Source organism: Streptomyces speibonae (assembly GCF_984686075.1).
In genome coordinates, this window is sequence record NZ_OZ480260.1 from 1,355,646 (window position 1) to 1,412,876 (window position 57,231).

Consider the following 57,231-nt stretch of genomic DNA (forward strand, 5'->3'; position numbering starts at 1 on the left):
TCGACCGGGTGCACCCCCTCATCGACCTGCGTGAACAGGTGGTCTCCTTCAAACCGCAGCCGGTCATCACCGAGGACAACCTGGTCGTCGAAATCGACACCGTGCTGTACTTCCAGGTCACCGACCCGCGTGCGGCCTTCTACGAGATCGCCAGCTTCCTGCAGGCCGTCGAGCAGCTCACCGTGACCACGCTGCGCAACGTCGTGGGCTCGATGGACCTGGAGAAGACCCTCACCTCGCGGGACACCATCAACAGTCAGCTCCGCGGGGTGCTGGACGAGGCCACCGGCAAGTGGGGGCTGCGGGTCAACCGCGTCGAGATCAAGGCCATCGACCCGCCGCAGTCCATCAAGGAGGCCATGCAGAAGCAGATGCGGGCCGAGCGGGACAAGCGGGCGGCGATCCTCGGGGCCGAGGGGCAGCGGCAGTCGCAGATCCTCACCGCCGAGGGCGACAAGCAGGCGGCCGTTCTGCGCGCGGAGGGCAACCGGACCGCCGCGATCCTCGAGGCCGAGGGCCAGTCCCGGGCCATCGACGAGGTGTTCCAGGCCGTGCACCGCAACGATCCCGACCCCAAGCTCCTCGCCTACCAGTACCTCCAGGCACTCCCCCAGCTCGCGAAGGGCTCCGGCAACAACTTCTGGGTGATCCCCAGCGAGATCACCTCCGCGCTCCAGGGCGTGTCCAAGGCCTTCACCGAAGTGCTGCCCCCGTCCCCCGCCACCCGGGAGAAGCCCTCGGACGACGAGAGCGCCGCCAAGGCCGCCGACGACACCGCGCAGGCCGCCCAGGCGGCGGCGGAGGCCGTGGCGGACGCCGCGGAGGCCGACACACCCGGAAGCCTGAGGCACCGGGGTCTGACCGGGGGGAGCGAGAACGGCGCGGCGTGAGGACCGGGCGCTCGTTGTTCAGGTGCCTGACGCCCCCACCCGCAGAACGCGGATGACGCGGTCGGCCACGGCGGCCGAGAACGTGTGGGGACACGCCACGCCCAGCCGCCTGGCGGTCTCCCGGAGATACAGGTCCACCGTGCTCTCCACCAGCGGCACCAGCGTGTCGACCGCCGCGCGCCCCCGGCGGTGCCCGGTGAGCAGCAGGAGCAGTCCGAGGACGGCCGCGGGCCACCAGTGCGTGAGGGCGGCGACGGCCAGGAGTCCCGCACCCCACGCGGCCGTCCGGCACGCCCCGGCCAGCGTGTCCCGGACGCCCTGGATGTCGTCGCGCACCTGGCCGTCGGCGACCGACCAGATGTGCGGCCATATCTCGGCCAGGTCCATCCGGTACCGCCGCGCCACCCGGTCCGCGGCGCCCGCCATGCGCTGCGCCATCCAGGTGGGCTGGTCCGGCTCCCGTTCCGAGTAGGCGTCCCTGCGGGACCGCAGGCGCCGTAGTTCACCGGCACGGTCGGGGGCCGCCACACCGCGGAGTCTGCTGCGCGCCAGTTCCTGCCGCGCTTCCGCCTCGGCCGTGCTGTAGGCCCGCGCCCTGCGGTCCCAGCGCCACAGCCGCCACCGCACGAGCGGCCGCGCCCACCGGCCGGTCCCGGCGGGCAGCCACAGCCGTTCGACCAGTCCGCCCGCGGAGGACGCCGCCAGGCCGGCGACCGCCGCGCCGAGGAGCACGACCGCCGCGGCCATGATCAGTCCGGCGGGCTCCTGGTACGTCCTGTCCGTGCTCACGGACGTCACATAGGCGCGGAGGCGGTCGGGATCGAGCGCGTGGGTGAATCCCTGGTGCCGTCCCACGAGCACGCACGCCACGAACAGCAGGCCCGGCCCGAGAAGGACGGTCGCCCAGCGTTCCGCGGCCTTCTTGGACAGTTCCTGCAGGAAGGTGTTCATCAGGCCAACCGCACCCGCTCGAGCGGCTGTTCGGCGAGCGAGCACCGTGCCGCCGCTGACTCCACACGGTCGCAGCGTTTCAACGGGCAGACGTAGCAGAAGACTTCGGTGTCACGCTGCTGCACGCCGGGCAGCGGGCTCCATGAGCGGTTCGGCCGGGTGAGTCCGTGCAGGCCGATGGCGGCGAGGGCCTCGTCGATGGCGTCCAGCACCGCCGCCAGCCGGTCCGGATCGGCGTCCTCCTGCCGCACCAGGGCGGTGAAGGTGTCGAACAGTTCCTCGGCACCGGCTTCTTCGAACATGTCCGCGAGATCGCCATTTCGGCCGTTTTCCCGGCACAATCGGTGTACGCGCTCGGCCAGTTCCACGGATACCGCATCATCGTCGCGAGGTGTGGCGTGATCGGTCACGGGCCGAGAGTACCGAGACACGCCCTGAACGGCGTCGGAACAGAACAACGGGGGGCATGATGCGGCAGGTTCTTCTCGCGCGCGTCCAGCGGCGCGTCACCATGGCGGCGAGCGGCGCCGACGCGGAGACGGTGCTGTCCCGTGAGGCACTGGCCGAGGCCGCGGCACTCCTGGCCCGTCACCGTGCCCCGGGCGTCGACCTGCCCGCGCTGCACGCCTGCGGCTTGTTCTTCTTCCATCGCGCCCTGAGACAACAGGGCAGCCCCTCCGGTGTCCGCGACTCCGCGGCGGCGGCCCACCTGCTCGCCGCGGTGAGCGTGACGGCCCCGGACAAACTGCCACCGCCCTTTCGAGTCCTCTATCGCCGACTGGGCACGGACCCACGTGAGTTGTTCTCCACGAGCACCGGGTTCACCACCGACCCGCTGGTGTGGTGGGACCTGGCACTGGAGACCATGCGCGGTGCCCCGGCCTCGATCGAGGTTCCCCATCTCCTCCTCGTCGCCGACGTCTTGCGCCTCAGCCGTCTGTCGGCGACCCCCGAGCACCCCCAGTACGCCGACATCATCTCCGCGCTGGGCGTGCATCTGTGCCAGCTGCGGTCGGCGACGCGGGACACGTCGGTGGCGGCCGAGGCGTTCGAGGTCTGCGGCATCGCCCTGGAGCTGCTCCCCGAGGACAGCTCCGGGCGCCCGCTCTTCCTGCGCAACCACGGCAGGGAGGCGATCGTCCTGGCCACGGAACTGGACGATGCCGCCGCGGCGCGGGCGGCCGTCGAGAGCTGCCGGGCGGCCGCCCGACTCCCCGACGCCGACGGCAGGGACGGGGTGAACCTGGGCAGCGCCCTCGTCCAGTGCGCACGCCTCACCGGGAACGAGCAGCTGTACCGGGAAGCACTCCAGACGTACCTGCGGGTCGCGCGCTCCTCGCCGGAACTGCGCACGACGGCCGTCAGCAATCTCCGGTCCCTGCTCGGGCGGCTGCTCCAGGAACCCGGACACCGGGACATGGTCGCCGAGTTCTGCCGGTCGGTCCTCCCCGAACCGGGCACGGAGACCTACGCCGACAGCCCGGTGCTGCACGCCGCGTGGTACCTCGAGAACACACCGGCGCGGAACGGGCACGCGCCGCCGGACCCGGCCGCCATGGTCGACCTGACGCGCCGGCTCCTGGCCGTGGCCCTGGACGACGCCGGCCGGCGGGACGCTTCCCTGGCCGCGTCCACCGCCCTGCATCAGCACGCCCAGCTGACCCACTCCGCCGCCGAGGCGCGCGAAGCCATCGCCCTGGCCCGCACGGGCCTCGACCTCAACGCACGCCTGGACCCCTCCCAGGAGTTCTTCTTCCGGCACGCACTGGCCTCGGCCCACGGTGTGCTCTACGAGGTGACGGGGGACGCCGAAGCACAGCGGGAGGCGGTCCACCAGGGGCGGCTCGCGGTGGACGGCCTGGACGGCGCGGACGACGTGCAGCGGGCCTCCGCACTCGCTCAGTACGCCGGCGTCCTGCACCGCTACGCCGCACGCATGGCCGACGGTCCGCGGCTGCACGAAGCCCTGGCCCTGCAGCGCCGGGCGAGCGACATCCCCGGCCTGCCCGACGGCCTTCGCATCACTCTGCTCTGCGGACTCGCCGGGATGCTCACCGATCTCCACGTCCTGGAGCGTCCGGAGACGCCGGACGCGCTCCGCCAGGCCGTGACGGCGGCCGAACGGGCACTCTCCCTCGCCGGACCCGGCAACCCGAGATGGGCCCACTTCGCCCGCCACGAACTCATGCACGCCAGAAGGCTGCTGGGTGAGGCGGAGCGCGACCCCGGCCTGCTGCGCTCCGTCGTCACGCTCGCCGGGGACATTCTCGGGGCCGACGAGAGCACGCTGGTCAAAGGGATCGCCCACACCGCCGAACTGGAACGTGCGCGTGCCCTCGGCGCACTGGCCCGCATGGACGACGGCGACGACGACCGGCGGGCCGCACTCACCGGTCTGGCCCACGTCGCGGGCTCCGCGGAGATACGTCCCTGGGTCCGCATGCAGGCCGCCGTCGCCCAGTTGCAGCTGTCCGACCACAGCGAACCCGAGTCGCTCGACCGCGTCGCCACAGCGGTCGAACTGCTCCGTCTCAACGTGGCATCGGGTGCGCTGTGGGACGACCGGGCCCACGTGGTGCGGACGTTCGCCGAGCTCACCGACGAGGTCGTGCTGACCGGACTCGGCTCCGGCCGGCCCGAGCGGACCCTGGAGTTGCTGGAGAACTGTCGCGGGCTCCTGTTCCAGGACCTCGGCGCCGGTTTCCGCCTCGCTCCCGAACACGCCGCTGTCAGGGCGGAGATCGAGGAGCTGGCGGACCGGCTGCGCGCCCTGGACGCCAAGGACCGCGCCGCACAGGGCGGCGTGGACGAACGCAGGGAACTGAACCGCGAGATCGTCGCCGAGCGCGCGGAGCTGATGAGGGAATGGCAGCGCCTGGAGGGACTGGTCCCCCAGGAGGACTCCCCCGACCTCGCCCTGCTGGCCGCCGAGGGCCCGGTCGTGGAGGTGGTGTCGACCACCGAGGGCGGGTACGCCTTCCTGGTCACCGGCGACAGCGCCGAACCGGTCCGGGTGCTCCCGCTCCCCGGGCTCGACACCGCCACGGCTCACGACCGGGTACTGACCTTTCTGACCGCCCGCGAGTACGCCACCGAGGACAGGTATCCCGGCCGGGTACGGCTGCTGGCGCAGGGGGAGGTGCGGGCCACCCTCGACTGGCTCTGGGAGGCGGCGGCCCGTCCCGTCCTCGAGGCCCTCGGCCTCACCGCCGCGCCCGAGGGCACATGGCCCCGCCTGTGGTGGTGCCCGGTGGGTTTCCTGGGCCACCTCCCCTGGCACGCGGCCCAGCCGGCCGAGGGGGACGGCGTACTCGACCGGGTGGTGTCGTCGTACACCACCAGTCTCCGCTCGCTGCACTTCGCGCGGAGCATCCCCCGGGCGGATCAGGGCGAGCGGGCGCTGATCGTCGCACAGCCCGAGGTGGCGTCCGCGGAGCCGTTGCGCGGGGTGGAACGGGAGATCGCGGCCGTGCGCCGGTACGTGCCGCAGTCGACGCTGCTGGAGAAGGCGGAGGCGACGAGGGCCCAGGTGCTCGAGGCGCTCCAGTCCCACTCGGTCGTCCACCTGGCCTGCCATGCCGAGAGCGACATCCACACCCCCGGCCGGAGCCGGCTCCTCCTCGTGGACCACGAGGAGTCCCCCCTGACCCTGGCCGACCTGGCGGGGCTGCGGCTCGCCGGGCGTGAGCTCGCCGTGCTGTCGGCGTGCAGCACCTTCCAGATCGCTCCCGCGCTCGCGGACGAGGCCCTGCACATCACGGCGGCCTTCCAGCAGGCCGGGTTCCGGCACGTGGTCGGTGCGATGTGGCCCGTGGCCGACGATGTCGCCACGGCCGTGTCCGAGCGGTTCTACGACCGGCTCACCGGCGGGGGCGCGCATCCGCCGCGGACGGATGACGCCGCCCGGGCGCTGCACGACGCCGTGTCGTCACTGCGTGCCCAGTACCGAGCCGCGCCCACCAAGTGGGCTTCCTTCGTCCATGTGGGGGCCTGAGACATGACCGACGTCGACCGTCTCTCCGTACCGGCACGCGCACTGCTGGGCCGGGCCGTCTGGCTGGCCCCCGAGCACGTGCCCGACGACCTAGTCGCGGCGCTGTCCTCGGAGGGACCCGGCGGCCCGGACGGCCCGGACGGCCCGGACGGCGTCGTCGCCGAACTCGTACGGGCCGGCTTCGTCGCACCGCACCCGGACGGCGGCCTCGTACCCGATGCCCGGGCCGCCGAGTCCGCCCGGTCCGGCCTCGACGACGGCAGCCAGGTCGACGCCGTTCTGGCGCTGGGACGGTACCTCGGCGAGCGGGACTCCCCCGGCGAAGTGGCGCGCTGCCTGACGTTGCTACCCCACCTGGCCCACTGGGCCGGGCTCACCCGTCCCGAGGACGACATCGTCGACGGCGCCATGCTGCTGAACCGGGTCATCGTCCTCCTGCTCCACCAGCGGATCAGCGAGCCGGCGCTGCCGCTGGCCGAGCGTTATGTGCGCACCTGCGAGCTGCACGTGGGCACCGACGACCCGAGGACGTGGGGCGCCCGGTCCCTGCTGGCCTCCGTCCTCGACCAGTGCGGCCAGGTCCGCCGGGCCGCACGGCTCGCGGAGCAGGTGATCGCCGGCGTCTCGGCGGCCCACGGCGAGGACCACCCCCAGGCGTGGAACGCCCGGCAGAACCTCGGAGCCATGTACATGCGGCTGGGGGAGTTCGACCGCGCGGCCGCCCTCGTCCGGCAGCTCATCGACCATCACACGGCGGTGTCGGGACCGGGGGACCGCATGACCCTCATGGCGCGCCACAACCTCGCCGTGATCCTGCGGTCGGCAGGCAGGCTCGCCGAAGCGGTGGAGATCTGGCAGGAGTGCACGCCCGACTTCGACCGGTTCCTCGGCCCCACCGACCCGGACACCCTGGACGTACGCCACTCCCTCACCGACGCACTCGAGGAGCAGGCCGGACTCGACACCGACGGCATGAGCCTGGAGGACGCCGAGCGCATGCTCGCCCACGCCTCCGGGGAGCCCGGCCGCGTCACCCAGCGGAATCTGAGCGTACGGCTCCACCGCGCCACCATGCTGCGGAACCAGGGGCGCCTGGACGAGGCGGAGTCGGAGTTCGGCAGCGTCATCACCCTGGGAAGCGCGGAACTGGGACCGGGACACCCCCTGGTCGTCTCGGCCCACTACCGCCTCGCCCTCGTGCACGAACTCCGCGGCCAGGGCGACCGGGCGCTGGAGACCGCCGAACGCGGCCTGCAGGAAGGTGTGCGCTCGCTCGGCAGGAAGCACCAGGAGACCCTGCTCTCCGTCGTCGCCGTCATGAGTCTGCTCGCCAAGCGGAAGCGGACGGCCGAGTTGCAGCAGATGATCGAGGAATGGCTCGCGGACATCATCGAAAGCTGGGGCTTCGGCCATCCCGCCGTCCGTGAGCTGGCCAGACAGCGCTCCGGCCTGGCTCTCTACGGAACCGAGTGGGCCGGGTAGGCGCCCCGCCTTTCGAACAGCACTCGGGGACCGCCCGCGCCACGCCCGGCGGGCCGACGGGCGCCCGCTGACGTGTCCGGCTTTCGGCCGCACCTTTCACAGGGCTGAACCAGGCGTTCTACTGGGGCACGCTCAGGCCGCCTGTGCCGCCCGGCCGGGGTCCGCGACGAGGGACGTACGGCTGCCGAGGGCGTCGGAGAACTGGTCGACGACCTGTGCGAGGGCCTCCGCGGCGCCCTGGGTGACCGTCAGGGTGCCGTCGTCGCCCACCGTGAGCTCCTTGTCGAGGGTGAACCAGCCCTGGACGATGTGCGCGGCGCCCATGGAACTGAGCACCGGGCGCAGTGCGTAGTCGATCGCCAGGACGTGTGCCGTCGTTCCCCCGGTCGCCAGCGGCAGGATGGTCTTGCCGGCCAGACCGTACTGCGGCAACAGGTCCAGGAAGGACTTCAGCAGCCCCGAGTAGGCGGCCTTGTACACGGGCGTGCCGATCACCACTCCGTCGGCGCGGGCGAACAGTCCGGCGGCCTCGACGATCGCGGGGTGCCGGACGTCGGCGCCGAGGAGCGCCTCGGCGGGGAGGGTGCGGACGTCCAGCGGGATCACCTCATGGCCCTGGGCGGTGAGCCGGCCGTCCAGGTGGCGCAGCAGGCGGGCGGTTCGCGAGGTGGCGGAGGGGCTTCCGGAGACGGACAGGACGGTGGCCATGACGGACCTTTCGCAGAGGTGTGTGAGGTACCGGGGGTCTGCCGTGGGACGACGGCGTGCCGCACCCGGTGGTGGTGGTGAAGGGATATGACGGGCTCTCAGATGTCCGGGCCCTGCCCCACAATTGAGCAGCACCCCGGGCTTCTCGTCAACTACCGCCCGAATACCGGACCGGTGAACTCGACAGTTCCCGTAGGGACCGCCGGTGGATTGTGAACGCAACGCTTCAGCCGTATGTCAAATGGTTCAGGATATGAGATGCCGGTGCGGACCGCATTGACGCGACCTGGCCCCACTGCGACTCTTTCGAACGTGAGCATGCCCGAAAACCTCACCGCGCGGCTGCATGTCGACCTCCGACTCCAGGCCAGCGCCATCTGTGCCGTCGCCCGCTGAACACACCCCGACGGCACGGCTCTTTCCCTTTTCCTCCTTCACTATCGGCCGGGTTTTCCCCGCTGTCACCAGCCCGTGCCGCGGCAGCCTGCCCCGGGCTGCCCATTCCCCTGCCGGTAAGGGCTTTTTCCGCGTCAATCATCTCGCGTCAACAGGAAGTCTCCCATGACCACCACCGCGTCGACCCGACGTCATTTCCTCTCCCTTCTCGGCCTTTCCGCGATGGCGGTGAGCTGCGGCACCACGGCCGGAGCGGCGTCCGGACGGCAGACCAGGACGCTCCGGTACCAGGGCTGGGCCGGCCAGGTGACCCTGCCGGAACTGGCCGAGGACCTGGGTTTTCTGGAGGACGTGAAACTGGAGTGGGTCGGCAACACCATCAGCGGACCGCAGGACATCCAGTCCGCGGCCACGGGCCAGGTCGACTTCGGCGGCGCGTTCAACGGCGCGGTCGTCAAACTGGCGGCGAACAACGCCCCCGTCAAGGCCGTCATCAGCTATTACGGATCCGACAAGTACGCCTACAACGGCTTTTACGCCCTCGAGGACGGCCCCCTTCGCACGGCCAGGGACCTGGTCGGCAAGAAGGTGGGGATGAACACGCTCGGGGGCCACGCCGAGGCCCTGCTCGACCTCCATCTGCGGCGGGCCGGCCTGCCACGGGCGGAGATCGAAAAAGTCGAGCCGCTCGTCGTGCCCCCGGTGAACACCGAGCAGGCACTGCGCCAGAAACAGATCGACGTGGCCGTACTCAGCGGCATTCTGCGCGACAAGGCGGTGGCGGCGGGAGGCGTCCGCCTGCTGTTCACCGACTACGAACTGCTCGGCGCTTTCAGCGCGGGCACCTATGTGATGACGGACCGTTTTCTCTCGCGGAATCCGGACACCGCGCGAACCTTTGTCACCGCCGTGGGGCGGGCCATCGAATGGTCGCGCACCACACCCCGCGACGAGGTGGTGGCCCGGATGACGGACATCGTGAAGAAGCGCGGCCGCAACGAGGACACCGCGCCACTCGCGTACTGGAAGTCCTTCGGCGTCGCCGAAAGGGCGGGTCTGATCACCGGCAAGGAACTGCAACTGTGGATCGACTGGCTGGCCGACCGCGGCGACATCGACAAGGACCGCGTCACGCTGTCGGACCTCTACACGAATGACTTCAACGGCAACAAGGCGTCCTCGGCCGCGACGAAGAGCGGGAGCTGATTCCCATGCCGGACACCACCAAGCCCAAGATCGTCTTTGAGCACGTACGGAAGGAATTCACCGTCAAGGACCGGACCGGGACCCGGCAGACCACGCGGTTCACCGCCCTGGAGGACATCGATCTGCGCATCGAGGCCGGTGAGTTCGTCGTCCTGGTCGGCCCCAGCGGCTGCGGGAAGTCGACCCTGCTCGATCTGCTCGGCGGCCTCACCCGGCCGACCGGCGGGCGGATCCTGCTGGACGGCGATCCGGTCACCGGACCGGGCCTGGACCGGGGCATCGTGTTCCAGCAGTACGCGCTGCTGCCGTGGCGCACGGCGCAGGGCAACGTCGAGTTCGGCCTGGAGGCCAGGGGCGTCCCGCGACGCCGACGCGCCGCCCGGGCGCGGGAGTTCCTCGACCTGGTCGGTCTCTCCGGCTTCGAGGACCGTCATCCGCACGAACTGTCGGGCGGGATGCGGCAGCGGGTGGCGATCGCCCGCAGCCTCGCCTACGACCCCGACGTACTGCTGATGGACGAGCCGTTCGCCGCCCTGGACGCCCAGACCCGGGAGTCGCTCCAGGACGAACTGCTCAGCGTCTGGCAGCGCACCGGCAAGACGATCGTCTTCATCACGCACGGCATCGACGAGGCCGTCTATCTGGGCGGACGCGTCGCGGTCATGACGTCCCGGCCGGGACGCGTCAAGCAGATCGTGCCGATCTCACTCGGCTCCCGTACGGCGGCGGACGACCTCCGTTCCAGCCCGGAGTTCGCGCGCCACCGGCACGAGATCTGGACCCTGCTGCACGACGAGGTGGCCAGGGCCCAGCAGTTGGAGAAGGAGGAGGCTTCCGTATGAGTCCCGCAACCGCCGCGGAGCGGACCACCGCACCGAACGTCCGGGCAGGGTCCGGCGCTCCGGCGTCCGCGGAGTCCGCGTCGTCCGAGGCGGCGCCCTCCGCGCCGCGCCGGGCACCGTCCCGGGCCCTCCGGGTCCGCCGGACGCTGCGCCGGCTGCCGTATCTGCTGGTCACCGGAGCCACCCGGTCCGCGGCGATCGTGGCCCTGCTCCTGCTGTGGGAGACCGCATCGCGCCTCGCTCTGGTCGACCGGACCTTCCTGCCCCCGTTCAGCGAGGTGGCCCAGGCCTGGTGGGAGCTGGCCGCCGACGGCCGGCTCGCCGACAACGCCCGGGCCAGCCTGGTGCGTTCGTTCAGCGGGTTCGGCCTCGCCGTGGCCCTCGCCCTGCCGCTCGGGCTGCTGATCGGCTGGTACCGGCCGGTCGCCGACCTCCTCAATCCGCTGCTGGAGGTGTTCCGCAACACGGCCGCCCTGGCCCTGCTGCCCGTGTTCGTCCTGCTGCTCGGCATCGGCGAGACCTCGAAGATCTCCATCGTGGTGTACGCGTGCACCTGGCCGATCCTGCTCAACACCATCAGCGCCGTCCGCACCGTCGATCCGACCCTGCTGAAGCTGGCGAAGTCGATGAACCTCTCCGCGCCCCGGCTGTTCCAGAAGGTCGTCCTGCCCGCCTCGGTGCCGGTGATGTTCACCGGCATCCGGCTGGCCGGGGCGGTGTCGATCCTGGTGCTGGTCGCCGCCGAGATGATCGGCGCCAAGGCCGGACTCGGCTACCTGATCAACTCCTCGCAGTACAACTTCGCCATCCCCCAGATGTACGCGGGCATCATCACGATCTCCGCCATCGGCGTGCTCTTCAACCAGTTCCTGGTGGCCGTGGAACGGCGGCTCACCTCCTGGCGCCGGCCGGCCGGCGGCTGACCCCGGCCGACGCCCGCGCCCCCGTCATCCCGCGTCACCCCACCCCTTCGAACCGAGGAACCCCATGCCCGCCACCACGCCCCGCCAACTGCACCTGAACGCCTTCCTGATGAACGCCGGCCACCACGACGCCGCCTGGCGCCACCCCCGTACCCAGCCCGAACGGATCACCGATCTGCGCTACTTCCAGCAGCTCGCGCGAACCGCCGAGCGCGGACTGCTGGACTCGGTCTTCCTCGCCGACGGTCTCGCCCTGTTCGGCAAGGTCCGGCACAACGCCCTCGGCGGCTTCGAACCGCTCACCCTGCTGTCGGCCCTCGCGGCCGTCACGGAGCACGTCGGCCTGGTCGCCACGGTCTCCACCACCTTCAACGAGCCCTTCCACACCGCCCGCAAGTTCGCCTCCCTCGACCACCTCAGCGGCGGCCGGGCGGGCTGGAACATCGTCACCTCCGGCACCGTGGACGAGGCCCGCAACTTCGGACAGGACCAGCACCTGGAACACCGGCTGCGCTACGAGCGCGCGCGGGAGTTCGTCGACGTCGCCACCAAGCTGTGGGACAGCTGGGAGGACGACGCGATCCTGCTCGACCGTGAGCGCGGTGTCTACGCCGACACCGACAAGGTGCGGGCGATCGATCACCGCGGGGAGTACTTCGGGGTGCGGGGACCGTTGAACGTCTCCCGCTCCCCCCAAGGGCGCCCGCTGCTGGTGCAGGCCGGTTCCTCGGAGGACGGCAAGGAGTTCGCCGCCCAGTACGCCGAGGCCGTCTTCACGGCCCAGCAGACCCTCGCCGACGGCCAGTCCTTCTACAAGGACCTCAAGTCCCGGCTCTCGAGGTACGGCCGCGCCGAGGACCAGGTGCTGGTACTGCCCGGCATCGCCCCCGTCATCGGCTCGACCGAGGCGGAGGCCCTGGCGCTGGAACGGGAACTGACGGAACTCCAGGTGCCCGAGTACGGGATCGCCCAGCTGTCCGGGATGCTCGGCACCGATCTGACCGGGCTGCCGCTGGACGGGCCGCTGCCCGAACTGCCCGAGGAACGGGACATCAACGGCAACAAGAGCCGTTTCACCCTGGTCGCCGAACTCGCCCGCCGCGACGGCCTCACGCTGCGCGAACTCATCGCCCGGCTCGGCGCGGGCCGCGGTCACCGGGTGTTCGCGGGCACCCCCGAGCAGATCGCCGACCAGCTCGAGGAGTGGTTCACGCACGGCGCCGCCGACGGCTTCAACATCATGCCGCCCCTGCTGCCGGGCGGTCTGGAGGACTTCGTCGACCATGTCGTGCCGATCCTCCAGCGGCGCGGACTGTTCCGCACCGAGTACACCGGCCGCACCCTGCGCGAGCACTACGGCCTGGACCGCCCGGCCGTCCCGCCCGCGCCGGCGGGTGCGGCTGACCGCAGGACCGCCTGACCCGGCCGGGACACCACCGGCCCACCGCCCCTCCACCGATCACCCATCACCCATCACCCATCACCGAACGCCACCCGGAAGGAACACCGCACATGACCACCAGCACGGGCTTCGACCTCCGCAGGATCGGCGGCCGTATCGGCGCCGAGGTCCTCGGCGTGGACCTGTCCGCCGGCCTCGACCCCGCGATCACGGCCGAGATCCACTCCGCCCTCCTGGAGCACAAGGCCCTCGTCTTCCGCGACCAGCAGCTCGACGACGCCGGCCAGCTCCGCTTCGCCTCCCTCTTCGGCGAGCTCACCACCGCCCACCCCACCGTCCCCTCGGTGGACGGCCAGCCGAACATCCTGCCCGTCGACGGTGACGAGGGCATCCGCGCCAACCAGTGGCACACCGACGTCACCTTCGTCCGTACGCCCCCGAAGGCGTCCACCCTGCGCGCCATCGTGGTCCCGCCCTACGGCGGCAACACCCTCATCGCCAATGCGGCGGCCGCCTACCGGGACCTGCCCGAGCCGCTGCGGGAGCTGGCCGACCGGCTGTGGGCGGTGCACTCCAACGACCACGACTACGCGGTGCCCCGGTCGCAGAAGGCGGCCGAGTACCGCAAGCGTTTCGTCTCCCGCCCCTACCGCACGGTCCACCCGGTCGTCCGCGTCCACCCCGAGACCGGGGAGCGCGGCCTGTTCATCGGCGGCTTCGCCCAGAGCCTCGTCGGTTTCGGCTACTCCGAGTCCCGTGATCTGCTGCGCGTCCTGCAGTCGTACGTCACCCGCCCGGAGAACATCGTGCGGGTGTCCTGGACCCCGGGCGACCTGGTGATCTTCGACAACCGCAGCACCCAGCACTACGCCCCCGACGACTACGGCGACCTGCCGCGCCTGCTGCACCGGGTGACCGTCGCGGGCGATGTCCCCGCCGGGATCGACGGCACCCTCAGCCATGTTCTCGAGGGTGACGACGCCTCCCACTACACCCCCGCCGTGGCCTGACCCGCCGGCCGCGCCGGGGGGTCAGCGCAGCCGCGCGGCGAACGCCGCGTGGGCGCGGTCGTCGAAGAGGACGAAGGTGACCTCTTCGACGGCCGTGTCCGCCGCCCGGACCGTCTCGAGGGCGATGCGGGCCGCGTCGTCCATCGGCCAGCGGTAGACGCCCGTGGAGACGGCGGGGAACGCGACCGTGCGGGCGCCGAGGTCGTCGGCGACGCGCAGGGACTCGCGGTAGCAGGAGGCGAGGAGCGCGGAGCGGTCCTCCGTCGCGCTGAACACGGGGCCCACGGTGTGGATCACCCAGCGGGCGTCCAGGTCGCCCGCGGTGGTGGCGACCGCCTGGCCGGTGGGCAGGCCCTTGCCGTACCTCGAGGCGCGGAGTCTGCGGCACTCCTCCAGGATCGCCGGGCCGCCCCGGCGATGGATCGCGCCGTCGACGCCTCCCCCGCCCAGCAGGGAGGAGTTGGCCGCGTTGACGATGGCGTCGGCGCTCTGGCGGGTGATGTCGCCCTGGACGAGCGTGATCGTGGTGGTCATGTCCGGCGGAGCCTCCTCCAGACCGCCTTCGCCGCGTTGTGTCCGGACATGCCGTGCACGCCGGGCCCTGGCGGGGTGGCGGACGAGCAGAGGAACACGGCGGGGTGCGGGGTGGCGTAGGGGGACAGGGAGAGCTTCGGGCGCAGCAGCAGCTGGAGTCCGGAGACGGCGCCGGTGGCGATGTCGCCGCCGACGTAGTTGGCGTTGCGGGCGGCGAGTTCGGGCGGTCCGGCCGTGGCGCGGGCCAGCACCCGGTCGCGGAACCCGGGGGCGTAGCGCTCCAGTTGGCGTTCGATGGCGTCGGTGAGGTCGCCGGTCCAGCCGTTCGGCACATGGCCGTAGACCCAGAAGACGTGTTGGCCGGCCGGGGCGCGGGTGGGGTCGGCGACGCCGGGCTGCACGGTGATGAGGAACGGCGCGTCGGGGGCCCGGCCCTCCTTGGACGCGGCGCGCAGCGCGGCGCCGATCTCGGCGCTGTCCGCGCCGATCTGCACGGTGCCGGCGGCGCGGGCCTCGGGGGCGGTCCACGGTACGGGGCCGTCCAGCGCGTAGTCGATCTTGAAGACGCCGGGGCCGTAGCGGTAGCCGGCGTAGTGGCCGCCGAATCCGGCGATCCGGGCCAGGGCCGTGGGCGAGGTGTCGAAGACGTACGCGCGGGCGGGCGGCAGGTCGTCGAGCCGCTTGACCTCGAAGTCGGTGTGGACGGCGCCGCCGAGGTCCTTCAGATACGCGGCGAGGGCGTCGGAGATCGCCTGGGAGCCCCCGCGGGCGACGGGCCAGCCGCGGGCGTGCGCGGCGAGGGCGAAGACCAGGCCGACGGCGCCGGTGGCGAAGCCGTTCAGGGGGGCCATGACGTGGGCGACGAGGCCGGCGAACAGGGTGCGGGCCCGCTCGTCGCGGAAGCGGCGGGTGAGCCAGGTCGACGGGGGCAGGCCCAGCAGGCCGAAGCGGGCGAGGGTGACCGGGTCGCGCGGCAGGGCGGTCAGGGGCAGGGACATGAAGTCGCGGACGAGGCTGTCCCACCGGGGCAGGAAGGGGGTGACGAGGCGGCGGTAGGCGCCGGCGTCCCGCGGGCCGAAGGAGGCGGCGGTCTCCCCCACCGACCGGGACAGCACGGCCGCGGTGCCGTCGGGGAAGGGGTGCGCCATGGGGAGGGCGGGGTGCAGCCACTCCAGGCCGTAGCGGTCCAGCGGGAGGTCGCGGAACGCGGGCGAGTTGACGGCGAGGGGGTGCGCGGCGGAGCACGGGTCGTGGCGGAAGCCGGGCAGCGTGAGCTCCTCGGTGCGGGCGCCGCCGCCGACGGTGTCCCTGGCCTCGAACAGGGCCACCGAGAAACCGCGCCTGGCCAGCTCCACGGCTGCGGTCAGGCCGTTCGGCCCCGCACCCACCACGACCGCATCGAGCATCGACGGCACCTTCGGACTCCTTTGTCAGCCGGCGGCCACTGGGGGTTCAGGATATGCCGGGCACTCGGCGGACTTCCGGGGCCTTCGGCACGGGGACGGGTCAGGCGCCCGCCGACAGCAGGGAGACCACGCGCCGCGCGGTGGCCGCGTCCCGGGCCGCGGTGAAGGGCAGGGCGTTGCCTCCCCTGATGTCGAAGGGGCTGCCCGCGCGGGTGAGGTGGGTGCCCCCGGCCTCCGCCACGAGCAGCAGCCCGGCCGCGTGGTCCCACGCGGCCTCCCAGGAGAACGCGGTGGCCTCCGACGTACCGCGGGCGACGGCCAGGTACTCGAGGCCGGCCGAGCCGCAGGGGCGCGGGGCCACGCCGTCGGTGCGCAGGCCGAGCAGGGCGCGCTTCTGGGTGTCCGTCGTGTAGTCCGGGTGGGAGGTGGCGACGCGCAGCGCGCTGCCCGGGTCCGGGGAGCCGGCGCGCAGCGGCTTGCCGTCGAGGAGGGCGCCCTGTCCCCGGACGGCCGTGGCGAATTCGCCGCGGGCAGGGGCGTAGGTCCAGGACGCGTGCACCACGCCGCGCAGGGCGAGGGCGACCAGGGTGCAGAAGCCGGTGTCGCCGCGCACGAACTGGCGGGTCCCGTCGACGGGGTCGACGATCCAGACCGGGGCCTCGCCGCGTATCGCCTCGTAGGAGGCGGGATCGGCGTGCACCGCCTCCTCCCCCACGACGACGGAGCCGGGCAGCAGGGCGGCGAGCGCCCCGGTGAGATACAGCTCCGCGTCGCGGTCGGCGTCGGTCACCAGGTCGTGCGGGCCGGTCTTGTGGTCCACCTCGTGCTCGGCGAGGCGGCGCCAGCGCGGCATGATGTCCTGCGCCGCCGCCTTGCGGACGGTCGCCTCCACGTCGGAGGCGTGCCGGGCGAGAAACTCGTCGATGGTTTCACTGTGGTTCTCGATCATGACTCCATGAGAGCACGCCGCACTGACATTCCCGTCCCTCCCGGTGCACTCCGGGTGGAATCAGTGGGAAATCGGGGTGCCGACCCCTCGCGCCATGGGCTCCCTGCCCCTGTCTTCCTGGGCTCAGCGGCCCACCGCGTAACCCTGCTGGCCGCGCGGATTGGCCGCCCCGGAGAGGACGCCGGTGGCCGGGTCTCGTGCGACGGCGCACAGCCGGCCCTCCGACCAGGCGTCGCCGACGGTCACCTCGTGGCCGCGCCGGCGCAGCGCCTCCACCACCGCCGGGTCGGTGCGGGACTCGACGGTGACACTGCCCGGGCGCATGCCGCGCGGGTAGAAGGAGCCGGGGAAGCTGTCGTTGTGCCAGTTCGGGGCGTCGATGGCGCCCTGGAGGTCGAGTCCGCCGCGCACCTCGGCGCGCAGGGCGACGGCGAGGAAGAAGTGCAGCTGCCACTGGTCCTGCTGGTCGCCGCCGGGGGTGCCGAACGCCATGACGGGCACGCCGTCGCGCAGCGCCAGGGACGGTGTGAGGGTGGTGCGGGGGCGCCGGCCCGGGGTGAGGGTGTTGGGCAGGCCCTCCTCCAGCCAGGTCATCTGCAGCCGGGTGCCGAGCGGGAAGCCCAGCTCGGGCACGATGGGGTTGGACTGGAGCCAGCCGCCGCTGGGCGTGGCCGCGACCATGTTGCCCCAGCGGTCCACGATGTCCAGGTGGCAGGTGTCGCCGCGGGTGCCGCCGTCGGCGGAGACCTCCGGCTCGCCGGGCACGGGGGACGTGGGGCTCTTGGCGACCGTGGGCTCCCCGACGCCCATCGGGACGGAGCCGGGGTCGTCGGTGACCACCACGCGCGCGCGGGTGCTGAGCCGGGGTATGCGTCCGCCGGGGCTGCCCGGCCGCAGGTCGTGGGAGGCGCGGGGGCCGACCTTGGTCCGCCGCTCGGCGTTGTACTCGGCCGACAGCAGGTCGTCGAGCGGCACCTCGGCCGCGTCCCCGTACCAGGCCTCGCGGTCGGCCATGGCCAGCTTGCAGCCCTCGATCAGGAGGTGCAGGTAGTCGGCTGAGCCGTAGCGGGGCAGCTCGGGCGGGAGCAGGGCGAGCTGCTGGAGCAGCACCGGGCCCTGGCTCCAGGGTCCGGCCTTGCACACGGTCCAGCCGTCGTAGTCGTACGTCACCGGGTCCTCGTAGCCGGCGGACCAGCCGGCGAGGTCGTGGGCGGTCAGTGTGCCGGTGTGGTGTGCGCCGCTGGTGTCCAGGGTCGGGCGCCCGGCCTGCCGGACCAGGGCCTCGGCTATGAACCCGTGGCGCCACACCTCCCGCGCGGCGTCGATCTGCGCCTCCCGGTCACCGGCCCCGGCGACCTCGGCGAGCAGCCGCTTCCAGGTGGCGACGAGGGCGGGGTTGCGCAGCAGCTCACCGGGGCGCGGGGACCGGCCGCCCGGCAGATACACCTCGGCCGAGGAGGTCCACTCCGTCTCGAACAGCTCGCGCACGGTCTCGACGGTCTGGCCGATCCGCTCCACGGGCGGGTGCCCGTCCTCGGCGTACCCGATGGCGTACTTGAGCACGTCGGCGAGCGGCTTGGTCCCGTGATCGCGCAGCAGCAGCATCCAGGCGTCGAAGGCGCCGGGCACGGCCGCGGCGAGCGGCCCCGTACCGGGGACGAGGTCCAGGCCGAGCCCGGTGTAGTGGGCGACGGTCGCCCCCGCCGGTGCCACGCCCTGCCCGCACAGCACCCGTACCTCACCGCCGGCCGGCGCGAGCAGGATCGGCACCTCGCCGGCCGGGCCGTTCAGGTGCGGCTCGACGACATGCAGCACGAAGGCCCCGGCCACGGCCGCGTCGTAGGCGTTGCCGCCGTCCTCCAGCACGGCCATCGCCGACTGCGAGGCCAGCCAGTGGGTGGAGGACACCATGCCGAAGGTGCCCTGAAGGGTGGGGCGGGTCGTGAACATACAGCCTCTCACCTCGTCGTACGTGGAGCGGCCCGGGCGCCGGGCACGCAGGAGAGGTCGCCCGCTCCCCCGGCAGGCTATCGACCGCCCCGCGCGCCTTCCATGCCCCCTGTTCAGCGTGGAGGGGTTTCCCCGGGGCGGTGGCTGGCCCTGATGTGGACGCGTTCGCCCTGCGGGCCGAGGATGCTGAGGAATTCCACCGGGCGTTCGTCGGCGTTGCCGAACCAGTGCGGGAGGTGGGTGTCGAATTCGGCGACCTCGCCCTCGGTGAGGATGAAGTCGTTGTCACCGAGAACGATGCGCAGGCGGCCTCGCAGGACGTAGAGCCAGTGGTAGCCCTCGTGGGAGCGGGGGTCGGGCTCGCGGCCGTCGGTCAGGCCGGCGGGCAGGATGTGCTTGAACGCCTGCAGTCCCCCGGGTGTGCGCGAGAGCGGGACGACGGTCATGCCATTGCGGGTGAAGGGCTGCGGATACACCCGGGGGTCCAGCTCGGTGGGCGCGCCGATCAGCTCCTCGACCGGCAGCCGGTAGGCGCGGGCCAGCGGCAGCAGCAGTTCCAGGCCCGGTTTGCGCTGCCCGGATTCGAGCCGGGACAGAATGCTGATCGGGATGCCGGTGGTCTGCGACAGCGCGGTCAGGGTGACACCGCGGCGCCGCCGCAGCTCGCGCAGCCGTGGGCCGACGGCCGCCAGCACTGCCTCCACATCGTCGTCCATACCTTCACCCTGCCCGTGCTTTTCGGTTTCCGCAAAGAGCTTTGCCCACTCGTCGAATCGGCAGCACCGTGACGGTGCACCCCCGCCGTCCAAGCGACCGAGGAGAACCGACCCCGTGGACGCTCAGCACTGGGACGACATGTACCGCAGCCGGGAGCACGTGTTCAGCGGCAGCCCCAACCCGGTACTCGTCGGCGAAGTCACCGGCCTGACACCGGGCCGGGCTCTCGACGTCGGCTGCGGCGAAGGAGCCGACGCACTCTGGCTGGCCCGGCAGGGCTGGCAGGTCACCGCCGTCGACATCTCCGCCACCGCCCTGCGACGCGCCGCCGCAGCAGCCGACCCCGGCCTCCGGGCCCGCGTGTCCTGGCAGCAGGCCGACCTCACCGTCACCCCGCCCCCGGCCGCCGGCTTCGACCTGGTGTCCCTCCACTACTTCCCGCTCCGCCGCCGCCCCGGCCACACCACGCTGCGCCGCCTGCTCGACGCGGTCGCCCCCGGCGGCACGCTGCTCTTCGCCACCCACGCCCGCGACGGCCTCACCGCCTCCGGCGACTTCGATCCCGCCGACTACTACCAGCCCGACGACATCGCCCCACTCCTCGCCCCGGACTGGACCATCCTGGTCCACACCACCCGCCCGCGCACCGGACCGGCCCCGGCGGGCACCCGCCACACCCACGACACCGTCCTGCGCGCCGTGCGCCGGCCGTAGGTCCGCCCGCATCAGCCATCGCAGGACCTCGCGTTCGGCCCGGGCAGGACGTCCGAGTCCGGTGCGCGGGGGGCGCCCTCCCTGGTGAGGTCCACCCGCGTGCAGGCAACACGATGTGTGCTCGACGCGGCATGTGGCGTATCTGCTCGGGCGCGCACTCACTGACGCCCCGGCGCCTACCCGCGGTGCCGGCTCACAGCTGGACGACGACCTTGCCCTTGGCATGGCCCTGTCCGAGATAGGTGAACGCCTCGGGGATCCGCGCGAACGGGAAGACCCGGTCGGTCACGGTCTTCAGCCTTCCCTCGGTGACGAGGTCGGCCAGCACGGCGAGGTCCTGGCCGCTGGGGCGCATGAACATGAACCGGTAGTTGACGCCCTTCTTCCGAGCCCGGCGACGGATCCTGGCGCTCGCCGCCCTCAACGCGGCGGTCACCACCGGGCCCGCGCCCCTCTCGCGCCCGGCGGCCGGATCGGGGATGCCCGCGACGGAGGCCGTCGTGGCTCCCCGCTTGAGGATGTCGAAGCTGTCCGGCAGGTCCTGCCCGCCGGTCAGGTCGAGGGCGCCGTCGTAATCGCCGAGGATGTCCTTGAACCGCTGCTCGTGGTAGTCGATGACCGTCCCGGCCCCGAGAGAGCACACCAGTTCCTCGCCGCGGGGCGACGCGGTAGTGGCCACCTCGGCCCCCATCCAGACGGCGAGCTGGAGGGCGAGGGTGCCGACGCCCCCGGCTCCGCCGGAGATGAACACCTTGTCCCCCTTGGCGACGCCCACCACGTCACGAAGCGCCTGCAGGGCGGTCAGCCCGGCCAGTGGCAACCCCGCCGCGTCGGTGAAGTCCAGGGACTCGGGCATCCTCGCCACCAGTGTCTCGTCCACGACGGCGTAAGGGGCACAGGCGCCGAGCTGGGTCTTGTCGACCCGGGCGAACACCCGGTCGCCGGCCGCGAAACGGGTGACGCCCGCGCCGACCGCCTCGACCACGCCGGCCAGCTCGCTGCCCGCCACCAGGGGGAGATCGAGGCGGGTCAGCATCTTCAACCTGCCTTCGCGGACCTTGATGTCGATCGGGTTCAGCCCTGCCGCCCGCACCCCGATGAGCACCTGGCCGTCGTCCGCCGTCGGCTCGGGGACGTCCCGGAACTCCATCGCGCTCGCGTCCCCGTACCGGGTCAGCACGTATGCCTGCATGTCGGCGCCCTGCCTCCACTGTCATATGCCCTTGTCGGCGTGCAGCAAGAGTGCGGCAAGGCACGGGTGGTCCCTCTCCTCGGCGGTGCGTGGCTGAAGTGGGGGCGGAAGGTGGCTTGTTCGCGACCGGCGCGAGTGGTCGTTTGCTTCGCGTCGTGCGCTTCCCGGGCGTGTGCCTCGGGAGGGCACGTACCGGTGGTTTCGGGCGGAGGCACTGGTTCCGTACGGGAGTCGCAAGGCCCAATGGAGAAGGCGGAGTTGGCGGCCGACGCGGCCCCGCTTCGCCACCGCTCGCCACACTTCGTCCCCTCCGGAGGGAAACCCTTGGTGCACCAGATGGCATCGCGCCCCTACCGACTGGCCGTGGCACCGACCGTGCGGCGCATGACCATCGTGGCCCGGGTGTACGGATATCCGCCGGACCACAACGCCGGCTCGGAGTGGATGCTGCATTCGATGCTGCGTCCCCTCGCCGAGCGCGGCCATCATGTCTCGGTCTGGCTGTCGCACCCCGGCAGGAGCGTGAAGACCTACGAGATCGACGGGGTGCGGGTCGTTCCCTTCCAGGAGGGCATGGACTTCGCCGCCGACGCCCACAAGGCGGACGTGCTGGTGTCCCACTACGAGAACGTGCCCCTGGTGGCGGGGCTGTCCCGGGAACGTCTCATCCCGCTGGCCGTGATCTGCCACGACAACTTCGCCACCAGTTTCCACGACGCGGCGGGGGCTGATCTGGTCGTCTACAACAGCGAGTGGATCCGCCGGGACGGCGAGATCTTCTACGCCCGCTACCCGCGGGAGTTCCTGCCGCGGCAGAGCATCGTCGTCCGTCCGCCCGTGATCGCCGAGGAGTACCGGACGCGGCCCGGCGACTGCGCCACCCTCGTCAACCTCAACCCCGACAAGGGCGGTGAGCTGTTCTGGCAGATCGCCGCCTGGGCGCCCGAGTGGAGGTTCCTGGGCGTCCAGGGTGCCTACGGTCAGCAGATCATGCCGCCGCCGCGGCTGCCCAACTGCGAGGTGCTCGACTCGGTGCCCGGGCAGCAGATGCGCGAGCACGTCTACAACCGCTCCCGCGTGGTGCTCATGCCGAGCCTGTACGAGTCGTGGGGGCGGGTGGCGGTGGAGGCGTTCGCCTCCGGCATCCCCGTGATCGCCCATCCGACCCCCGGACTGGTGGAGTCCCTGGGCCAGGCCGGGATCTTCGCCTACCGCGACGACCTGAACGCCTGGATCGGCGCCCTGGCGTCCCTGAAGGACCCGGACACCTGGGCCAGAGCCTCCCGGCGGGCCAGGGCCCGGTCCCTCGAGCTGAGCGCCGCACCCGACCTGGACCTGTGGTGCGACGCCATCGAGTCACTGCCCGGGACGCGCCCCCGGCGCGAGGTTCCCGTGCGCCCTCTCGGCGCGCTCGTCGACGCCTCCGAGACGGGGCACGGCCCGGGCGACGTCGGCGCGCCGCGTGGCGGCGATCCCCGCCCGTGCCTGCCACGGCGCTCCGGAGCCCAGACCCACCACCGCCACTGAGCGCCGAGTCCCCGGCGTCCCCGGGAGGCCGCCCCACCATGCCCCAGCGCACCCTCACCCCCGGCACCGGACCGCGCGGGCCACCACCGTCCACGTCGTCCCCGCAGCGGTACTTCCACCAGGGCCATGCGCCCACCACACACAAGGAGATGGACATGAACGCATCAGCAACAGCGGTGGCCGTGGCGGCGGCGCCTGCCGAGGTCCGGGCCTCGGACCCGGAGCTGACGGGCATCAGGACCCTCGGGTACGCGAACCGGTTCTCGGTGTGGGACTCCGAGTTCCGGTACGACGGCCGCATCCGGGTCGGCATGGGCGTCAGGATCAGCAAGGTCGAGTACGCCTACTACGGCCGGGACGACCGGTCGTACATCACCGCCGTCCAGGTGCCGCGCGGCCAAGGTGGCATCAACCAGGAGTACGAGGTCATCGACGTGACGTTCCTCGCGGACTCCGACGTGCTCACCTTCACCCTGCGCGGTGACCTCAACGTCGACGCGGCCCCGGAGCGGGGCGAGTACAGCCGCGGCTACCGGCTCGGCGTGAAGGTCCACCTCAGCGACGGCTCCACCCGCACCACGCATGTGGAACTGGAGGTCCTCTGGCCGGCCTACGACCCGAACAACGGGCGGATCGGGCGGCCCTTCGTCCGTCTGCCCTATGACACGGGCTGGGGCGGGACCCCCAACAGCCAGGCCGGCTTCGGATGCGTGGCGGACAACGGCTACATCGCCGACAAGTTCATCGTCGACCTGGTCAACCCCCGGCAGGACAGGAGGGACCTGCCGGGCAACAACAGCGACCACGTGTATTACCAGCTGGTGCACGAGGACGGCACGCCGTCCCACCTCACTCCCGCTCCGGTCAGGCTCAACGTCAAGGGCCACTCGGACGCCGGCACCCGCGACAAGCGCATCCTGGACGCGGTCAACCTGCTCGACGAGGGTGACAAGCCGGGCTACTACCGGTTCCTGGTCTGGCCGCAGTCGACCAACACCTCCGACGGCAAGGCCAGCGCCCTGAGCTGGAATCCGGACCGGCCGGAGGACGCCTTCCAGCTCGGGAGCGTCTACTTCCGCTACACGGCCGCCCGCACCGCCGACTTCTCCGTGGCCCCGGGCGGGCCGCCGGACGTCAGGCTGACCGCCGGGGGTTCCGAGGGCTACCCCGGGGTGCACCTCACCACCCACGAGGGGCCGGTCGCCGAGCAGACCGTCACCGTCACCCTGCCCCAGGGCATGGGACTGCGGTTCGTGGAGCAGGGCAATCCCGGCTACCAGCTGACGGTGATGGACAGCGACGGAGCCATCAAGCAGTTCATCGGCCGGCTCTCCCCGGACGGCCGGAGCCTCACCTTCTCCAAGGTCAACCTGGCGCTGTCGGGCAAGATCTCCGAGTCCCGCGCGTGGGTGGCCGTCCGGGCCGTCGACCCGACGATCGCGGGCCGCACGTCCCTGACGTTCCAGGTGGGGAGTGAGACGAGCGCGAGCACCCCCGTCGAGGTCGGCGCCCGCTGACCGACGCGTCCCCTGTCCGCGCCGCCGGGCACCGGGGTCACACCCGGCGCCCGGCGGCGCGGCCGGAAACCACGGGCCGGAAACCACGGGCCGGAAACCACGGGCCGGGAACAACATCGCCCCCGTCGGTGTTGGCCCGGTCGGCAGAGGGAAAGGCGGAGCCGTGCACGGTGAGTACAAGATTCCCGGCGGCAAGCTCGTCGTCGTGGACGTGGAAGTGGCGGACGGTGTGCTGCGGCACCCCCGGGTGGCGGGCGACTTCTTCCTGGAACCGGACGAGGCCCTGGACGCCGTGAACGGCGCGCTGGACGGCGCCCCCGCCGACACCGACGCCGCCGGTCTGGCCGCGCGGATCGACGCGGCCCTCCCCGAGGGCACCGTGATGTACGGGCTCACCTCCGAGGGCGTCGGCATCGCGGTGCGCCGCGCGCTGGCGCACGCCACCGACTGGACCGACTACGACTGGCAGTTCGTCCACGAGGGACCGCAGTCCCCCGCCCTGCACATGGCGCTGGACGAGGTGCTCACCGCCGAGGTCGCCGCCGGCCGGCGCCCCCCGACGCTGCGGGTGTGGGAGTGGGGCGCCCCGGCCGTGATCATCGGCAGTTTCCAGTCGCTGCGCAACGAGGTGGACCCCGAGGGCGCGCGGCGGCACGGCATTGAGGTGGTGCGCCGGGTCTCCGGCGGCGGAGCGATGTTCGTGGAGCCCGGCAACACCATCACGTACTCGCTGTCGGTGCCCGAGGCGCTGGTGCAGGGGCTGTCATTCCAGGACAGCTACGCCTACCTCGACGACTGGGTACTCGGCGCGCTCGGTGAGATGGGCATCCGGGCCTGGTACCAGCCGCTCAACGACATCGCCACCGAGCAGGGCAAGATCGCCGGGGCCGCGCAGAAGCGGATGGTGGGTCCCGACGGGGGCCCGGGCGCGGTGCTGCACCACGTGACGATGGCGTACGACATCGACGCCGACAAGATGCTCGAGGTGCTGCGCATCGGGCGGGAGAAGATGTCCGACAAAGGCACGAAGAGCGCGAAGAAGCGGGTGGATCCGCTGCGCCGGCAGACCGGTCTGCCGCGCGAGGCCGTCATCGAGCGGATGGTCGACTCGTTCCGCGCCCGGTACGGTCTCGCCGACGGGAAGGTGACGGACGAGGAACTGGCCCGCGCACAGGAGTTGACGGGGAGCAAGTTCACGACGCCGGAGTGGATCGCGCGCGTGCCCTGAGCCGCCCAACGCGTGCCCCGAGTCGCCCAAATCGTTTGTTTCCCAGAGGAATCGAGGCAACCGGCCGCCTCGGACGGTGCGTCCCCGTCACCGCGCGCCTACGGAGCGAGTTGACCCTTCCGCACCACTGCGATGCGTGTGACACTGGCGTCCCGTCCGCAGTGCGGACTCCCTCCGCACCTTCCCCCACGAGAAGTGCGCCGTGCCTTCCTTTTCTTCTCTGCCGATCGCCCTGACCGCGCGCCTGTCCCCGGTGGTCGTCCTCGCCGCCGCGGGCTGGGCCCTGTCCTCCGGTCCGCTGGCCACTCAGGAGGCCGCCGCCGACAAGAGCCCCACCGAGAAGACGAAGACCCAGTCGGCCACCGCCCCGTCCGAGACCCAGGCGGTGAAGACGTACGCCGCGGCGCCCGCGCCGTGCGACAGCGTCTCCGACAAGAGCATCAAGTCCCTTGTGCCCGGGGCCAAGACGGCCGGCAAGGAGATACCGTCCACCGACGCCGACCTGCGCCGCACCTGCTCCTGGAACGCTCTCAAGGGCTACGACTACCGGTGGCTCGACGTGTCCTTCGAGGTGCTGGAGTCCGACGAGGCGGCGGAGAAGTCGTACCAGGGGCGGCTGGAGGAGAAGAGCGGCGGGGGCGCGGTTCCCGGGCTCGGGGACGAGGCGTACTCGGTGGTGAATCTGACCACCGAGGACAAGCAGCAGACCCGTGAGGGTGTGGTGGTGGCGCGCGCCGCCAACGCGCTGGTGATCGTGACGTACAACGGCAGCGACTTCGAGTCGAAGAAGGCGCCGGGTACGGATGTGATCAACAAGGGCGCGATCAAGGCGGCCAAGGAGGCCGTGGCCGCCCTGGGGGACGGGTGACGGCAATCCGGAATTGATGGTTCCGTGACATCCGCCACACCGGTTTGGTGATCTGCCCGGGTCGCTTAGTAGGAACCCCGCCGACGACATAGTGGACTTGTCCGGCTTGCCACGGAAGCGGTCCCGGACGCGGCGGTGGGCGGCCGGGCGGCGAGGCTGATGCCGTCGCCCGCGGGCTGCATGAGGCTTTCTGACGAGGCGACAGGCGTCCCGAGGCGCCCCTCACCAGGGGGTCAACACGCTCCCCCGCTCACCGCAAGGCCCCCGTGGAGCTACGAGACGCGGTAGTAGGAGAGCCCTTTGCACCGGGCGGCGGGCCGTCCGAAGAATGACCAGCCTCCGGACAGCAGGGGTGAGGTCACTCATGGGAAAGCACCGCCATCAGCAGCAGTACCGCCGCACGGTCGTCGCGGCACTCTCCATCGGCGTCATAGGCATACCCTCGGTCGCCATGGCCTGTACGGACTGGCCCGGCGGTGAGGAACGGCAGCACCGGGACTCCGCCGCCTCCGTCGCGGACCGCGACCGCTGGGACGGGCCCGACTGGTACCGGCAGTGGAGCGGCCAGCAGCACGGCGAGCGCCGCGCGGCCCCGTCGGACACGCCGTCCGCCACCCAGGGCCCCGACAGGCCCGGCACGTCGAAGCGCCAAGGCGCCGAGCCGTCGCACAAGCCGGGGAAGAAGAAGACGAAGGCTCCCGAGGCGCCCGCCTCCCAGCCCGCCTCGAAGCCCGCGGCCTCGGCTCCGAAGCCGACCACGGCCGCTCCCAAGCCGTCCACGGCCGCCCCCGCGCCCACCACCGCCGCTCCCGAGCCCTCCGCGACCGCTTCCAGCCCCGCCCCGACGGACGGCGCCCAGGCCTCGGGCGCCGTCGCCGAGGTCGTGGAACTCGTCAACGCCGAACGCGCCAAGGCCGGTTGCTCCCCGGTGAAGGTGAACGCCACCCTGACCGAGGCGGCGCAGAAGCACAGCGAGGACATGGCGGCGAGCGGCACCATGTCGCACACCGGCTCCGACGGCTCCTCCCCCGGCGACCGCATCACCCGCGCCGGCTACAGCTGGAGCACCTATGGCGAGAACGTCGCCTACGGCTACTCCACCCCGGAGCAGGTGATGCAGGGCTGGATGACCAGCCCCGGCCACAAGGCGAACATCCTCAACTGCTCCTTCGAGGAGATCGGCGTCGGCCTCGCCCAGCCCGGGTCCTACTGGACCCAGGACTTCGGCACGGCCCGCTAGCACCCGCGCTGTCCGACGGTCAGCCGAGGGCGGGCTGACCGCCCATCGCGAGGAGTGTGGCGCCGTTGACGTAACTGGCGTCGGAGCAGGCCATGAAGGCGATGGCTCCGGCGATTTCCTCCGGATCGGCGAGGCGCCGGAGGGCGACGGCCTGTCCCGCGGATTCGAAGGCGTCGCCGTAGCCGGCGGTGCCCTCGGTGCGGGTGGGCCCGGCGGCGACGGCGTTGACGCGGACTCCGGCGGGGCCGAACTCGGCGGCCCATACCCGGGTGAGGGATTCCAGGGCGGCTTTGGTGGCCCCGTAGACGCCGCTGCCGAGGCCGGGGGTGCCGGCCGCGCCGCTGCTGACATTGATGATGGCGCCGCGGCCGCGCTCGGCCATGCCGGGGGCGAGGGCCTGGACGAGGAGGTAGGGGGCGCGGAGGTTGATGTCGATGTGCGCGTCGAAGGTGGCGGGGGTGGTGTCGACGGTGCGGGCGAAGTGGAAGATCCCCGCGTTGTTGACCAGGATGTCGACGGCTCCGGCGCGGTCGGCCAGAGCGGTCACCTGCGCGGGGTCGGACAGGTCGGCGGGCTCGAAGCGGGCTTTGGCGCCCAGCGCTTCGATGCGCCGAACGGTGTCGGCGGCGCGCTGCTCGTCGCGGCCGTGGACGACGACGTCGGCGCCGCGGGCTGCCAGGGCCAGGGCGGTGGCCCGTCCGATGCCGGCGGTGGCGCCGGTGACCAGAGCGGTCTGCTGGGCGAGGTCGTGGTGCATGGTCGTGCTCTTTCCTGTGCGGTGCCGGCTGTGTGCGGGCCGGGGCTAACGGGTGCGGCGAGCGGTCAGGACGGTGTCGTGGACGGTGACCTGCCGGCCGTCGGGTGTGGTGGCCGTGCGGGGGCGGGCGGTTCGGGTGAGGGCCTGCCAGGCGTGTGCGGGGAGGTCGTCGGTGAGGTCGTCGGCGGTGTAGAAGATGTCGGGCTCGGGCGGGCGGGGCATGGCGGTGTCCAGGTCGCCGGGGTGGTGCCCGATGATCACCAGATGCCCGTCGGGGGCGACGCGTGAGGCGAGGGCGGCGAAGACGGCGCGGCGCAGGGGCGAGGGGAAGTGGAGGAACGAGGCGGTGACGAGGTCGTAGCGCGGGGCTCCGTCGTCGTGGGGTGTCCAGGTGCGGAGGTCGGCCTGCTGCCAGGTGAGGCGGCCGGCCAGGGCGGCCGGGGTGTGGCCGGCCGCGCGGGCGAGGGCCTGGGCGGAGAAGTCGGTACCGGTGACCTGCCAGCCCGCCCGGGCCAGCCAGAGGGCGTCGGCGCCCTCGCCGCATCCCGCCTCCAGCGCCGTCCCTGGAGTCAGCGTGTCCGCCTCTTCGACGAGGGCGGCGTTGGGCCGGCCGCTCCATAAGGGGTCGGGCCGGTGGTAGCGCCGGTCCCAGAACGCGGCTTCGTAGCGCGGATCGGTGTCACCCATAGGAGTTCTCCAGAGGTCTGAGGTGATCAGGCGGAGGGGGTGCCGGGGGCCGGGATGCGGCGCGCCCAGAGGCCGAACAGAACCAGTCCGGCCAGGGGGAAGGCGGCGGTCGCGAGCAGGGTTGCTCCCAGGCCGTCCTCCAGACCGCCGGTGGCGGACAGCACGCTGGTCAGGACGGCCAGGCCCATGCCGCCGCCGAGTTGCTGGAGGCCCTGGTTGAGGGCGGCGGCGGCGCCGATGTGCTCGGCGGGGGCCTGGTGCATGATCACGGCGGTGACGGGGGCGAACGTGGCGCCGGCGCCCGCGCCGAGCAGGATCGAGGGCAGCAGCACGGTGACGATCGAGGTGTGCGCGTCGGCGTCGGCGGCCACCAGCGCCATCCAGGCGATGCCCAGCACCAGCCCGGCGAGTCCCGCACTGCCGATGACGCGCTCGCCCAGCCGCGGCAGCAGCCGGGGGGTGAGCTGGTTGGTGGCGATCAGGCCGACGGTGAAGGGCACCAGGGCGAGTCCGGTCCGGATCGGGGTGAAGCCGAGCACCTGCTGGGTGAGCAGGGTGGTGAAGAACAGGAAGCCGACCTGCCCGGCGGGGACGACCAGCATCGACAGCAGCGGCCCGGCGCTGCGCAGGGAGGAGAAGAACGCGGGCGGCACCACCGGATGCGGATGTCGGCGTTCGCACACGACCAGGGCCGCGAGTGCGAGGGCGGCGACGGCGAACGACCCGGTCACCACCGGGCTGCCCCAGCCGCGGTCGGCGGCGGAGGTGAAGGCGAACACCAACGCCACCATCGTCAGGACCGAGGCCGTGGCGCCGCCGGTGTCCAGCGAGGTGCGCCGGCGCTCCATCTCCGGCAGGTTGCGCGCCGCACCCACCAACACCACAAGCCCGACGGGGGCGTTGACGAACATCACCCACTCCCAGCCCAGCGTCTGTGTCAGCACACCGCCCGCGAGCAGTCCGACCGCGGCTCCCGCGCCCACGGCCAGGACGAACATCGCCATCGCCCGCGAGCGCTGCGGGCCCGGTGCGGTGATCCCCATCAGCAGCACCATCACGCTGGGCGCCGCGATCGCCGCACCCACCCCCTGCAGCGCACGCGCCGCCACCAGCACCCCGGCGGAGGGCGCCAGCCCTCCGGCCACGGAGGCGATCACGAAGACGACGACGCCCAGGAGCAGGGCGCGGCGCGGGCCGATCATGGAGCCGGCCTTCCCGCTCAGCAGGATCAGCCCGCCGAAGGCCAGCGCGTAGGCGGTCACCACCCAGGACAGGCCCGCGCTGGAGAAGCCCAGCTCGCGGCCCATGTCGGGCAGGGCCACATTGACGATCGAGGTGTCCACGACGAACATCAGCTGCGTCAGCACCAGGATCACCACGGCCAGGGCCACCGGACCGCGGCGCACCGCCACCGCCGCTCCGGACGGCGCTGCGGCCTCCCGCCGCGCGTCCTTCAGCTCGCTGCCGCTGTCGTGGCTCATCGCATCGCTCCCCTTCCGTGCGGCAGCCCCGGTGGGAGCGCCTGCCATCACAGTCGGACCACTCCGCTCGGCATGCAAAGATCCTTGCTGCGGTGGCAAGGTGGAGGGATGGACGAAGAGACACAGGCGACGATGGCCGCGGTCGGCCCGCGCCTCAGGGGACTGCGGACCCAGCGCGGCCTTTCCCTGACCGCCCTGGCGGAGGCCACCGGGATCTCCCTCAGCACGCTCTCGCGCCTGGAAGCGGGCCTGCGCCGCCCCACGCTCGAACTGCTGCTGCCCCTGGCCCGGGAACTGCGCGTGGACATCGGCCTGCTCATCGGCGCCCCGCAGACGGGCGACCCCCGCCTGCACCTGCAACCTGTCACCCGTCACGGCATGACCATGCTGCCGCTCACCCGACGGGCAGGCAGCCTGCAGGCCTACAAATTGATCATCTCGCCGAAGACGCGCTCGCCCGAACCGGAGCAGGCCAGCCACGAGGGCTACGAATGGCTCTACGTCCTCGACGGCCGGCTGCGCCTTGTCCTGGGCGACAACGACCTGATCATGAGCCCGGGCGAGGCCGCCGAGTTCGACACCCGCACCCCCCACTGGTTCGGCAACGCCGACGAACACCCGGTCGAGATCCTCAGCCTCCTCGGCCACCAAGGGGAACGCGCGCACCTCCGCGCCCGCACCACACCGCGGTGAACCCGCCTCCGGCCGCTCACACCCTCCGGTGCCGGGCCATCAGCGCGAGATAGACCACGAGCGACGCGGCGAGGCCCACCGCCCAGCCGTAGTCCGCGAGGGGCTTGAGGAAGGGGATCAGCCCGTCCTCGGGGAAGGGCCCCTTGCCGGGAGCCGAGTGGGAGCCGCCGACCGCGAGCACCCCGCCGATCAGGAAGGCGGCGACGGCGCGCAGGTTCCAGCCGGAGGTGTACCAGTAGCGTCCGCCCGGGGTGTACAGGTCGGGCAGGTCCAGGGAGGTGCGGCGGAGCAGCCAGTAGTCGGCGATGAGGATGCCGGCGACGGTGCCGAGGAGTCCGCCGACGAGACCCAGCCAGGTGAAGATGTACAGCTCGGGCGTCTCGGTGAGCTTCCACGGCATGATCAGCACACCGACCACACCGGTGACCAGCGCGCCGGTGCGGAAGCTGATGAACCGGGGCGCCAGGTTCGCCAGGTCGTACGCGGGTGAGACCACGTTGGCCGCGATGTTCACCGAGATGGTGGCGACGAGCACCGTCACCAGCGCGAAGAGCAGCCCGAAGACGTTGTCCGTGCGCCCGGCGAGTGCGACCGGGTCCCACACCGGGGCACCGTAGACCGCCTGGCTGCCGGAGGTGACGAACACGGACAGCAGCGCGAACAGGGTCATCGTGGTGGGCAGTCCGAGGGTCTGGCCCCACACCTGGGCGCGCTGGCCCGCGCCGAAGCGGGTGAAGTCGGGGATGTTGAGACTCAGGGTCGACCAGAAGGCGATCATGCCCATCAGGGAGGGGAAGAACACCGGCCAGAAGTCCGCGCCCCAGCCGAGCCGCGAGGGCTGGTCCAGGAGCGGTCCGAGGCCGCCGGCCTTGTTGGTGATCCAGGCCAGCAGCACCAGCGCGCCGACGATGACGAACGGGGCGGCCCAGTTCTCGAACCGGCGCAGTGTCTCCATCCCCCGGTAGATGATGGCCAGTTCGAGGGCCCAGAACAGCACGAAGCACACCCACAGCGTCCACGGCTGCCCGCCGACCCGCGACGCCTCCGCCCAGCCGCCGAAGAGCTTGCCGAGCAGCACGAAGATGCCCTGGCCGCCGATCCAGGTCTGGATGCCGAACCAGGCGCAGGCCACCCCGGCCCGGATCATCGCCGGCAGGTTGGCGCCGCGCAGCCCGAACGAGGCCCGGGCCAGCACCGGGAACGGGATGCCGTACTTGGGGCCGGCGTGACCGGTCAGCAGCATCGGCGCGAGCACGATGACGTTGGCCAGCGCGATGGTGAACACGGCCTGTTTCCAGTCCATGCCCAGCGCGACGAGGCCGGAGGCGAGCAGCCAGGAGGGGATGTTGTGCGCCATCCCCACCCACAGGGCGGTGAAGTTGTACGTCGTCCAGCGGCGGCGGGCCAGCGGCACCGGCAGCAGGTCGTCGTTGACGAAGCGGCTGTCGGTGAGGGTGACGCCCGGCGGGAGTTCGACGCGTCCCGCCGGGTCGGGTATGGGATTCTCGGACGGCACGGGCGGGACGGTCGCGGTCATGGGCGTGTCCTTCGGGCAGTGGTACCGGTCAGCGGTGGAGGGCCGGGATGATCTCCGCTCCGTAGGCGTCGATCGTCGTTTCCTGCGCGTCGTGCATGTCGTAGACGGCGAACTGGTCCACGCCCAGCTCGCGCAGGGCCTTGAGCTTCTCGATGTGCGCCTCGGCCGGGCCGAGCAGGCAGAACCGGTCGACGATCTCGTCGGGCACGAAGTCCGTGGAGGGATTGCCGGCCCGTCCGTGGTGGCTGTAGTCGTAGCCGTGCCGTTCCTTGATGTACGCCGTCAGCGCCTCGGGGACCAGGTCGGAGTGCTCGCCGTAGCGGGCGACCAGGTCGGCGACGTGGTTGCCGACCATCCCGCCGAACCAGCGGCACTGCTCACGGGCGTGCGCCAGATCGTCACCGACGTACGCGGGGGCGGCGACGCAGACGGTGACGGACGCGGGATCACGTCCGGCCTCCTCGGCGGCGGCGCGCACCGCCTTCACCATCCACTCGGTGAGGTACGGGTCGGCGAGCTGGAGGATGAACCCGTCGGCCTTGTGCCCGGCCAGGGCGAGCGCCTTGGGTCCGTACGCCGCCATCCAGACGGGCAACTTGCCCTCCCGCACCCACGGGAGCCGCAGCGGCTGTCCGTCGACCTCGGCCTCCCGTCCCTCGGCGAGGTCGCGGATCACACCGATCGCCTCGCCGAGGCGGGCCAGCGTGTTGGGTCTGCGTCCGGCGACGCGCATCGCGGAGTCGCCGCGTCCGATGCCGCAGACGGTGCGGTTGCCGAACATGTCGTTGAGGGTGGCGAAGGTGGAGGCGGTGACCTCCCAGGTGCGGGTGCCCGGGTTGGTGACCATCGGGCCGACCTTCAGTTTCGTGGTGCTGGCCAGGATCTGGCTGTAGATCACAAAGGGTTCCTGCCACAGCACGGCGGAGTCGAAGGTCCAGCCATGGGTGAAGCCGTTGCGCTCGGCGCGCTTCATCAGGCCGACCACCCGCGAGGCAGGCGGGTCGGTCTGCAGGACGAGTCCGAAGTCCATGGGCGGGGCTCCTAGGTGAGGTACTGACAGGTGGAACGCGGGGTGTAGACGCCGTGCCCGGCGCGTCCGGTGTACTCCCGGTCGGTGATGACGGGGACGCCGCGCGAGAGGACGGTCTCGACGCGGCCGGTGACGCGCTTGCCCTCGTAGGCCGAGTAGTCGACGTTCATGTGATGGGTGCCGGCGGAGATGACCTGCTCGGCGCCGGGGTCGTAGATCACGACGTCGGCGTCGGCGCCCGGCGCGATGGTGCCCTTCTTCGGGTACAGGCCGAACATGCGGGCCGGGGTGGCGCAGGCGATCTCGATCCAGCGCCGGCGGGAGATGTGTCCGTCGACGACGGCCTGGTGGAGCAGGTCCATACGGTTCTCCACGCCCGGCAGGCCGTTGGGGATCCTGGAGAAGTCGCCGCGGCCGAGTTCCTTCTGGCCGGTGAAGCAGAACGGGCAGTGGTCGGTGGAGACCACCTGGAGGTCGTTGGTGCGCAGGCCCCGCCAGAGCGCCGCCTGGTGCTCCTTGGGCCGCAGCGGGGTGCTGCACACGTACTTGGCGCCCTCGAAGTCGGGCTCGGCGAGGTTGTCGGTGGACAGGAACAGATACTGCGGGCAGGTCTCCCCGAAGACGTTCAGGCCCTCGTCGCGGGCCCGCGCCAGCTCGGCCACCGCCTCGGTGGCGGAGACGTGGACGACGTACAGCGGGGCGCCGGCGACCTGGGCGAGCCGGATGGCGCGGTGCGTGGCCTCGGCCTCGAGCAGGGCCCCCCGGACCTCGCCGTGGAAGCGTGGGTCGGTCTCGCCGCGCGCCAGGGCCTGCTCGACCAGCACGTCGATCGCGATGCCGTTCTCGGCGTGCATCATGATCAGCCCACCGTTGCCGGCGGAGCGCTGCATGGCGCGCAGGATCTGGCCGTCGTCGGAGTAGAAGACGCCCGGGTACGCCATGAACTGCTTGAAGCTGGTCACGCCCTCCTCGACCAGGAGGTCCATCTCCTTCAGCGTCTCCTGGTTCACATCGGAGACGATCATGTGGAAGCCGTAGTCGATCGCGCAGTTCCCCTCCGCCTTGGCGTGCCAGGCGTCCAGGCCCTCGCGCAGGGCGTGGCCGACGCTCTGCACGGCGAAGTCGACGATCGTGGTGGTGCCGCCCCAGGCGGCGGCGCGGGTGCCGGTCTCGAAGGTGTCGGAGGCGAAGGTGCCGCCGAAGGGCAGCTCCATGTGGGTGTGGGCGTCGACCCCGCCCGGGATGACGTACTTGCCGGTGGCGTCGATGGTGCGGTCGGCGGTGAGGACGCCCGCGGCGCCGATGGCGGCGATGCGGCCGTCCTCGATCAGGACGTCGGCGTGGATCTCGTCGGAAGCGGTGATGACGAGGCCGCCGTGGATCAGTGTCCGGCTCATGGTCGCTCCTCGCGGTGGGTCGTGCCGGGTGTGCTCTCCCTCAGGGCGCTGTCAGGGGGCCATAGGCGCCCGGGGCGCGGTCGCGGTAGAACTGCCAGCGGTCGCGGACCTCCCTGAGCTTTGCCAGGTCCAGGTCGCGGACGACGAGTTCGGTCTCCTTGTCGCTCGCCGGCTCGCCGACGAACTGGGCCTCCGGGTCGACGAAGTAGCTCGTGCCGTAGAAGTCGTTGTCCCCGTACTCCTCCACGCCCACCCGGTTGATCGCGCCGACGAAGTACTCGTTGGCGACGGCCGCCGCCGGCTGTTCCAGCTGCCAGAGGTAGCCGGAGAGGCCGCGTGAGGTGGCGGAGGGATTGAAGACGATCTCGGCGCCCGCGAGGCCCAGCGCGCGCCAGCCCTCGGGGAAGTGGCGGTCGTAGCAGATGTAGACGCCGATCCGGCCGGCCTTGGTGTCGAAGACGGGCCAGCCGCTGTTGCCGGGACGGAAGTAGAACTTCTCCCAGAAGCCCTTGACCTGCGGGATGTGCGTCTTGCGGTACTTGCCGAGGTAGCTGCCGTCGGCGTCGATCACGGCGGCCGTGTTGTAGAGGACCCCGGGCTGCTCCTCCTCGTACATCGGCAGTACCAGGACGATTCCCAGTTCCCGTGCCAGGGTCTGGAAGCGCCGGACGACGGGCCCGTCCGGGATGTGCTCGGCGTACTCGTAGAACGCCGGGTCCTGCACCTGGCAGAAGTACGGTCCGTAGAACAGCTCCTGGAAGCAGAGCACTTGGGCACCCTGGGCGGCGGCGTCGCGGGCGGCCTGCTCGTGGACCCGGATCATCGACTCCTTGTCGCCGGTCCACGCGGTCTGGAAGACGGCGGCACGGATCATCGGACTCATCAAGACCTCCGGTCGCTCGGTGTGCGGCGAGCCTAGGGAGGCGAGGAGCCTGCTTTGAGTTGCAGCGTGTCACGTCTGCCGGGGTGCGGCGTGTCACCGTGTCACCCGTCGACGAACCCATGTCTCACCGCCGTTGTCGCAGGTAAGCCGCGTGTTTCAGCGCTGTTGCGCGTCGTGTGCGAGGAGCGCGATGTGGACCGAGGCGGCCTGCTCGAAGTCGTCGAGGTCCACGCCCAGCCGGGTCTGTATCGCCTCGAGGCGGCGGTAGAGCGCGGGCCGGGAGACATGGTGGAGCTGCGCGGTGCGGGACTTGTTGCGGCCGGTGGCGAGGTAGGTGCGCAGCACCGACAGCAGGTCCTCGGAGGGGTCGCGGAGCAGGCCGTCCAACTCCCGCTCCGCGAAGGACTGGACCTGCGGATCGTCCCGCAACAGCCGGATCAGGCCGCGCAGATGGACGTCCCGGAGGCGGACGACGGGCGGCAGGTCCAGCGCGGCGGCGGAGTCCGTCACGGCGTCGGCCACGTGCCGGGCCTCGCGCAGCCCGGCGGGCACGTCGTCGAAGCCGGTGCGGGCGCCGGCCGCCGCCACCACCGCGGGCCCGGCCCCGGGCTCGGCGCGCAGCCGGGCGGCGAAGTGCCCGGTGAGGACGTCGGCGTCCTGGTCGCGGGCGAGGCTCAGCAGGACGGCGGTCGCCGTGTCGCAGAGTTCGGCGGCGATCCCGGGGAGCCCCAGCAGGCGCAGCACGCGGTCCAGCTGGGCCGCGTCCCGGCCCCGTACGACGAGCGGCACGAAGGTGCGGCGGTTCACCGGCAGCCCGGCCGCGCGCGCCCGGGGCAGCAGGTGCCGCGCCGGTACGACGCCGCCGACCAGGTCGGTCAGCAGGCTCTGCGCGGACTGTTCCTCCCAGGTGCGGACGGTGGTGCCGCCGAGCATGCGGTGCAGCACGAGGGCCTCGGCGGCGCGGTCGGCGAGCAGCCGCCCGGTGGCGGTGTCGCCCCGGTAGCCGCACAGCACGAGGCGGCCCCAGCGTTCGCCGCGCCCGCCGAGTTCGGCGCGGATCCAGCCGTCGCCCTCGCCGCGGCCGGCCTGCCGGGCGATGCGTTCCCAGTCGCGCAGGACGTCGTCCACGGCGGGCCGCTCCCCCGCCGTGCCGAGGACGCGGTGGGCGAGGTTGGTGACGACGACGGGGCAGCCGCTGTGCCGGGCCACCTCGTCGAGCAGGCGTTGCAGCGGGGCGCCGGCGGTGATCAGGGCGGTGAGTTCGGTGCGGACGGCCTCGGAGAGGCTGACGGCGGCGAACTTGCTCCGGACCAGGCGGGACTGCACCTCCTCGGTCAACTGGGCGAAGGGGAAGGGACGGTGGAGGACCACGAGGGGCATGCCGCACCGCTCCGCCGCCCGCCGCATGGCCTCGGGCGGAGACGGGAAGGCCCGGCCCAGTCCGAGGACCACGGCGGACGCCTCGGCGCGGTGCATGGAGCGGACGTACTCGGCCTGCTTGGCCTCGTCACCGGCGAGCAGCACCCCGGTGGTGAGCACCATCTCGCCGCCACTGAGCATCACCCCGACGTCGGCCGCCTCGGCGACGTGCACCCAGCGCACCGGCCGGTCCAGCCGCCCCGCGCCCGCCACCACCTCGGGCTCCCCGGCGAGCACCCGCTCCAGGGCGAGGACCTGCCGGACGGACAAGGCCGGTGCGGATGCCTCCCAGGTCGTCATGGCAGCGTCCTTCTGCTCGGTGTAGCGCTCCTACCGGATGCTCCGCAGCGCGCGTTCGAGGATGTCCGCGCCCTCCTCGGCCTCCGCGACGTTGAGGGACAGCGGCGGGGCGATGCGCAGCGCGCTGGTGTTGTGTCCGCCGCCCTTGCCGATGAGCAGGCCGCCCTCGCGGGCCGCCTCCAGGACGGCGGACGCCGCCTCGGGGTCGGCCTCGTCGGTGCCGGGCCGGCTCAGCTCGATCCCGATCATCAGCCCGCGTCCGCGGACCTCCCGTACGGCCGGCACGTGGGCGGCGACGGCCCGCAGCCGCTCGATGAGCAGGCCGCCGACCCGGCGGGCGTTGCCCTGGAGGTCGTGCTCCAGCAGGTAGTTGAGGTTGGCCAGCCCTGCCGCCATGGTGATCTGGGTGCCGCCGAACGTCGAGATGCTGTTGGCGTCCAGGCAGTTCATGATCTCGGAGCGGGCGACGACCCCGCCGATGGACATGCCGTTGCCGATGCCCTTGGCGAAGGTCAGCATGTCGGGCGGGCCGCCGCGGCCGTGGGCCTGCCAGCCCCAGAAGTGCTCGCCGGTGCGGCCCCAGCCGGTCTGCACCTCGTCGGCGATCCACAGGATGCCCCGCTCGTGGAGCACCTCGCGGAAGGCCGCGTACAGCCCGTCGGGCGGGGAGGTGAAGCCGCCGACGCCCTGGATCGGTTCGGCGATCAGCGCGGCGGGCGGGCGGGTGTGGCCGAGGAGGTCCTTGAGGTCGTCGACGCAGGCCGCGACGAAGTCGTAGTCGTCGAGTGCGGCGAACGGGCCCCGGGTGCGCACGCCGCCGTGCACGTACAGCGTCTGGAGCGGGGAGAGCGAGGTCGGGGACCAGCCGCGGTTGCCGGTGATGCCGACGGAGCTGAAGGAGCGGCCGTGGTAGCTGTTGCGCATGGCCAGGACGGTGTTGCTGCGCCGGTAGGTGGTGGCGAGCAGCAGGGCGGTGTCGTTGGCCTCGGTGCCGGAGGTGGTGAAGAAGACCCGGGCGTCCGGGATGCCGCTCAACTTGGCGATGCGCTCGGCGAGTTCCACCATCGGCCGGTTGAGGTAGAGGGTGGAGGAGTGGACGATCCGCCCGGCCTGTTCGCTCACCGCCTTGGTGATCTCGGGCAGCGCGTGGGCGGTCATGGTGGTGAGGATGCCGCCGAAGAAGTCGAGGTAGCGGTTGCCGTCGGCGTCCCAGACGTGGCGTCCCTCGCCGTGGGTGATCTCGAGGGGCTCCTCGTAGTAGAGGGCGAGCCAGTCGGGGAGCACGGAGCGGTGGCGGCCCAGCAGGTCGTCGGTCACGGCCGCACCAGTCCCTCGTAGGCGTCGGGGCGGCGGTCGCGGTAGAAGGCCCACTGCTGCCGCACCTCTTCGATGAGGTCGAAGTCCAGGTCGCGTACCACGAGTTCCTCCTTGCTGTCGCTGGCGACGTCGCCGACGAACTGCCCGCGCGGGTCGACGAAGTAGCTCGTGCCGTAGAAGTCGTTGTCCCCGTACTCCTCCACGCCCACACGGTTGATCGCGCCGACGAAGTACTCGTTGGCGACGGCCGCCGCCGGCTGTTCCAGCCGCCACAGGTAGGACGACAGGCCCCGGTGGGTGGCGGACGGGTTGTAGACCAGCTGGGCGCCGTTGAGGCCGAGTTGCCGCCAGCCCTCCGGGAAGTGGCGGTCGTAGCAGATGTAGACGCCGACCTTGCCCACGGCGGTGTCGAAGACGGGCCAGCCGAGGTTGCCGGGCCGGAAGTAGAACTTCTCCCAGAAGCCCTTCACTTGCGGGATGTGGTGCTTGCGGTACTTGCCGAGGACGGTGCCGTCGGCGTCGATCACGGCGGCGGTGTTGTAGTAGTGGCCCGACTGCTCGATCTCGAACACCGGCACGACGACGACCATGCCGGTCTCGCGGGCGAGTGCCTGCATCCGCAGCGTGGTGGGGCCGTCGGGGACGGGTTCGGCCCAGCGGTAGTGCTCGGGGTCCTGGACCTGGCAGAAGTAGGGGGAGTTGAACACCTCCTGGAACCCGATGACCTTCGCGCCCCGCCGCGCCGCCTCGCGGGCGTGCTCCTCGTGTTTCGCCAGCATGGACTCGGTGTCGCCGGTCCAGGTCGCCTGGACCAGAGCGGCACGTACGACGTTGGTCATGAGCTGCTCCTTCGACGCGACGTCAGCGCCTCTACGCCCGTAGAAACGGTCGTAGAGGGACGAACGTAAGCCTCTCGGACGGCCTTGCCAAGACCATCGTCGTCAAGGCCGGGGAGTCGATCGTGTTTGACACCCCGGTGGGTGAGTCGGCCCGGCCGGGCGCCGCCGGTCAGGCGGCGAGGCCCGCGACACGGAGGGCGTGCAGCAGGTCCCGGTGCCGGCCGTCGGAGACCCCCCGGGCGGCGGTCAGGAGCAGCGGCACGAGCCGGTACGGGTCGGGGGCGGCGGTGCGGGCGGCGTCCTCCGGGGGGCGGGTGCGGACACAGGCGTCGAGCAGGGCGCGCGCCTCGGCGTGCCGCGTCTCGGCGGTCAGGGTGAGCACGGCCCGCCCGATCTCGTCGGCCGGCCGGACGACGCCCTGGCGCAGGATCCGCTCGGCGTCCTCGTCGCGGCCGGCCGCGGCCAGCGCACCGGCGACGGCGACCAGCCGGTCGGTGGGCAGCGCGGCGGCCTCCCACAGCAGCGTCGCCCAGTCGGCGCCGAGGCCGGCCCGCCGCATCTCGTCGGCGAGCAGCGGGAAGCGTGCGGCGGGGGCGTACGCGGTCTCGGTCAGCAGCGCGTGCGCCTCCCCGCCGCGCTCCTCGCGCCGCAGGCGGGCGAGCGCCGCGACGGTCCGGGCGGCCTCCTGCCGGTCGGCCGGCCCGACGCGCCGCTCGGGTTGGGGCTCCTCCACCGGCGTCCGCTCACCTCCCCCGGCGAACCGCGCGCCCCGGGCACCGGCGGGGGCCGGCGGCAGGCTCGGCACGGCGGCAGGCGGTACGACGACGGCCTCCCCCTCGGCCACCCCGGCGAACCGCGCCCCGCCCCGCCGCCGTTTACGCCCCTTGCCTCCGGCAGCCCGCCCGGCATCCGGCCCCGGCGCAGACGTCCCGCGCCCGGCCTCATACCCGGGCCGCCCCGCACCGGACGCGGCCGGACGGTTCCCGGCGCCACCCGCAGCCCCGGAAGCACCGACGTCCCGGTTCTCCGCCTCCCTGGCACGGGTCTCCTCCGCCGCGACCTCGCCCTGGCCCTGCCCCGGCCCCGTATGCCACCCACCACCGGCCTCGAACGCATACTCAGGCCCCGGCGCAGACACGGCACCGCCCACCGCACCCACCGAACCGGAAACACCGACATCCCAACCCTCCACACCCCCAGCACCGCTCACCTCCGGCCCACCACCCTGACCCCGCCCCACCCCGGAACGCCACCCACCACCGGCCCCGAACGCATACCCAGGCCCCGGCGCAGACACGGCGCCCGCCGGGCCAGGTGCACCGAAGTCTCCGCTGCCCCCACCCCCATCAGCCACGCCCCGGCCGTTCTCGGCCGCGCCCGCCTGGCCCGGGGCAGGGAGATCCCGCCCGGCCGCACCTCCGGCGCCGGGCGCCCCTGCCGAGGATCCCTCGGCGGCATCCCGCCCCGGCGCGGAAGCCCCGTGCCCGAACTCCGCGCCGGGCGCCGCCCGGCCGCTCGCGGCGGCACCCGCCGGGCCGAGGACACGGGCATCCCGGCCGTCCGCCTCCCCCGGAACCCCCTCGCCGACATCCCGCCCCGGGTAGGGAGCCGCAGGGCCGGCGGAGCCGGAGCCGTGCCCTGTGGGTGAGCCGTTCCACTCGGGGACGGCGGCGGGCGCATGCGTCGGTCCGGAGGGCCGGGGCGTGCCCGGCGCGGCCGGACCGGCCGTCGGGCGGGTGGCGCGGTCGAGGGCGGACACGCGGGCGGTGATCTCGGCACACCGTGCCGTGGCGCGTGCGTGGTCGTCCTCGGCCCAGGCGAGGTCGGCGCCGAGGGCCTCCGCCTCCTCGGCGGTCGCCGCGGCCGCCAGCCTGCGCACCAGTGCCGCGCGGCGCTCCGCCGCGTACCGCTGTTCGCGCAGCATCACATCGAGCCGGTCGCTCAGGGTCTCCCGGGCCCCGGGCCGGGCGTCGTACACCTCCACCGCCGACGCGTGCAGGGCACGCGCCCTCGGCGTCTCGGCCTCGGCGGCGCCGGTACCGTACGCGACCGCGAGGTCGTGGAGCAGGGACTCCAGCACATCCCACGGCGGCGGTTCACGCCCTTCGAGGCACGCCCGCATCCCCTCGGGATCCCGCTGCCAGAACACCAGGCACCAGCCGCCGTAGCGGTCCAGGCGCGCCAGCAGATCCCGCAGGTAGTCCGTGAACTCCCGGACCGCGTCCGGGAGTCGCTCCGCCGCCATAGTCAACTCCCGCCAGATCCGGAGCACTCGACTCCGTAGGCAACACCCGTCGTGTTACAGCGGCGCTACGGAGAGTTTTCCGGCGGGATGCGAACCCCGCGTCCGGACCCGCGCGGACGCGGCTCCCGGCTCGCGACTCAGGCCGCGATCGACGTATCCGGCGCCTGTGGCGCGCAGCGCTCGACCAGCGTGTCCATCGAGAGCCCGAGCGCGCCGGCCAGCGCGGCCACAGTGAAGAACGCCGGCGTCGGCGCCCTCCCGGTCTCGATCTTCCGCAGGGTCTCCGGGGAGATCCCGGCGTGTGCCGCGATCTCCGCCATGCTGCGGTCGCCGCGCGTCTCGCGCAGCAGCCGGCCGAGCCGCTCGCCGCGCTCGCGCTCTTCGGGGGTCAAGGGGGTGCGCACCATGGAGCCCATTCTAATACCGGTATAGTAATTGGCATGGTGGAACTCAAGACCGACACATCGATCGATGCCATGTACGAGGCCGGCCAGGTCGTCGCGAGCGCGCTGAGCGCCGTACGGAAGGCCGCCGACGTGGGCGTTTCCCTGCTCGAGCTCGACGAGGTGGCCCGGGACGTGCTGCGCGCGGCGGGTGCGGACTCGCCCTTCCTCGGATACCGGCCGTCCTTCGCCCCGACCCCGTTCCCCGCGGTGATCTGCGCCTCCGTGAACAACGCGATCGTGCACGGCATCCCGGACGGCTACCGGCTGCGCGACGGGGATCTGGTCTCCATCGACTGCGGCGCCCAACTGGGCGGGTGGGCCGGTGACTCGGCGATCAGTTTCACCGTGGGCACCGCGCGCCCGGCCGACGTGCGGTTGATCGAGGCCACCGAGCGGGCGCTCGCGGCGGGCATCGAGGCCGCCGTCGTCGGCAACCGCATCGGCGACATCGCCCACGCGATCGGCACGGTGTGCCGCGGGGCGGGATACGGGATCATGGAGGACTTCGGGGGCCACGGCATCGGGCGCCGTATGCACGAGGACCCGGCGGTGCCGAACGAGGGGCGCCCGGGCCGGGGTATGCCCCTGCGGCACGGCATGTGCCTCGCGATCGAGCCCATGCTGATCGGCGGCGGCACGGACACGTACCATGCCGCGCCGGACGGCTGGACCCTGCGCACCGACGACGGCTCCCGCGCGGCGCACGCGGAGCACACGGTGGCGATCACGGACGCAGGCCCCCGCATCCTGACGGCCCGCGCGTAGGGCCCCCAACCGCGCGCCGGCACCGAGCCGGGACCGCCTGCCCGTGCCCCGAGCCGGGACGGGAAAGCGCGTGCCCGCGCCGAGCCAGGACGACACGCCCGTCCGCGCACGCAGCGGAACCGCCCACGCGCCCGTGCACACACGGGACCGCCCGCCCGCGCGGAATCGGAACGGAACGCGCACCCGCGCGGAATCAGGACGAGACACGCGCCCGCGCGTGAACGGAACACCGCGGCTGCCGCAAACGGGACCGCGGGCCCGCAGGCGCGCGGTCAGGACGAGACATGCGCCCGCGCCGCATCACGGCCACGCACCCCTCCGCACTCAAGGCAGGACAACCGCCCGCGCGCCCGCCCCTGCGGACGCAGTCGGGACGCGCGCTCGCCGTGGACGGGACCGTCCGCTCGTGGTCGGTACGGGACGCCCTTCGGCGTGCTACGAGGGCGGCCGCGGAGGGCTCGTCCCGGTGGTGTCGAGCTGGACATGCCCGCCCCAACGGATCGTGTCATCGTGGGCATGAGCGAGCCCCGGCCGGGTTACCCGGCCCCGGCACGTCGACCCAGCGAAGGAACGGATGACGATGACGAATGGTTTCGTCGGCCCGGAGGGTGACCCGTTCGCAGAATTCCTCGCCCGCTTCTTCGGCGGACAGCGCCCCCGCCAGATCGACATCGGCAGGCTTCTGAGCCAGCCCGCCCGGGAGCTGGTGCGCGGCGCCGCCCAGTACGCCGCCGAGCACGGCAGCCGTGACCTGGACACCCAGCACCTGCTGCGCGCCGCCCTCTCCGCCGAGCCGACCCGGAGCCTGCTCAGCCGGGCGGGCGCGGACCCCGACTCGCTGGCGTCCCAGATCGACGACCGGTCGGGCCCGGTGCAGCACAGTCCGGGCGAGGCCCCGCCGCCGACCTCGCTGTCCCTGACCCCCGCCGTCAAGCGCGCCCTGCTCGACGCCCACGAGATGGCCCGCGCGAGCGGCGCCGGCTACATCGGCCCCGAGCATGTGCTCAGCGCCCTGGCCGCCAACCCCGACTCGGCCGCCGGGCACATCCTGCACGCCGCCCGGTACGCCCCCTCCGGCCAGCCGGAGACGCCGGAGGCCGCCCCGCCGCGTGCGGAGCGCCCGCGGCCCGCGACGGGCACCCCGACGCTGGACAAGTACGGCCGTGACCTCACCTCCCTGGCCCGGGAGGGGCGGATCGACCCGGTGATCGGGCGCGACCAGGAGATCGAGCAGACCGTCGAGGTGCTCTCCCGGCGCGGTAAGAACAACCCCGTGCTGATCGGCGACGCGGGCGTCGGCAAGACCGCGGTCGTGGAAGGGCTCGCCCAGCGCATCGCCGAGGGCGACGTGCCCGACATCCTCCTCGGGCGGCGCGTGGTCGCCCTGGACCTGACGGCGGTCGTCGCCGGGACCCGCTACCGGGGAGACTTCGAGGAGCGGATGAACAACATCGTCGAGGAGATCCGCTCCCACTCCGAACAGCTGATCATCTTCATCGACGAACTGCACACCGTCGTCGGCGCCGGGGGCGGAGGCGAGGGCGGCTCGATGGATGCGGGCAACATCCTCAAGCCGGCCCTCGCCCGCGGCGAACTGCACATCGTCGGGGCGACCACCCTGGAGGAGTACCGCAGGATCGAGAAGGACGCCGCGCTGGCCCGCCGCTTCCAGCCGATCCTGGTGCCGGAGCCCACCCCCGCGGACGCGGTCGAGATCCTGCGCGGTCTGCGCGACCGGTACGAGGCGCACCACCAGGTCCGCTACACCGACGAGGCGCTGGTGGCGGCCGTGGAGCTGTCCGACCGGTATCTGAGCGACCGCCGGCTGCCGGACAAGGCCATCGACCTCATCGACCAGGCCGGCGCCCGGGTGCGGCTGCGGTCGCGGACCAAGGGCACGGACGTACGGGCGATGGAGCGCGAGGTCGAGCAGCTGACCTGCGACAAGGACCAGGCGGTCGCCGACGAGCAGTACGAGCAGGCGACCCGGTTGCGGGACCGGATCGCGGAGCTGAAGCAGCGGATCACGGAGGCCGGCGGCGAGGACGAGGTCGACGAGGGCCAGAGCCTGTGGGTGGACTCCGAGGCGATCGCCGAGGTGGTGGCCCGGCAGACGGGCATCCCGGTCAGCCGCCTCACCGAGGAGGAGAAGGACCGGCTGCTGGGTCTTGAGCAGCATCTGCACCAGCGGGTCGTCGGCCAGGAGGAGGCCGTGCGCGTGGTCTCGGACGCCGTGATGCGCTCCCGCGCGGGGCTGTCCAGTCCGGACCGGCCGATCGGCAGCTTCCTGTTCCTCGGGCCGACCGGCGTCGGCAAGACGGAGCTGGCGCGGGCGCTGGCCGAGGCGCTGTTCGGCAGCGAGGACCGGATGGTGCGGCTCGACATGAGCGAGTACCAGGAGCGGCACACGGTGAGCCGCCTGGTGGGCGCCCCGCCCGGCTACGTGGGCCATGAGGAGGCCGGTCAGCTCACCGAGGTGGTGCGCCGGCACCCGTACTCGCTGCTGCTGCTCGACGAGGTGGAGAAGGCGCACCCGGACGTCTTCAACATCCTGCTCCAGGTGCTGGACGACGGGCGGCTGACCGACGCGCAGGGCCGCACGGTGGACTTCACCAACACCGTGATCGTCATGACCAGCAATCTCGGCTCCGAGGCGATCACCCGGCGCGGGGCGAGCCTGGGGTTCGCGACGGGCGGCGCGGAGGCGGACGAGGAGGCGCGGCGCGAGCAGATCCTGCGTCCGCTGCGGGACCACTTCCGGCCGGAGTTCCTCAACCGGATCGACGAGATCGTGGTGTTCCGCCAGCTCACCGCGGAGGAACTGCGGCAGATCACCAACCTGCTGCTGGAGAGCACGCGGCGCAGCCTCAAGGGCCAGAACATCGGGGTCGACTTCACCGACGCGGCGGTGGACTGGCTGGCCGAGCGCGGCCACCAGCCCGAGTACGGCGCCCGGCCGCTGCGCCGCACCATCCAGCGCGAGGTGGACAACCAGCTCTCCCGGCTCCTCCTGGACGGGCGGGTCCGCGAGGGCGGCCGGGTGACGGTGGACGCCCAGGACGGCCACCTGACATTCCGCACCCAGGAAACACCAACACCGGAGCTGTGAACCGCCCACCGGAGCAACGCGACCCGGCTCCCCCGGCCCGCGCCCCGCCGCACCACGTCGCACGCCCGCGGACGCCCTTGTCGCGCTACCGGGCCCGTGCCCGGTGCACGCCACCGCGCTACCAGCACGCCTCCGGACCGTCCCACCGCGCCACCGCGCCACCGGCCCATGGCCGAAGCATCCAAATGCACCACCGGCCTTGCCCGAGCCGCACCGCGCGCGCATGCCCGCGATGGCCCTGTAGCGCCACCGGCCCATGCCCGATGCACACCACCGCACCACGGGTGCGCGTTCGAGCCGCCCCAACGCGCCGCCGGCGCACACCCGAACCACACCACCGCGCCGCCCCGCCGCACCGCACGCGCATGCCCGCGATGGCCCTGTAGCGCCACCGGCCCATGCCCGATGCACACCACCGCACCACGGGTGCGCGTTCGAGCCGCCCCAACGCACCGCCGGCGCACGCCCGAACCACACCACCGCGCCGCCCCACCGCAGTGCGGGCGCGCCCGGGCCGCCCCGAGCGCGGCGCGTGTTCCGGGCGCCCCCGTCGCACTACCGCCGCGCGTCCCGGGGGCGCCCCTCCGCGCTACCGCCGCGACGGATGGACCACCATCGCGGAACCACCGCCCCGGCGGACCTTCTCCGCTGCCGCCAGCCACCGGCCGTCGGGCAGGCGCTGGACGGCTGTCGCGGCGCCGATCTCCGGGTTTTCGCGGAAGGAGTGGCCGATGGCCTCCAGGCTCCGGCGCAGCTCGCCGTCGTACAGGCCGGGTTCGAGATCCGTGCGTGCCGTGTTGCGCTGGCTGGCGCGCGGTGCGGCGATCGCGTCGGCCAGGGGCAGACCGCGGTCGAGGAAGCCCGTGAGGGTTTGCAGCACGGTGGTGATGATGGTCGAGCCGCCGGGTGAGCCGAGCGCCACCACCGGCCGGTCGTGGCGGTCGAGCACGATCGTCGGCGAGATCGACGACCGGGGCCGCTTGCCGGGACCGGGCAGGTTCGGGTCGTGGACGGCCGGGTCCGCGGGCGCGAAGGAGAAGTCGGTCAACTCGTTGTTGAGCAGGAACCCGCGCCCGGGCACGGTGATGCCGCTGCCGCCGGTCTGTTCGATGGTGAGGGTGTAGGCGACGACGTTGCCCCACCGGTCCGCGGTGGTCAGATGCGTGGTGTTCTCGCCCTCGTACGTCGTCGGCGCGGCCTTGCCGCCCGTCGCGCAGGGCCGTGGGTCGCGGGGGTCGCCGGGGGCGAGGGGGCTGGTGAGGACGGCGTCGTCCCTGATGAGGCACGCGCGGGAGTCGGCGAACCGCTGGGAGAGCAGTTCCCTGGTCGGTACGTCCTCGAAGGCGGGGTCGCCGAGCCAGCGCCCCCGGTCCGCGAACGCGATGCGGCTCGCCTCGATGAGACGGTGCAGGTAGCCAACGTCGCTCGCGTCGGAGAGGTCGGTGCGCTCCAGGATGTTGAGTGCCTCGCCGACCGTGGTGCCGCCGGAGGAGGAGGGCGCGATGGAGTAGACGTCCAGGCCGCGGTACGAGGTCTTCGTCGGCGGCTGGAACTTCGCCCGGTAGACGGCGAGATCGCGGGCGGACAGCTCGCCGGGGCGGGCGTTCCAGCCGGAGTCCGGGTCCACGGGCGGCTTGTTGACCGCGTCGACGATGTCCCGGCCGATGGCGCCCCGGTACAGGGCGTCGACACCCTTGCGGCGCAACTCCTCGTAGGTGCGGGCCAGATCGGGGTTCTTGAAGGTGGAGCCGACGGCCGGGAGCTCCCCGCCGGGCAGGAACAGCTCGGCCGTGTCGGGGAAGTAGCGGAAGCGGGTCTCGTTCGCGGCGGTCTGCGCGCGGAAGGTCTCGTCGACGGTGAAGCCCTTGCGCGCGAGGCGTTCGGCGGGCTCGAGGACCGTGCTCAGGCCGCGCCTGCCCCACGCGTCGAGCGCCCGCTGCCAGGTGGCGGGCGTGCCGGGGGTGCCGACCCCGAGTCCGCTGCTGACGGCTTCGGCGAACGGCAGCGGCTCCCCGTTCTCCAGGAACAGTCCGGCGTCGGCGGTGAGCGGCGCGGTCTCGCGGCCGTCGAGGGTGTGGACGGTGCGGGAGCGGGCGTCGTAGTAGACGAAGTAGCCGCCTCCGCCGATGCCGGCCGAATAGGGCTCGGTGACACCGAGCGCGGCGGCCGTGGCGACGGCCGCGTCGACGGCGTTGCCGCCCTTCCTCAGGACCTCGATCCCGGCGGCGGAGGCGTCGGCGTCGACGCTGGAGACCGCGCCGCCGTGGCCGACGGCCACCGGGACCTTGGGGGCGTGCGGGGCGGGCCGCCCGTGTGCGGCGGGCGGCGCGGCCGCCCCCACCGACACGACGGCGGCACCGACCGCCAGGACCGCGAATCTCCGTGCGACAGGGCGACGCATCCGCACCTCCGGTAAAGGGCCGTCCGGCGCAGCTTAGTTCGTCGCCATGCCCTCGTCAGGTACCCCGGCGGGCGTGCCGTGCCGGTGGTCCGGGGCGTCCGGGCGGCCTGCTCGTCGAACACGGGTTTGCGTCGGCCCGCTACCATGCGCGCCCATGAGTGACGACGTACGCAATCTCGTTCTGGGTGTGGTGTCCGCCGGCATCTGTGCTGCGCTGGGCTGGATCGCCCGTACCTATCTGTGGAGGCGGAAGCTCCGGCGCAAGCAGAACTTCTTCGGCCTGCCGGCGAACTCCGAGTCGCTGCTCGTCGTCAACCGCGATCCGGCGACGGCGGAACTCGCCGTGCACCGCTTCGACGTGTTCGCGCTGCTCGAACTCTCCGCGCTGATCAAGGACTGCGGGGCGCACGTTCAGATGATCACTCAGGACGCGCCGCACCAGGGCTTCGGGGAGCGGACGGAGTTCTGCGTCGGCGGTCCGGGGTCGAACCGCCGCATGGTCGCCCACATGGCGGCGATGCTGCCGGGGGTGCGGGTCAATGTCGATCCGGAGCCGGGGCCGGACCGGGGCGCCTTCCAGATCGGCTCCGAGCGCTACCGCATGGATCCCGGCGTCACCGAGTACGTGCTGCTGGCCCGGCTGACCGCCGGTGAACGGCGCGAGGCGCGGCCGGTGTTCCTGTTCTGCGGCCAGCGTGCCATCACCAACCAGGCCGCCACCCGCTATCTCGCCCGCAACCACGAGCGGCTGGCCCGCAAGCACGGGTCCCACTCCTTCGTCCTGCTGCTGAAGGTGATCAACTCCCAGGCCTACGGCCCCGATGTGGTGGAGCTCGTCGCGGACGTGACCAAGGCGGCCCAGGCGCCGCTGCCGGCCCAGGCACCGGCGTCGCACAAGGCGAAGTCGGCGGACTGAGCGATCCGGCCCCCCGTCCGGCGCGCAGCTGACCTTCTCCTCGCCGGCTGACGACCCGTCGTACGCGTCGCTCCGCCGTGCGAGCAGTGATCTCCGGCTGCCGCCGGACGGGACTGGCCTGTGTGACCGCCTCCTCCGCGGGCGGGTCCGCGGTGGGTCCCTCCCCGGCGGCGGTGTCCGCTCTCCTGGCGCGAAGTCCCCTCCCCCGCCGGGACGGAGGGAACATCGTAGTCGAGGATCGGACGGACGCCTCCGTCGGTGTACTCGTTCTCGGCCCTGTGCTGGTCGCCGCACGCTATCCAGGCAAGATCACCGGATGCGTGCGACACGCACTTGTCGATCATTAGCCGTATTTACACCGAGCGGTGCGCCGATCTCACCGGGCGGCGCGCCGGTACCGTCCGTCAGGCCTCGGCGACCTCCGCGTACAGCTGCGACAGCTCGGGCACTCCGCTGGCCGCCCACGCGTGCCCCGCGTCCACCACGTCGAACTCCCGGCCGGAGGCGAGCCGTACCACCGGCTGTCCGTCGGGGCGGATCCGCCACACGGCTCCCGGCACGGTGCGCACGATGACGGTGCCGAGGTACAGCCCCGCGTCGTTGCCCAGCCAGTCCGACGTCTCCTCGTCGTCCCGCCAGCCCGGCACCAGCTGGTCCAACGCCTCGAGCGAGGCCGGGGAATCGTCCAGCCGGACCCCCGCCCGGTGCGCCTGGGAGCGCAACAGTTCGCATTCGGCGAGCAGTTCGGCGATGCCCTCGGAGTCGGGGAACCCGACCTTCCGGCGCCGATTGCCCAGGAATGGGATGTTCATACCGCCAGCCTGGCATCCGTACCGCCCCGCGCACCACAGGGCGCGCGGGTCCGGCCGGCGGCGGGCGGCCCGCTACACGTCCAGGTCCACGACGACCGGCGCGTGGTCCGAGGCGCCCTTGCCCTTGCGCTCCTCGCGGTCGACGTAGGAGTCCTTGACCGCCTTCGCGAACGGCGCGTTGCCGTACACCAGGTCGATGCGCATGCCCCGGTTCTTGGGGAAGCAGAGCTGGCGGTAGTCCCAGTACGTGAACGGGTGGTCGTACTTGAGGGGGCGCGGCACGACGTCGGTCAGGCCGGCCTCGCGCAGGGAGGCGAGGGCGGCGCGCTCGGCGGGGGTGACATGCGTGGAGCCCTCGAAGGCGGACCGGTCGTAGACGTCGTCGTCGGTCGGTGCCACGTTGTAGTCGCCCAGGACCGCGAACGGACGGCTGCCCTGGGCGTCGCCGGCCACGGCGGCCTTCAGTGCCTCGAACCACTGGAGCTTGTACGCGTAGTGGGGGTGGTCCACCTCGCGCCCGTTCGGCACGTACACCGACCAGACGCGGACGGGGCCGCAGGTCGCGGAGATCGCGCGGGGCTCGACGGAGCCGTCGTAGCCGGGATCGCCGGGCAGTCCCTTGACGACGTCCGCCAGGCCCACCTTGGAGAGCACCGCCACGCCGTTCCACCGGCCGGTGGCGTGCACCGCCGACTCGTAGCCCAGCTCGCGCAGCTGCTCCGCCGGGAACTGCTCCTCGGCGACCTTGGCCTCCTGGAGGCAGAGCACGTCCGTGCCGCTGCTCTCCAGCCAGGCCAGGAGCCTCGGCAGGCGGGCGGTGATCGAGTTCACGTTCCAGGTGGCGATGCGCATGCCTCACAACCTACCCGGAGGGTCCGACAACGCCCGTCCGCCTGCCCGCCACCGCCCGGCTGCCCGGCTGCCCGCCTGTCCGCCGCCACCCGTCCGCCTACAGCTCGGCGGAGCCGCCCGGTGCGAGCCGCAGGTGCTCCGCGCCGCCCAGGGCGCCGATCTGACGGTCGTAGATCGGCCGGGCCAGGTCGGTGAGCGAGGCGTCGTGGATGTCGTAGGCGCGCGTCGGGCGTACCTCGCGGACGTAGTCGATGACCTCGGAGATCTTGTTCCAGGGGGCGACGACGGGCAGCATCAGCGTCTCGACCGGGCGGTCGGGGACGGTGAGGGCGTCGCCGGGGTGGAAGACCTTCCCGCCGTCGACGAGGTAGCCGACGTTGGTGACGCGCGGGATGTCCGGGTGGATCACCGCGTGGAGCTCGCCGTGCACCTGCACGTCGAAACCGGCGGCGGTGAAGGTGTCGCCGTGCCCGACGGTGTGCACGCGTCCCGGGAACGCCGCCGAGATCTGTTCCGCGACCGACTTCAGGGTCCAGATCTCCGCCGCCGGGTTCGCCTCCAGCGCGGCCCGCAGCCGCCCCTCGTCGAAGTGGTCGGGGTGCTCGTGCGTGATCAGGACGGCGTCCGCGCCCAGGGCGGCGTCCTCCTCGGTGAACACGCCGGGGTCGAGGACGAGCACCCGCCCGTCCTTCTCCAGGCGGACGCAGGCATGCGAGTACTTTGTGAACTTCATACGTCCATCCTGCCTCGTGCGTCACAGGCGTGCCGCACGCCGGGGCTCACTCCTGGCGCTCACTCCTGGGGTGTGGTCTCCTCCCGGACCACCTGCTGCGCCACCCGGAAGGCGCGGTTCGCCACCGGCAGGCCGCAGTAGACGGCCGCCTGGAGCAGCACCTCCTTGATCTCCACCGGGGTGAGCCCGTTGCGCAGCGCGGCCCGGGTGTGGACGGCGAGCTCGTCCAGATGACCGCCGGCGACGAGGGCGGTCAGCGTGACACAGCTGCGGGTGCGCCGGTCCAGGCCGGGGCGCTCCCAGACCTCGCCCCAGGCGTAGCGGGTCACCAGCTCCTGGAAGTCGCCCGAGAAGTCGTCGGTGCCCGCGAGCACCCGGTCGACGTGCGCGTCGCCCAGCACCTCGCGGCGGACCTTGAGCCCGGTGTCGTACGGGTCGGGCCTGCCCTGCTGCGGCGGCACGGCGGCCGGAGCGATCTCGGCGACGGGGGCGGGCTGGGCGGGGGCGACGGACGGCACCGGCTGGAGCGGAGCGGCGGGCAGGGCGGTCTGGCCGGTGGCGGACTCGAAGCCGGGCTGCCACGCGGTGGAGAAGTGCCGCACCAGCAGGTCGGTGACGGCGGCCGGCTGTTCGACCGGCACCAGGTGGGAGGCGCCGGGTACGACGGCGAGCCGGGCGTCCGGGATGCCGGCGACGAGGGTGCGGGCCTCGGCCGGGCCGGTGACCTGGTCCTCGGAGCCGACCAGCACCAGGGTCGGCACGCCGACGCTGCCCAGCCCCGCGCGCACGTCGAACGAGGCGAGGGCCTCGCAGGCGGCGATGTAGCAGCCGGGGTCGGTGGTGCGCACCATCTGCACGGCCCACTCGGTGATCGCGGGCTGGGCGGCGGCGTACCCGCCGGTGAACCAGCGTTCGGGCGCGGAGCGCGCCATGGGATCGAGTCCGTTCGTCCGCACGATCACCCCGCGCTGACGGAACTCGTCCGCGGTGCCGAAGCGGGGCGAGGCGGCGATCAGCGCGAGGGACGCGAGGCGCTCGGGATGGCGCAGGGCCAGCTCGATCCCGACGGCACCGCCGAGCGCGCAGCCCGCGTACCCGAAGCGGTGCACGCCGAGGCCCTCGAGGGTGGCGAGCAGCCGCGCGGTGAGCTCGCCGACGGAACCCGCGGGGTGGGCCGGCGCGCCGCCGTGCCCGGGCAGATCGAACCGGAACACACGCCATTGCTTCGTCAGCTCGGGGACCTGCCGGTCCCACATGTGCCATGTGGTACCCAGTGAGGGACCGAGGATCAGGACCGGGGCCTCTTCTGGCCCGTCAAAGCGGTATTGCAGGGTGTTCGACGGTGTCTCACTCACGCCCCAGACCCTCTCACGTCTCACAAAATCTCACACAGCCCGGGGAAGCCGGCCACTCGATGCCCCCGTGGCCCGGCTCGTCGGGCACTGCCGCCGGCCTCGTCGATCGAGTCCGAGCCTCTCAGCGTGTACGGGCGCCCCTGCCGCAGCGTGTCCTGCCTGCCGCACTCTCGCCGGGTCCTCACGTCGACGCGCTGCTTCCTCCATCAGCACAGCTGCCAGCTGTTCCCAGTTTGCAGCAAAGCATTGGTTGCTGTCCCGAAGGACGGGACGACGTAGCGGGAGACCTTTCGGGACGCTCCGATCGCCACCTGAAAACCAGCCGGTTGGGCCTGGACTGAAAGCCTTGTCCCACCGTGAGCCGGCGGGGATCATGACCACGTGCGGCACCAAAAGAGCCTCCACGAACGACTCGAACGCGCCGGACGGCGTGGCCCGGGAAGGTCAAGACGCACGACTTCCCCAGCCAGGCCGAGAAGGCGATCCCGTACGGAATCTACGACATGGCCGCACGCCGAGGCCACGAGCGCCTGGTGGCCCCCGGCGCGGGCGCCAAGGCCAAAGCTCACCCCAGCCGATAAGGTCCTGGTCACCGTGCTCCACCTGCGGAAGATCGCGACCATGGACCTCCTGGGTCAGCTCTTCAACACCACCGCCATGACGGTCAGCCGGGCTGCGAAAGACGTCCGCCCGCTCCTGGCCGCCCAAGGCGTTCGAGTCTCCGCCTCAACAGCCCGCTTCCGCACACCAGATGACATCGCCCGGTTCCTTGACCCCGGCAGCATCGAGATCTGACCAACGTGTTGATTCCCGGCAAGCCCTAAGTGGGCGTCCTCTCCCGCCAAGGTGAGAGTCCGACTGGCGGTTCTCCATCCGTTGCGCCGCCGCAGTAGGCCCCGGAGGCTTCGAGGCGTCTCGATCCGCCACCCGTTCACCGTCCGCCGTGAACAGCGCGATGTGGAGGCTCGAAGAGCCGGCATCGAGGGTCAGTACGTGACCATCACGGCTCTCGTGGGAGCGGTCAGCTCTCATCACACGCCTCCAGTGCACCTGCGTCCTCCGCCACGGTGCGCCCGCCACGGAGTGCGCTCTGCCCTCATGGTCGGTCTGGGTCAGGAAGACGCCGATGTCTCAGCCGCCGTCCTCCAGGCGGAGCCGATGCTCCGTCGTCCCGGGTCGGCGCCAGGGCGGCCCGCAGGTTTCCTACCGTTTGTGTCCGCGTCGGGTTACCTCTGGGTCCCTGCTGCATGGTAGGCCTGTCGTCCTCCGCCGCTTCCCCAGGCTGCCACGACAGGGAGAGATCCGCCCGTCCACCCGTTCGCCCAGCACGCAGCGCCTGCGGGCCGGGGCACTCCTAGCATGCTGACTGTGCGACCCATTCTCCCGAAGATCGAGGGCGGCCGGGTACAGGGCCTCCTCCAGCACATCGAGGACGGCATCCACCTCGTCGTCGCGGCGCTCCTCGTACTGCTCGCGGGGATCCTGACCGTCGGGGTCGTCCATGACGTCATCCGGTCGGTCCAAGGGCCGTACCGCGAGGAGACGATCGTTCTCTCCGCCCTGGACAGCAGCCTGGTGCTGATCATCGTGGCCGAGCTGCTGCACACAGTCCGCCTCACCATCAGGAACCGGACCCTCGACGCGGAGCCGTTCCTCGTCGTCGGCCTGATTGCCGGCATCCGCAAGGTGCTCATCGTGACGGCCGAGGCGGAGAAGTCCTTCCGGTGGAACGTCGAGGGGATCGAACTGCTCGTCCTGGCGGGGCTGATTCTCGTGATGGCGACAGCGGTGTACGTGTGGCGACGCTCGACACGGCCGGGAGACTACGCCCCGCTGCAGGAGGCGCGGCGCTCACGGTCGCCGTAGCCGTCACCCACCCCGGTGCGCGGGTCCTGATCCGTCACCTTCATCAGCCACGGGCCGCCCGCACCCCTTGCTCCTCGCGAGCTGAGCTGACGTCCCGTTCCAGGGGTGTGCGGCTCACTGCTGCGGCGAGGTCCTCCGGGGCCCGCTTCTGCAGCTCTGCCCCGCGCCGTAGCACCGGGCTCCGGTCCCCGGCGGCGCCCTCCCACGCGTAGAGCGCCTCCTCCACGCGCCCCAGTCCGGATTCCTGTGCTCACACACATCGACTGCCGGCCCGGCAGACATGGCTCTCCATGAGCATGGCCGCCCGGTCCTGCCTTGCCTGGTCGTAGGCCGCCTGCCAGGCGACACGTGCCTCCCTGCTCGCCAACAAGGCCTTGCGCAGGTCGGCGCGATGTGTGAGCACCACCCGCTCCGGGACCGTCTGCTCCCACGCCTGGCCGCCCATGCCGAGCAGGAAGGCGACGTACGCGGCAGTGGAAGCACTGGGAGTAGGCGTAGCCGGTACGGAGCAGCGTGTACGACAGGGCCGCCGGGACCACCGCCAGTACGCCGAGCACAGGGGTGTCCGGGCCCAGGGCCTGCACCATGCCGGTGGCGAGCGCGACACCCGCCAAGGTCCCGGCGAGACGGCCCACCGCACGCGCGTACGTCCGGTGGAAGTCCGGCCGCATCACCATCACCGAGGCGGTGGGCGCCCAGTAGCCGTGCTCCAGGGGCAGCCGGGAAGCGCTCAGATGGCCGAGCGTGGCCACCAGCCGTTCGGTGGCCTGCCGGGCGGGCCCCTCCAGCACCTCGCCCTCCTCGCACCGCGCAGGACCTCCGCGCGCGGGCGGCACCTCGGCGGGAGTGCCGCGGCGGATCGAACGGACGGCCGCGTCCAGGACGTCGGCGGCCGCGCCGAGCAACTCCCGTGCGCGGTCCCGCCCAGGGCCCTCCTCCGGGGCGCCGACGTCCGTTCGGCGAGCGCAGCGACGACCGGCAGGATGCGCTCGGCGAGCCCCCGCGGGCCGTGGAGGACGAGGGCCGGGTGCGGGCCTGCGATGGCGTCACGGCGACCGCGTCCCGAGTCGTCATCAGCGGCTCCGGGTCGAACGGCGCGGTCGGGTCGTGCCGGAGCCGGCGGGCGTAGTCCGCCACGCCGGCCAGGCCTTCGGCCAGCGCGTCACGATGCGCCCACCAGCGGTGAGTCGGTAACAGCAAGATCAGTACGGCCTGCGCCAACCTCCGAACGCGATGACCCCGGCGTGTTCCAGGGCTCGCCCGACGCTGGTGGACAGGGTGATGGTCACCAGCATGCTGCCGACCGTCGTCCCTGCGACGAGCCCAGCAGTCGATCCGAGGGACCACGCCATCCCCGCGGCAAAGGCCCATACGGCCAGCAGCGGGAGGAGCGTCACGAGTCGCCCCGCCGCCAGGTAGCCCCCCGAAGGTGCTGAGCGCCAGCCCCGCGCCCGCGCCGAGCGCGATCACCTTGCGCGGACGCCGGGCCCGCTGGAAGGTGGCGGCACCCGCGGAGTACGCACCGAGGGCGGCGGACACGGCGTAAGCAGGGGAGACCAGCCGCGCCTCCTCGATCGTGAGCCCGGATCGCGTGACCTCCCCGAAGGTCCGCGGCCACCTCACTCATGTGAGCCTGGCCGGAACGCCCTGCCGGGGCGCGTCGGCCGCGCCGCCGCCTCCTGACGGCACCACGCTCGGCGGACGCGCACCCCCTGGCCGACCTCCCGGCTGTTGTGGAGCGGCCC

The 57,231-nt window shown here is 72.4% G+C and carries 45 protein-coding genes and 2 pseudogenes (1 of these 47 cut by a window edge); 20 read left to right on the forward strand and 27 right to left on the reverse strand.

The features are described from left to right. Positions 1–890: the 3' portion of an SPFH domain-containing protein gene (locus tag AC5L3C_RS06025; RefSeq protein ID WP_125502995.1), read on the forward strand. Its footprint begins 169 nt before the window's first position; the window shows 890 of its 1,059 coding nt (coding positions 170–1,059); its start codon lies beyond the left edge, outside the window; the stop codon is at positions 888–890. Positions 891–908: 18 nt separating this feature from the next. Here AC5L3C_RS06025 and AC5L3C_RS06030 read toward each other — a convergent pair whose 3' ends face one another. Together AC5L3C_RS06030 and AC5L3C_RS06035 are read right to left on the reverse strand one after the other, a co-directional pair. Beyond that, a complete protein-coding gene (locus AC5L3C_RS06030; protein ID WP_125502998.1) occupies positions 909–1,841 on the reverse strand; it encodes a hypothetical protein in 933 nt (310 codons plus the stop codon). Then, the gene (locus AC5L3C_RS06035) at positions 1,841–2,251 is read right to left on the reverse strand and encodes a hypothetical protein (protein WP_493647421.1); all 411 of its coding nucleotides are present in this window, start codon (positions 2,249–2,251) and stop codon (positions 1,841–1,843) included. The genes AC5L3C_RS06030 and AC5L3C_RS06035 overlap by 1 nt, the downstream gene beginning before the upstream one ends. 56 nt (positions 2,252–2,307) lie before the next feature. On the opposite strand from AC5L3C_RS06035, the gene AC5L3C_RS06040 reads away from it, so the two are divergent. Both AC5L3C_RS06040 and AC5L3C_RS06045 read left to right on the forward strand, forming a co-directional pair. After that, positions 2,308–5,835 (forward strand): CHAT domain-containing protein, encoded by a 3,528-nt coding sequence (locus AC5L3C_RS06040; protein ID WP_493647423.1) that lies wholly within the window; start codon positions 2,308–2,310, stop codon positions 5,833–5,835. A 3-nt stretch (positions 5,836–5,838) separates the two neighbouring features. Further along, the gene (locus tag AC5L3C_RS06045) at positions 5,839–7,317 is read left to right on the forward strand and encodes a tetratricopeptide repeat protein (RefSeq protein WP_493647425.1); all 1,479 of its coding nucleotides are present in this window, start codon (positions 5,839–5,841) and stop codon (positions 7,315–7,317) included. Positions 7,318–7,449: 132 nt separating this feature from the next. Here the strand turns inward: AC5L3C_RS06045 and ssuE are convergent, their stop codons facing one another. Then, on the reverse strand, positions 7,450–8,025 hold the full coding sequence (gene ssuE / locus AC5L3C_RS06050; protein ID WP_493647427.1) for an NADPH-dependent FMN reductase: 576 nt from the start codon (positions 8,023–8,025) through the stop codon (positions 7,450–7,452). 561 nt (positions 8,026–8,586) lie between these two features. Between ssuE and AC5L3C_RS06055 the strand changes: the two genes are divergently transcribed. The 5 genes from AC5L3C_RS06055 to AC5L3C_RS06075 all read left to right on the forward strand — a co-directional run bounded on the left by AC5L3C_RS06055 (position 8,587) and on the right by AC5L3C_RS06075 (position 13,804). Then, positions 8,587–9,627, forward strand: a complete 1,041-nt coding sequence (locus AC5L3C_RS06055; protein WP_493647429.1) for an ABC transporter substrate-binding protein — start codon at positions 8,587–8,589, stop codon at positions 9,625–9,627. Between the two features lie 5 nt (positions 9,628–9,632). After that, positions 9,633–10,469 (forward strand): ABC transporter ATP-binding protein, encoded by an 837-nt coding sequence (locus tag AC5L3C_RS06060; protein WP_493647431.1) that lies wholly within the window; start codon positions 9,633–9,635, stop codon positions 10,467–10,469. Continuing rightward, positions 10,466–11,392, forward strand: coding sequence for an ABC transporter permease (locus AC5L3C_RS06065; protein ID WP_493647432.1), 927 nt, complete (start codon positions 10,466–10,468; stop codon positions 11,390–11,392). The genes AC5L3C_RS06060 and AC5L3C_RS06065 overlap by 4 nt, the downstream gene beginning before the upstream one ends. A gap of 64 nt (positions 11,393–11,456) precedes the next feature. Next, on the forward strand, positions 11,457–12,812 hold the full coding sequence (locus AC5L3C_RS06070) for an LLM class flavin-dependent oxidoreductase (RefSeq protein ID WP_493647434.1): 1,356 nt from the start codon (positions 11,457–11,459) through the stop codon (positions 12,810–12,812). A gap of 92 nt (positions 12,813–12,904) precedes the next feature. After that, positions 12,905–13,804 carry a TauD/TfdA dioxygenase family protein gene (locus tag AC5L3C_RS06075; protein ID WP_493647436.1) on the forward strand — a complete coding sequence of 300 codons (900 nt, stop codon included), beginning with the start codon at positions 12,905–12,907 and terminating at the stop codon, positions 13,802–13,804. A 21-nt stretch (positions 13,805–13,825) separates the two neighbouring features. On the opposite strand, the gene AC5L3C_RS06080 is transcribed toward AC5L3C_RS06075, so the two are convergent. The 5 genes from AC5L3C_RS06080 to AC5L3C_RS06100 all read right to left on the reverse strand — a co-directional run bounded on the left by AC5L3C_RS06080 (position 13,826) and on the right by AC5L3C_RS06100 (position 19,359). Next, positions 13,826–14,338, reverse strand: coding sequence for an O-acetyl-ADP-ribose deacetylase (locus tag AC5L3C_RS06080; RefSeq protein WP_493647438.1), 513 nt, complete (start codon positions 14,336–14,338; stop codon positions 13,826–13,828). After that, entirely contained in the window at positions 14,335–15,744 is a 1,410-nt protein-coding gene (locus tag AC5L3C_RS06085; RefSeq protein ID WP_493647439.1) for a phytoene desaturase family protein, read from the reverse strand. The genes AC5L3C_RS06080 and AC5L3C_RS06085 overlap by 4 nt, the downstream gene beginning before the upstream one ends. A 100-nt stretch (positions 15,745–15,844) precedes the next feature. Then, positions 15,845–16,693: an inositol monophosphatase family protein gene (locus tag AC5L3C_RS06090; protein WP_493647441.1), complete on the reverse strand. Its 849-nt coding sequence runs from the start codon at positions 16,691–16,693 to the stop codon at positions 15,845–15,847. Between the two features lie 123 nt (positions 16,694–16,816). Beyond that, positions 16,817–18,643: a gamma-glutamyltransferase family protein gene (locus AC5L3C_RS06095; RefSeq protein ID WP_493647443.1), complete on the reverse strand. Its 1,827-nt coding sequence runs from the start codon at positions 18,641–18,643 to the stop codon at positions 16,817–16,819. A gap of 113 nt (positions 18,644–18,756) precedes the next feature. Continuing rightward, positions 18,757–19,359: a helix-turn-helix domain-containing protein gene (locus AC5L3C_RS06100; RefSeq protein WP_493647445.1), complete on the reverse strand. Its 603-nt coding sequence runs from the start codon at positions 19,357–19,359 to the stop codon at positions 18,757–18,759. Positions 19,360–19,474: 115 nt separating this feature from the next. Here AC5L3C_RS06100 and AC5L3C_RS06105 point away from each other — a divergent pair, with 115 nt between their 5' ends. Beyond that, positions 19,475–20,074, forward strand: coding sequence for a class I SAM-dependent methyltransferase (locus tag AC5L3C_RS06105; protein ID WP_125503038.1), 600 nt, complete (start codon positions 19,475–19,477; stop codon positions 20,072–20,074). Between the two features lie 193 nt (positions 20,075–20,267). Here AC5L3C_RS06105 and AC5L3C_RS06110 read toward each other — a convergent pair whose 3' ends face one another. Beyond that, complete coding sequence (locus tag AC5L3C_RS06110; protein WP_125503040.1) at positions 20,268–21,266, reverse strand: NADP-dependent oxidoreductase; 999 nt, start codon at positions 21,264–21,266, stop codon at positions 20,268–20,270. A gap of 384 nt (positions 21,267–21,650) precedes the next feature. Here AC5L3C_RS06110 and AC5L3C_RS06115 point away from each other — a divergent pair, with 384 nt between their 5' ends. The 5 genes from AC5L3C_RS06115 to AC5L3C_RS06135 all read left to right on the forward strand — a co-directional run bounded on the left by AC5L3C_RS06115 (position 21,651) and on the right by AC5L3C_RS06135 (position 27,646). Further along, positions 21,651–22,793, forward strand: coding sequence for a glycosyltransferase family 4 protein (locus AC5L3C_RS06115; protein WP_493647447.1), 1,143 nt, complete (start codon positions 21,651–21,653; stop codon positions 22,791–22,793). Between the two features lie 155 nt (positions 22,794–22,948). After that, entirely contained in the window at positions 22,949–24,310 is a 1,362-nt protein-coding gene (locus AC5L3C_RS06120; protein ID WP_493647449.1) for a hypothetical protein, read from the forward strand. A 163-nt stretch (positions 24,311–24,473) separates the two neighbouring features. Next, positions 24,474–25,538: a lipoate-protein ligase LplAB gene (gene lplAB, locus AC5L3C_RS06125; protein WP_493647451.1), complete on the forward strand. Its 1,065-nt coding sequence runs from the start codon at positions 24,474–24,476 to the stop codon at positions 25,536–25,538. Positions 25,539–25,740: 202 nt separating this feature from the next. Then, positions 25,741–26,406, forward strand: coding sequence for a hypothetical protein (locus AC5L3C_RS06130; protein WP_493647453.1), 666 nt, complete (start codon positions 25,741–25,743; stop codon positions 26,404–26,406). A 364-nt stretch (positions 26,407–26,770) separates the two neighbouring features. Continuing rightward, positions 26,771–27,646: a CAP domain-containing protein gene (locus AC5L3C_RS06135; protein WP_125503046.1), complete on the forward strand. Its 876-nt coding sequence runs from the start codon at positions 26,771–26,773 to the stop codon at positions 27,644–27,646. Positions 27,647–27,665: 19 nt separating this feature from the next. Here AC5L3C_RS06135 and AC5L3C_RS06140 read toward each other — a convergent pair whose 3' ends face one another. From AC5L3C_RS06140 to AC5L3C_RS06150, 3 genes are read right to left on the reverse strand one after another with little or no spacing between them, the layout of a single operon-like run. Beyond that, a complete protein-coding gene (locus AC5L3C_RS06140) occupies positions 27,666–28,403 on the reverse strand; it encodes an SDR family NAD(P)-dependent oxidoreductase (RefSeq protein ID WP_125503048.1) in 738 nt (245 codons plus the stop codon). A 45-nt stretch (positions 28,404–28,448) separates the two neighbouring features. After that, on the reverse strand, positions 28,449–29,090 hold the full coding sequence (locus AC5L3C_RS06145) for a class I SAM-dependent methyltransferase (protein ID WP_125503050.1): 642 nt from the start codon (positions 29,088–29,090) through the stop codon (positions 28,449–28,451). 26 nt (positions 29,091–29,116) lie between these two features. Further along, positions 29,117–30,571, reverse strand: coding sequence for an MFS transporter (locus AC5L3C_RS06150; RefSeq protein WP_164555572.1), 1,455 nt, complete (start codon positions 30,569–30,571; stop codon positions 29,117–29,119). A gap of 108 nt (positions 30,572–30,679) precedes the next feature. Here AC5L3C_RS06150 and AC5L3C_RS06155 point away from each other — a divergent pair, with 108 nt between their 5' ends. Then, positions 30,680–31,264, forward strand: a complete 585-nt coding sequence (locus AC5L3C_RS06155) for a helix-turn-helix domain-containing protein (protein WP_125503054.1) — start codon at positions 30,680–30,682, stop codon at positions 31,262–31,264. Positions 31,265–31,280: 16 nt separating this feature from the next. Here the strand turns inward: AC5L3C_RS06155 and AC5L3C_RS06160 are convergent, their stop codons facing one another. The 9 genes from AC5L3C_RS06160 to AC5L3C_RS06200 all read right to left on the reverse strand — a co-directional run bounded on the left by AC5L3C_RS06160 (position 31,281) and on the right by AC5L3C_RS06200 (position 42,638). Beyond that, complete coding sequence (locus AC5L3C_RS06160; protein ID WP_493647456.1) at positions 31,281–32,801, reverse strand: NCS1 family nucleobase:cation symporter-1; 1,521 nt, start codon at positions 32,799–32,801, stop codon at positions 31,281–31,283. Positions 32,802–32,829: 28 nt separating this feature from the next. After that, the gene (locus AC5L3C_RS06165; RefSeq protein ID WP_125503058.1) at positions 32,830–33,831 is read right to left on the reverse strand and encodes a TIGR03842 family LLM class F420-dependent oxidoreductase; all 1,002 of its coding nucleotides are present in this window, start codon (positions 33,829–33,831) and stop codon (positions 32,830–32,832) included. Between the two features lie 11 nt (positions 33,832–33,842). Further along, complete coding sequence (hydA, locus tag AC5L3C_RS06170) at positions 33,843–35,228, reverse strand: dihydropyrimidinase (protein WP_493647458.1); 1,386 nt, start codon at positions 35,226–35,228, stop codon at positions 33,843–33,845. Between the two features lie 40 nt (positions 35,229–35,268). Continuing rightward, positions 35,269–36,111: a nitrilase-related carbon-nitrogen hydrolase gene (locus tag AC5L3C_RS06175; RefSeq protein ID WP_493647460.1), complete on the reverse strand. Its 843-nt coding sequence runs from the start codon at positions 36,109–36,111 to the stop codon at positions 35,269–35,271. Between the two features lie 156 nt (positions 36,112–36,267). Beyond that, positions 36,268–37,830 (reverse strand): PucR family transcriptional regulator, encoded by a 1,563-nt coding sequence (locus tag AC5L3C_RS06180; protein WP_493647462.1) that lies wholly within the window; start codon positions 37,828–37,830, stop codon positions 36,268–36,270. 30 nt (positions 37,831–37,860) lie between these two features. Beyond that, a complete protein-coding gene (locus AC5L3C_RS06185) occupies positions 37,861–39,147 on the reverse strand; it encodes an aspartate aminotransferase family protein (protein WP_493647463.1) in 1,287 nt (428 codons plus the stop codon). Continuing rightward, a complete protein-coding gene (locus AC5L3C_RS06190) occupies positions 39,144–39,986 on the reverse strand; it encodes a nitrilase-related carbon-nitrogen hydrolase (protein ID WP_493647465.1) in 843 nt (280 codons plus the stop codon). The genes AC5L3C_RS06185 and AC5L3C_RS06190 overlap by 4 nt, the downstream gene beginning before the upstream one ends. 169 nt (positions 39,987–40,155) lie before the next feature. Then, positions 40,156–42,231 carry a hypothetical protein gene (locus AC5L3C_RS06195; protein WP_493647466.1) on the reverse strand — a complete coding sequence of 692 codons (2,076 nt, stop codon included), beginning with the start codon at positions 42,229–42,231 and terminating at the stop codon, positions 40,156–40,158. Between the two features lie 137 nt (positions 42,232–42,368). Next, a complete protein-coding gene (locus AC5L3C_RS06200) occupies positions 42,369–42,638 on the reverse strand; it encodes a helix-turn-helix domain-containing protein (protein WP_125503072.1) in 270 nt (89 codons plus the stop codon). Between the two features lie 33 nt (positions 42,639–42,671). Between AC5L3C_RS06200 and map the strand changes: the two genes are divergently transcribed. Both map and AC5L3C_RS06210 read left to right on the forward strand, forming a co-directional pair. Then, positions 42,672–43,442 (forward strand): type I methionyl aminopeptidase, encoded by a 771-nt coding sequence (map, locus tag AC5L3C_RS06205; RefSeq protein ID WP_493647468.1) that lies wholly within the window; start codon positions 42,672–42,674, stop codon positions 43,440–43,442. Between the two features lie 580 nt (positions 43,443–44,022). Further along, complete coding sequence (locus tag AC5L3C_RS06210) at positions 44,023–46,551, forward strand: ATP-dependent Clp protease ATP-binding subunit (RefSeq protein WP_493647470.1); 2,529 nt, start codon at positions 44,023–44,025, stop codon at positions 46,549–46,551. Positions 46,552–47,140: 589 nt separating this feature from the next. Here AC5L3C_RS06210 and ggt read toward each other — a convergent pair. Then, positions 47,141–48,952 (reverse strand): gamma-glutamyltransferase, encoded by a 1,812-nt coding sequence (ggt, locus tag AC5L3C_RS06215; protein WP_493647472.1) that lies wholly within the window; start codon positions 48,950–48,952, stop codon positions 47,141–47,143. 154 nt (positions 48,953–49,106) lie between these two features. Here ggt and AC5L3C_RS06220 point away from each other — a divergent pair, with 154 nt between their 5' ends. Next, entirely contained in the window at positions 49,107–49,868 is a 762-nt protein-coding gene (locus AC5L3C_RS06220; protein WP_125503077.1) for a hypothetical protein, read from the forward strand. 404 nt (positions 49,869–50,272) lie between these two features. Here the strand turns inward: AC5L3C_RS06220 and AC5L3C_RS06225 are convergent, their stop codons facing one another. From AC5L3C_RS06225 to pcaDC, 4 genes are all read right to left on the reverse strand, one after another. Continuing rightward, positions 50,273–50,680 (reverse strand): DUF6278 family protein, encoded by a 408-nt coding sequence (locus AC5L3C_RS06225; protein ID WP_125503079.1) that lies wholly within the window; start codon positions 50,678–50,680, stop codon positions 50,273–50,275. Positions 50,681–50,752: 72 nt separating this feature from the next. After that, complete coding sequence (locus tag AC5L3C_RS06230) at positions 50,753–51,532, reverse strand: exodeoxyribonuclease III (protein ID WP_125503081.1); 780 nt, start codon at positions 51,530–51,532, stop codon at positions 50,753–50,755. Positions 51,533–51,629: 97 nt separating this feature from the next. Beyond that, positions 51,630–52,265, reverse strand: coding sequence for an MBL fold metallo-hydrolase (locus tag AC5L3C_RS06235; protein WP_125503083.1), 636 nt, complete (start codon positions 52,263–52,265; stop codon positions 51,630–51,632). Positions 52,266–52,324: 59 nt separating this feature from the next. Further along, positions 52,325–53,620, reverse strand: a complete 1,296-nt coding sequence (gene pcaDC / locus AC5L3C_RS06240; protein WP_493647475.1) for a bifunctional 3-oxoadipate enol-lactonase/4-carboxymuconolactone decarboxylase PcaDC — start codon at positions 53,618–53,620, stop codon at positions 52,325–52,327. Positions 53,621–54,123: 503 nt separating this feature from the next. On the opposite strand from pcaDC, the pseudogene AC5L3C_RS06245 reads away from it, so the two are divergent. Next, positions 54,124–54,415: pseudogene (locus tag AC5L3C_RS06245) on the forward strand (helix-turn-helix domain-containing protein); the annotation flags it as partial. Positions 54,416–54,979: 564 nt separating this feature from the next. Continuing rightward, the gene (locus AC5L3C_RS06250; RefSeq protein WP_493647477.1) at positions 54,980–55,486 is read left to right on the forward strand and encodes a phosphate-starvation-inducible PsiE family protein; all 507 of its coding nucleotides are present in this window, start codon (positions 54,980–54,982) and stop codon (positions 55,484–55,486) included. Positions 55,487–55,489: 3 nt separating this feature from the next. Here the strand turns inward: AC5L3C_RS06250 and AC5L3C_RS06255 are convergent. After that, positions 55,490–57,109 (reverse strand): annotated as a pseudogene (locus AC5L3C_RS06255) (FUSC family protein). Between the last annotated feature and the right edge of the window lie 122 nt (positions 57,110–57,231).

Excerpts from the sequence above, each read along its gene's own strand:
- AC5L3C_RS06030 (WP_125502998.1), bottom strand. The coding sequence starts at position 1,841 with ATGAACACCTTCCTGCAGGAACTGTCCAAGAAGGCCGCGGAACGCTGG.
- AC5L3C_RS06040 (WP_493647423.1), top strand. The coding sequence starts at position 2,308 with ATGATGCGGCAGGTTCTTCTCGCGCGCGTCCAGCGGCGCGTCACCATG.
- AC5L3C_RS06045 (WP_493647425.1), top strand. The coding sequence starts at position 5,839 with ATGACCGACGTCGACCGTCTCTCCGTACCGGCACGCGCACTGCTGGGC.
- ssuE (WP_493647427.1), bottom strand. The coding sequence starts at position 8,025 with ATGGCCACCGTCCTGTCCGTCTCCGGAAGCCCCTCCGCCACCTCGCGA.
- AC5L3C_RS06055 (WP_493647429.1), top strand. The coding sequence starts at position 8,587 with ATGACCACCACCGCGTCGACCCGACGTCATTTCCTCTCCCTTCTCGGC.
- AC5L3C_RS06060 (WP_493647431.1), top strand. The coding sequence starts at position 9,633 with ATGCCGGACACCACCAAGCCCAAGATCGTCTTTGAGCACGTACGGAAG.
- AC5L3C_RS06065 (WP_493647432.1), top strand. The coding sequence starts at position 10,466 with ATGAGTCCCGCAACCGCCGCGGAGCGGACCACCGCACCGAACGTCCGG.
- AC5L3C_RS06070 (WP_493647434.1), top strand. The coding sequence starts at position 11,457 with ATGCCCGCCACCACGCCCCGCCAACTGCACCTGAACGCCTTCCTGATG.
- AC5L3C_RS06075 (WP_493647436.1), top strand. The coding sequence starts at position 12,905 with ATGACCACCAGCACGGGCTTCGACCTCCGCAGGATCGGCGGCCGTATC.
- AC5L3C_RS06080 (WP_493647438.1), bottom strand. The coding sequence starts at position 14,338 with ATGACCACCACGATCACGCTCGTCCAGGGCGACATCACCCGCCAGAGC.
- AC5L3C_RS06085 (WP_493647439.1), bottom strand. The coding sequence starts at position 15,744 with ATGCTCGATGCGGTCGTGGTGGGTGCGGGGCCGAACGGCCTGACCGCA.
- AC5L3C_RS06090 (WP_493647441.1), bottom strand. The coding sequence starts at position 16,693 with ATGATCGAGAACCACAGTGAAACCATCGACGAGTTTCTCGCCCGGCAC.
- AC5L3C_RS06095 (WP_493647443.1), bottom strand. The coding sequence starts at position 18,643 with ATGTTCACGACCCGCCCCACCCTTCAGGGCACCTTCGGCATGGTGTCC.
- AC5L3C_RS06100 (WP_493647445.1), bottom strand. The coding sequence starts at position 19,359 with ATGGACGACGATGTGGAGGCAGTGCTGGCGGCCGTCGGCCCACGGCTG.
- AC5L3C_RS06110 (WP_125503040.1), bottom strand. The coding sequence starts at position 21,266 with ATGCAGGCATACGTGCTGACCCGGTACGGGGACGCGAGCGCGATGGAG.
- AC5L3C_RS06115 (WP_493647447.1), top strand. The coding sequence starts at position 21,651 with ATGACCATCGTGGCCCGGGTGTACGGATATCCGCCGGACCACAACGCC.
- AC5L3C_RS06120 (WP_493647449.1), top strand. The coding sequence starts at position 22,949 with ATGAACGCATCAGCAACAGCGGTGGCCGTGGCGGCGGCGCCTGCCGAG.
- AC5L3C_RS06135 (WP_125503046.1), top strand. The coding sequence starts at position 26,771 with ATGGGAAAGCACCGCCATCAGCAGCAGTACCGCCGCACGGTCGTCGCG.
- AC5L3C_RS06140 (WP_125503048.1), bottom strand. The coding sequence starts at position 28,403 with ATGCACCACGACCTCGCCCAGCAGACCGCTCTGGTCACCGGCGCCACC.
- AC5L3C_RS06145 (WP_125503050.1), bottom strand. The coding sequence starts at position 29,090 with ATGGGTGACACCGATCCGCGCTACGAAGCCGCGTTCTGGGACCGGCGC.
- AC5L3C_RS06150 (WP_164555572.1), bottom strand. The coding sequence starts at position 30,571 with ATGAGCCACGACAGCGGCAGCGAGCTGAAGGACGCGCGGCGGGAGGCC.
- AC5L3C_RS06155 (WP_125503054.1), top strand. The coding sequence starts at position 30,680 with ATGGACGAAGAGACACAGGCGACGATGGCCGCGGTCGGCCCGCGCCTC.
- AC5L3C_RS06160 (WP_493647456.1), bottom strand. The coding sequence starts at position 32,801 with ATGACCGCGACCGTCCCGCCCGTGCCGTCCGAGAATCCCATACCCGAC.
- AC5L3C_RS06165 (WP_125503058.1), bottom strand. The coding sequence starts at position 33,831 with ATGGACTTCGGACTCGTCCTGCAGACCGACCCGCCTGCCTCGCGGGTG.
- hydA (WP_493647458.1), bottom strand. The coding sequence starts at position 35,228 with ATGAGCCGGACACTGATCCACGGCGGCCTCGTCATCACCGCTTCCGAC.
- AC5L3C_RS06175 (WP_493647460.1), bottom strand. The coding sequence starts at position 36,111 with ATGAGTCCGATGATCCGTGCCGCCGTCTTCCAGACCGCGTGGACCGGC.
- AC5L3C_RS06180 (WP_493647462.1), bottom strand. The coding sequence starts at position 37,830 with ATGACGACCTGGGAGGCATCCGCACCGGCCTTGTCCGTCCGGCAGGTC.
- AC5L3C_RS06190 (WP_493647465.1), bottom strand. The coding sequence starts at position 39,986 with ATGACCAACGTCGTACGTGCCGCTCTGGTCCAGGCGACCTGGACCGGC.
- AC5L3C_RS06195 (WP_493647466.1), bottom strand. The coding sequence starts at position 42,231 with ATGGCGGCGGAGCGACTCCCGGACGCGGTCCGGGAGTTCACGGACTAC.
- AC5L3C_RS06200 (WP_125503072.1), bottom strand. The coding sequence starts at position 42,638 with ATGGTGCGCACCCCCTTGACCCCCGAAGAGCGCGAGCGCGGCGAGCGG.
- map (WP_493647468.1), top strand. The coding sequence starts at position 42,672 with ATGGTGGAACTCAAGACCGACACATCGATCGATGCCATGTACGAGGCC.
- AC5L3C_RS06210 (WP_493647470.1), top strand. The coding sequence starts at position 44,023 with ATGACGAATGGTTTCGTCGGCCCGGAGGGTGACCCGTTCGCAGAATTC.
- ggt (WP_493647472.1), bottom strand. The coding sequence starts at position 48,952 with ATGCGTCGCCCTGTCGCACGGAGATTCGCGGTCCTGGCGGTCGGTGCC.
- AC5L3C_RS06220 (WP_125503077.1), top strand. The coding sequence starts at position 49,107 with ATGAGTGACGACGTACGCAATCTCGTTCTGGGTGTGGTGTCCGCCGGC.
- AC5L3C_RS06225 (WP_125503079.1), bottom strand. The coding sequence starts at position 50,680 with ATGAACATCCCATTCCTGGGCAATCGGCGCCGGAAGGTCGGGTTCCCC.
- AC5L3C_RS06230 (WP_125503081.1), bottom strand. The coding sequence starts at position 51,532 with ATGCGCATCGCCACCTGGAACGTGAACTCGATCACCGCCCGCCTGCCG.
- AC5L3C_RS06235 (WP_125503083.1), bottom strand. The coding sequence starts at position 52,265 with ATGAAGTTCACAAAGTACTCGCATGCCTGCGTCCGCCTGGAGAAGGAC.
- AC5L3C_RS06250 (WP_493647477.1), top strand. The coding sequence starts at position 54,980 with ATGCTGACTGTGCGACCCATTCTCCCGAAGATCGAGGGCGGCCGGGTA.